This is a genomic window from Streptomyces sp. NRRL F-5755, assembly GCF_001279365.1.
GTDB classification, from domain to species: Bacteria; Actinomycetota; Actinomycetes; order Streptomycetales; family Streptomycetaceae; genus Streptomyces; species Streptomyces rimosus.
The window spans coordinates 1-43,977 of record NZ_LGCW01000302.1 but is presented as its reverse complement, the minus strand read 5'-3'; the positions used below and the strand labels follow the sequence as shown (position 1 = coordinate 43,977).

Below are 43,977 nucleotides of genomic sequence, written 5' to 3'. Positions count from 1 at the left end.
GGGTGGACGGGGTGGGGGGCGGTACCGGGGAGCGGGCTCGTGCGGTTGGTGAGAGGGCTCATTCGGGTGCTCGGTCGGAGCGGTATCCGGAGGTGCGGTCGGGATCGTCTCCGGAGACGCGATCGGGACCGCATTCGGAGACGCGGTCGGGACCGTATCCGGACACGCGATCGGGGTCGTCTCCGGACACGCGATCGGAATCGCACCCGGTGCCACACCCGGTGCCGCACTCTGAGCCGCACCCGGAAGCGCACTCGGAACCGCACGTGGAACCAGCCGCGGACCGGCGCCCGGAGGGCCGCCCGTCCGGCGGGCCGCTCCCCGTCGACGGGACGTTCTCACAGGCGGGCGGGGAAGCGCTGGGGGGCGCACCGGGCAGCGTGCCGCGGGACGTACCGGAGGGTGTGTCCGAGGCGCAGGTCCGGTCGGCCGGCGGTTGACCCTGTGGGAAACCCCGTGCTTGACTCCGGAACGTGACGGAGAACGGTTCGCGATTCTGGCGGAGGGTCCATCTGGACCTGGTCCGCTACGCGGGCTGCGTGTGTCGTCCGTCCTGCTGATCCGCATCCATGCCCCCGCGCGCCGCCGCGTTCACCGCTGCCTGCGCGCGTCTCTTCGCGATCACTCAGGACGGTTCCTGTGCCCGATGTACGTACCCCTGCGCGCCCGCGCCCTGCCGCCACCGGCGGCCCCGGTCCCGGCGCCACCGAACTCCTCGACTTCGTCCGCCGTACCGCCGCCGACGCCCCGCTCGTCGCCTCCCTGCCCCTCGACCCCGAAGGCCGTACCTGGGTCCGCCTGGAGGGGCCCGGCGGCAGCGAGGCGTGGCTGATCGGCTGGCCGCCCGGTACGGGTACCGGCTGGCACGACCACGGCGGCTCGCACGGCGCGTTCGCCGCCGCCGCGGGCACGCTGACCGAGCAGTCGCTCGCCGCCCAACTGCCCACCGAGGGCTGGAAGACGCTGGAACTGGCGGACGGTGTGGACCGGCAGCGGACGCTGGCCGGCGGCCGCGGCCGCGCCTTCGGCCCGCACCACGTCCACCAGGTGCTCAACCTCTCCCCCGACGCCCACGCCGTATCGGTGCACGCCTACTACCCGCCGCTGCCGCTGATGCGCCGCTACAGCCGCACCGGCCCGGTCCTGCGCCTCGAAGAGGTCGAGCGCCCGGAGGACTGGCGGTGAGCGCCGTCGACGCGCTCCTGGAGGCGGCGCGCGCCGGGCTCGACCGGGTGACACCGCACCAGGCCGCGGAGATCCAGCGGGACGGCGGGCTCCTGGTGGACATCCGTTACGCGGAGCTGCGCGAACGCGACGGCACCATCCCGGGCGCGCTGATCGTCGAGCGCAACGAACTGGAATGGCGCCTGGACCCCACGGGCGCCCACCGCGCCCCACAAGCCACCGGCCACGATCTGCCGGTCGTGGTCATCTGCAACGAGGGCTACGCGTCGAGCCTCGCGGCCGTGTCCCTGCGCCGGCTCGGCCTATACCGGGCCACCGACCTGGTGGGCGGCTTCCAGGCGTGGCGCGCGGCCGGGCTGCCGGTACGGGGGTGAGCCGGGCTGCCGGTACGGGGTGAGGGGACGGCGGGTCCACCTGGGGCGGGCCCGCCGGTCCCGCTCATTGGCGTATGGCGTCGAACTGCCGCACCACCAGGGGCAGCGCCGCGCGCACCGTCCCGTTGTGATCGAGGTCCCCGACGTCCGTGAGCCGGTTCACGGCCCCGTTGGCGGTCAACTGGCGCCGGCAGTACCGGGCGTTCTCGAAGGCCACGTCCTTGTCGCCCGTGGCGTGGTACAGGTGCACCGGTACGTCCGGGTGCCAGTCGCAGGTGGTGTCCAGCGCGTTCAGCCGCTGCCGCAGCTTCCCCGTGGGGTGACGGACTTTGTCGAGGAATTCCGGGGTGAACAGGTCCTTCGAGGCCGCCGGTAGAGCGGCGGCTATCTCGGACGCCTTGTGGTCACCGTCGAAGAGGGATTCCACCGTCTTGTCGTACGGGGCGCGGAACGCCTGCCCCGGTGTGTCGTACAGGCCGTACAGCCGGTTCCACGCGGTCGCGAAGTACGCCAGGTAGAGCGACGACCGGACCACCTTGTCGTCGGCCGCGGCAGCCTCAAAGGCACTCAGGTTGAAAGGCCCGGCGACCGGGGCGAGCGCCCCCGGACGGAAGTACGGATCGGCCCCCTGCTGAAGGGCCCGCCCGACCATCATGGTGGCGGGCCCACCCTGCGAGAAACCGCTGACCAGGACGTGCCTGCCGAGGGTGCGGCGGTCTTGCCGAGCGAACGCGCGGGCCGCCCGCAGCGCGTCGACCGAGGCGGTGACGGTCGCCCGCGGATCTCCGTACGGATGAGTGCCGGGCCCCACGCCCAGGCCGAGGTAATCCGGCGCGGACACGGCCCGTCCGGTCGAGGCGAAGAGCAGCGCCGCGGCCCGGTCGGTGGACGTGTCGTTCACCGAGGCCACGTCGCCCCGGTACACGGTCGTACCGTGCAGCCAGGACACGGTCTGGAGATCACGCTCACCGTTCTTGGGCATGACGACCAACTGGCTGGCCGTGGTGGGCCGGCCGTCCGCGCCACGGGTGCGGTAGACGATGCGGTGGGCCCGTACGCCGTAACGGACCTGGGCCGCCTCGATACCGGCCTTCTCCAGACGGGCCGCGACCTCCTTCGCATCAAGATCAGCGACGAGGGCGGCGGAAACAACCGAACCGGTGCCCGGGGACCACTCGGGTGCGGCCGGGGAAGAGTGGGAGGCAGCGGACCAGGGGCCGGACACGGCCCCGGTCCCCGCCGCCCGCGCCGTCGTGGCGGCCGTCGCCGGAGCCGCTGCTGTAGCCAGGACGGCCGCGGCGCAGCCCCATGCGAGGGTGGTGGTGCCCGGCAGGATGGACCGGCCGGCGAATCGGTCGAAGATCATGCCTCGCACTCTGCCGCGCGCGACAGGTGCGGCACATTGCGGTCAACCGCCGTATCAGTGGGGGGATTTCCCCAGGGTGGGGGTCCGGTTCTTCCCCGGGTGGGGAGGTTCCGCTTCTTGGCCGGGTGGGGACGTCGCTTCTTGCCCGGGTGGGGGCGTCGCTTGTTTCCGGGTGCAGGCGACGCATTGCATCTCCCGGTGCGGGCGGCTTCGTCACTTCTCCCTGCCTGCCCGCACGCCCGCACGCCCGCACGCCCGCACGCCCGCACGCCCGCACGCCCGCTACAGCTCTACCCCCCTATATCTCTCCCCCTACACCTCCGGCAGCTGATATTCCATTAGCTCCGGATCCTCGCCCTCCTCCTCCAATGCCTGCCGGACCACGCGCAGGGCCAGTCCTTCGGCGTAGCCCTTGCGGGCCAGCATGCCCGCGAGGCGGCGTATGCGCTTTTCCCGGTCCAGGCCGCGGGTGGTCCGGAGTTTGCGGTCGACCAGTTCGCGGGCCGTGCGTTCTTCCTGTTCGGAGTCCAGCTGGCCGAGGGCCTCGTCGACCGTCGACGCGTCGACGCCCTTCGTGCGGAGTTCGCGGGCGAGCGCGCGGCGGGCCAGGCCGCGGCTGTGGTGCCGGGACTCCACCCAGGCGTCGGCGAACTTCGCGTCGTCGATCAGCCCCACCTCCTCGAAGCGGGACAGCACCTCCTGCGCCGCCTCCTCGGGGATGCCCCGCCGGCGCAGGGCGTCCTCCAGCTGCTTGCGTGTGCGCGCGGACCCGGTGAGCAGGCGCAGGCAGATCGCCCGCGCCTGCTCCTCGGGCGTGCGCGGCGGCCCCGCCTCGGCCCTCGACGAGGAGGGACCACCGCTGTCCTTGCGTTTCCCACGGTTCTCGGCTCCGGCGGCAGTGCCGCCGTCCCGGCCGGCGTCGTCACGTCCCCCGTCGTGAACGACGCCGTCACCATGGCCGTAGCCGCGGTCCTCGGGCCATTCCGTTCGCCGCGTCACGATGGACTAGCTCTTGGCCGCTGCGGCCTTGGAGCCCTTGGCACTCTTGGCGGCCGGTGCCGGTACGGACTTGGCCGGGGCCTCCGCGCCGGCCGCCGCACCCGCCGCGTCCGCGCCGGGCTCCGCCGTCAGGTCCTCCGGCTTCACGCCGACGCCCAGCTTCTCCTTGATCTTCTTCTCCACCTCGTTGGCGAGGTCGGGGTTGTCCTTGAGGAAGTTGCGGGCGTTCTCCTTGCCCTGGCCGAGCTGGTCGCCCTCGTAGGTGTACCAGGCGCCCGACTTGCGGATGAAGCCGTGCTCGACGCCCATGTCGATCAGGCCGCCCTCGCGGCTGATGCCCTGGCCGTACAGGATGTCGAACTCGGCCTGCTTGAAGGGCGGGGCGACCTTGTTCTTGACGACCTTGCAGCGGGTACGGTTGCCGACCGCTTCGGTGCCGTCCTTGAGGGTCTCGATACGGCGGATGTCGATGCGCACCGAGGCGTAGAACTTCAGGGCGCGGCCACCGGTCGTGGTCTCCGGCGAGCCGAACATCACGCCGATCTTCTCGCGGAGCTGGTTGATGAAGATCGCGGTGGTCTTGGACTGGTTGAGCGCGCTGGTGATCTTCCGCAGCGCCTGGCTCATCAGACGGGCCTGGAGACCCACGTGGGAGTCGCCCATCTCACCCTCGATCTCGGCCCGGGGCACCAGCGCGGCGACCGAGTCGATCACGATGAGGTCGAGCGCGCCGGAGCGGACCAGCATGTCCACGATCTCCAGGGCCTGCTCGCCGTTGTCCGGCTGGGACAGGATCAGCGCGTCCGTGTCCACGCCCAGCTTCTTGGCGTACTCGGGGTCGAGGGCGTGCTCGGCGTCGATGAAGGCGACGGAGCCGCCGGCCTTCTGCGCGTTCGCCACCGCGTGCAGGGTCAGGGTCGTCTTGCCGGAGGACTCCGGGCCGTAGATCTCCACCACGCGGCCGCGGGGGATACCGCCGACGCCGAGCGCGACGTCCAGTGCGGTCGACCCGGTGGGGATGACCTCGATGGGCTCCTTCGAGCGCTCTCCCATCCGCATCACGGCGCCCTTGCCGAATTGCCGTTCAATCTGTGCGAGCGCGGCGTCCAGCGCCTTCTCGCGGTCAGTGCCTGCCATGGCTTCCACCCGGTTTGCTTGAGTCGATCGCTTCACGTCCATGACGCTAACGCCTGCCACTGACAATGCGCCCGGACCCGGCTCCGGCCTGTGGATAACTCCCGGGAACTCGGGCAGAAACACGGGTCGGACGTCTCATAAGAATAGATGTTCGATTTTGGTGTCAAGCGCACCACGCGCGACCCACCGCCCTATCCTTCGGGACATGCCCCTCCCGCCCGCCGCCGCACGGCGGCGCCCGTCCCCGCGCGCCGTGCACCTCGCCGCGGGACTCGGCGCCGTCCTGTTCATGGCGGTGGGCACCGTCCTGAACAGCCGCGGCCACGGGGAGCCGCTGCCCCGCACCCTCCTCGGCTGGGCGCTCACCGCCACCGGCTGCGCGGCCCTCCTGTGGCGCCGCCGGCGCCCCGTACCGGTCGCCGCCCTGGTCCTGCTGTGCACCGCCGTCTACTTCGCCGTCAGCGCCTACGACCTGCCGCTCCTGCTCCTGGCCTACGCGGTCGCGCTCTACACGGTCGCCGCCGAGGGCCGCCTCGTCCCGGCCGTCGTCCTCGCCGCCGTGACGATGCTGGCGGTCGCGTACGGCGAGGACGCGGGGCCCGGGCAGCGGCACGTCGACGACGCCTCGATGTTCCTGCTGGCGGGCTGGTTCGTCGGGCTGATCGCGGTCGGCCACGCGCAGCGCACCCGCCAGGCGTACCTGAAGGAGGTCGAGCGGCGGGTGCTGGCGGCCGAGCGCGAGAAGGAGGTGCGGGCCCGGCAGTCGGCGACCGAGGAGCGGCTGCGCATCGCCAGGGAGCTGCACGACGTGCTCGGCCACGACCTCTCGATGATCAACGTGCAGGCGAGCGCCGCCGTGCACCGCCACGCCAAGCGCCCCCGGGACGCCGGGGAACTGCTGCCCGCCCTGGAGGCGATCCGGGACTGCAGCAAGGACGCCTTGCGCGAACTGCGCGCCACCCTCGGGGTGCTGCGTCAGGTGGACGGCCCGGAGGAGGGCGCGCCCGTCGCGCCGGCGGGCGGGCTGGAGCGGATCGGGGAGCTGGCCGAGCGGGCCCGTGCGGCCGGGCTCGACGTCCGTACGGAGACCGAGGGCACCGTGCGGGACGTGCCCCCGCAGGTCTCGCTCGCCGCCTACCGGATCGCGCAGGAGTCCCTGACCAACGTCGCCCGGCACGCCGGGGCCCGCACCGCCGTCGTCACCGTCGCGTACGACGAGGCCGGGATACGGGTGCGCGTCGAGGACGACGGCCGCGGCGCGCCTCCCGGCGGCGCGGCGGGCAGCGGTATCGACGGCATGAAGGAGCGGGCCCGTGCGCTCGGCGGCGAACTGACCGCCACCGGTACGAGCACCGGCTTCCGCGTCACGGCCCGCCTGCCCACCGGCATGCCGGACACCGGCACATCCGGCACCGGCGCATCCAACACCAGTACATCCGGCACCGGCGCACCGCACGCCGCGGACACCTCGCACTCCGAAAGCGCACCAGGCACCGGAAGCCCGCCGCCCCGTCCCCCGGCGCGCCACGGGGCGGCACCGGCACGCCCCCGCCCGCGCGCCCCGACGGCAGAGGGAGCCGTACATGATCCGCGTCGTACTGGCCGACGACCAGAACCTGGTGCGGGCGGGGTTCCGTTCCATCCTCGACGATGAGGACGACATCCAGGTCGTCGGGGAGGCCGCCGACGGTGAGCGGGCCGTCGCGCTCGCCCGCGACCTGCGCCCGGACGTGGTCCTGATGGACATCCGTATGCCCGCCCCGGACGGCCTGGAGGCCACCCGCCGCATCGTCGCCGACACCGGTTCGGCGGGCGTGCGGGTCGTCATCCTGACCACCTTCGACGTGGACGACTACGTGTACGGGGCGCTGCGCGCCGGTGCCTCCGGGTTCCTCGTCAAGGACACCGAGCCGATGGAACTGCTGCACGCCGTCCGGGTCGTGGCGCGCGGTGACGCCCTGATCGCGCCCGCGGTGACCCGGCGGCTGATCGCGGAGTTCGCGCGGCGCGCCGAGCGGCCCGGCCCGAGCCCCCGGCTGAACGCCCTGACCGCGCGCGAACGCGAGGTGCTGGGCCTGGTCGGCGCGGGCCTGTCCAACGACGAGATCGCCCGGCGGCTGGTGCTGAGCCCGGCCACCGCCAAGACGCACGTCAGCCGGACCATGACCAAGCTCGGCGTGCGGGACCGGGCGCAGCTGGTGATCGTCGCTTACGAGACGGGGCTGATCACCCCGGGCCGGCCGGCCTGAGGAAAGCGGGCCCCGTCCTGCCGTACAGAACGCGTCCCGGCAGTGGCCCCTTCACCGTCCCTGAGAGCCACCCTGAGGCGCGCCTCAGGGCCCTCTCCGGCCCGCAACTCCGGTGGTACGCCCACGCGGTCACCCGCAACTCCTGAGGTACGCGCACTGTCATCGTCCGGCCGACGCCCGGCGCCCGGCCTTGCGCACAGAGTGCGGTGGTGCAGCCGCTCCGCCCGGCCCGCGCCCCATGACGCGCGTCGGCGAGTGGCGGCACTCCAGGCCCTCGGGCGCTCTCACTGATGACGCGGAGACCAGCATGACCAGCGCGCCTTCCACCGACCGGACCACCGGCCGCCCGCCCGGCCGAAGCAGCCCCTTCGAGCGGCTGGCCGCCTTCTCGTACCGGCGGCGCTGGTGGGCGCTGGCCCTGTGGGCGGCCGTCGTCGTCGCCGTCACGGTGCTCTCCAACGCCCTCGGCGCCGACTACCGCAACGACTTCGCCCTGCCCGGCACCGAATCGCAGGCCGCGCAGGAGCTTCTGGAGAAGAGCGGTTCGGCGCAGGCAGGCGACAGCCTGCAGATCGTCCTGAAGGCCCCGAAGGAGCGCGGCGGGGTACGCGCGGGCGCGGTCCGCGAGCGGGTGGAGCCGATGCTCTCCAAGGTCGCGGAGCTGCCGGGCGTCTCTCAGGTGCGCAGCCCGTACGAGGACGCGGCGGCGGTCTCCGAGGACGGGACCGTCGCGTACGCCACGGTCACCCTCGACGGCACCGCGCAGACCGTGCCCAAGGGGGACGTACGGCGGATCGTCGACGCCGCCGAGGCCGTCACGGCGGGCGGCAGCGGGATCGAGGCCGCGGTGGGCGGTTCGGCGGCGCGCAAGGCCGAGGAGGGCGGCGGCGGTGCGGCCGAGGGCGCGGGGCTCCTGGGCGCCCTGGTGATCCTCGTCCTGCTCTTCGGGTCCGTGGTGGCCGCCGGTCTGCCCGTGGTGACCGCGCTGTTCGCGGTCGGCGGCTCGGTCGGGCTGATCGCGCTGGTGTCCCACCTGGCCGACGTCGCCGACTTCACCCCGCCGATCATGATGCTGGTCGGCCTCGGCGTCGGCATCGACTACGCGCTGCTGATCTTCTCCCGCTACCGGGGCGAGCTGCTGCGCGGCGCGGCGCCCGGACAGGCCGCCCGCGCGGCCCTGGACGCCGCCGGACGCACCGTCTTCTTCGCCGGCTGCACGGTCATCATCGCGCTGATGGGGCTGGTGGCCCTGGGGCTCGGCGCGCTCCAGGGGGTGGCGCTCGCGGTCGCGCTGACCGTCCTGGTGACGATGCTGGCCTCGCTCACGCTGCTGCCCGCGCTGCTCGGGATCCTCGGCGCGCGCATCCGGCGCCATGTCACGGCGCGGGCGGCCCGGCGGACCGCGCGCAACCGGCCGCCGGAAGGGGCACGGTGGGGCCGCTGGGCCGACGCCGTGCAGCGGCGTCCGTGGGCCGCGCTGCTGGTCGCGGTTGTCGCGCTCGGGGCGCTGGCCGCGCCGGCGCTGGACCTCCGGCTCGGCTTCGCGGACGCCGGGAACGACGCTCCGACGCAGCACAGCCGCCGGGCGTACGACCTCCTGGCGGAGGGGTTCGGTCCCGGCTTCAACGGCCCGCTGGCCGTCGTCTCGGAGGGTGGCGCCGACGCCGCGGCCACTCTCCGGCGCGCCCTGGACGCCACCCCGGGCATCGCCGCGACAACCGCACCGATACCGGCGGGCCCGTCCGCCCCGTCGTCCGGAGGCCCGGCGGTCTCGACCGTGCTGGCCTTCCCGACGAGCGCGCCTCAGGACCGCGCCACCTCCGATCTGGTGAAACGTCTCCGTACCGACGTACTGCCGCCCCTGGAGGAGACCACCGGGGGCCGCTATCTGGTGGGCGGGCCGACGGCCGCCACCGAGGACTTCGCGGACACCGTCGCCGCCCGGATGCCGCTGTTCGTCGCCATCGTCGTGGGGCTGTCCGCGCTGCTCCTGCTGGCCGTCTTCCGCTCCGTGCTGATCCCAGTGAAGGCGGCCCTGCTCAACCTCGTGAGCATCGGTGCGGCGCTCGGCGCGGTCACCCTGGTCTTCCAAGACGGCTGGTTCGGTGTGCAGCCGGGGCCCGTCGAGGCGTTCATCCCGGTCATGATCTTCGCGATCGTCTTCGGGCTCTCGATGGACTACGAGGTGTTCCTGCTCTCCCGGGTGCACGAGGAGTGGATACGCACCGGCGACCCCACCGTGTCCGTACGCGCCGGACTGGCCGCCACCGGCAAGGTCATCACGGCCGCCGCGGCCATCATGATCGTGGTCTTCGCGGCCTTCGTGCTCAGCCCGGACCGGATGCTGCGGCAGTTCGGGCTCGGCCTGGCGGTGGCGATCCTGCTGGACGCGGTGGTGATCCGCTGTCTGATCGTGCCCGCGGTGCTGCGGCTGCTGGGCCGCCGTGCGTGGTGGCTCCCGGCGCCGCTGGCCCGGCTGCTGCCGAAGGTGACGCTGGAGGGGCGGTGAGGCGCGGGGATAGGGATGGCAGGGGGCGGGCAGGCCGGAGCGCGGCCGGAGGTGGAGCCGTCGGCCGGGTGGTCCGGCTCCGCCCCGCTGCCTCACTCGCCCTTGCCGCCCGTGCCCCGCTCACCCCCGTCCGTACCGTCTCCGCCCCGGCCACCGGCGCCCCCGCCGTCCCCGCCCCGGCCACCGGCATCCCCGCCGTCCCCGTCCCCGCGCCCTTCCAGCGGCGCGGCGGGCGGGTCGTCGTGCAGGGAGCGGCGCAGCCGGTGCAGGGCCGAGGAGGCGCGCCGGCGCCGGCCGCCGCCCCGTACCCGTACGTCGTCCGTGACCTCGTACCGCTTCACGTACGCGCCGAGGAACGCCTGGAGCGTCGCGGTCGCCGGGATGGCGATCAGCGCGCCGACCGCGCCCATCAGCGCCGTACCGGCGATCACCGAGCCGAAGGCGACGGCCGGGTGGATGTCCACGGTCTTGGCCGTGATGCGCGGCTGGAGCAGGTAGTTCTCGAACTGCTGGTAGACCACGACGAAACCGAAGACCCACAGCGCGTACCAGGGGTTGACGGTGAAGGCGAGCAGGATCGGCAGCGCGCCCGCGAGATAGGTGCCGATGGTCGGGATGAACTGGGAGACCAGCCCCACCCACATGCCGAGCGCGGGCGCGTACGGCACGCCCAGGATCTCCAGCAGGACGTAGTGCGCGATGCCCGAGATGAGCGCCATCAGGCCGCGCGAGTACAGATAGCCGCCGGTCTTGGCGACCGCGATCTCCCAGGCGCGCAGCACCTCGGCCTGCCGGGACGGCGGCAGGACCGAGCACAGGGCGCGGCGCAGCCGGGGGCCGTCGGCGGCGAAGTAGAAGGAGAACAGCGCCACCGTCAGCAGGTTGAACAGGCTGCCCAGGACGGTCGCGGAGACGGCGAGGACATTGTTGGCGCTGTCCTGGACGTACTTCTGCAGCCAGTCCGATTTCAGCAGGTTGTTCTGCACCTCGACCCGTGAGAGGTGGCTGTGGAAGGTGCTGTTGATCCAGCTGATCACCGAGTCCAGATACTGCGGGAACTCCTGCACCATGGTGGCGATCTGGCCCGCGAGCATCGACCCGAGGAGCGCGAAGAACCCCGCGGTCCCGACGAGTATGCCGAGGAAGACCAGGGCGGTCGCGGCCCCGCGCCGCATGCCCCGGGCCGCCATCCAGTCCACGGCCGGCTCGACGGCCAGGGCGAGGAAGAAGGCGATGAGCACGTTCAGCAGCAGCGAGATGAGCTGGTGGAACGCCCAGCTGGCGAGCTGGAAACAGGCCACGAGGGCGAGCGCCAGCACCATGGCGCGGGGCAGCCACCGCGGCATCCGCGCGGCCGGGCCGTCGGGTCGTGGGGCATCGTGGCTGGTGGGGTTCTCGGTCGCTGGCACGGCCCAAGTGTCGCGCACGGGTCTGACAACTCCCGCCCTGCCCCGCGCGGCACGGCTGTTCGCCCCCGCCCGTGCCCTCCGCTCGGCCCCCTCACGGCCCCGTCGGCCCGGATCAGCGCTTGTCGTACGGGACGTCCATCGTCGCGCAGACCACCCGCCAGACGTCCTTCGCCTCCCAGCCCGCGGCCAGCGCCTCGTGGACGGTCCGCCCGCCGAGCCCGGACATCACATGATCACGTGCGAAGGAGTCGGCGTAGGACGCACCGAAGTGCTCCGCCATCCGCTGCCAGAAGACCGTCAACCGCATACCTCCAGTATCCCGCCCCTGAGAGTGCAGCCGTGTCCGCGCCGGTGCCGGGCCGCCGGTTCGGCCCTACCGTCGGGCCATGGCGGAAAACGGAGCACCACAGCCGACCTCACTGGCGCGTGCCGAGCGCTTCATCTGGCTCACTGCCCGGGTGCTCGAACAGCGCCGCTTCGCGTACCACTTCCTGGGCGGGAGCGCGGACGGCGTGGAGGCCGCGCTCGCCGCGTACGCCAATCCGGACGGTGGTTACGGGCACGCCCTGGAGCCCGATCTGCGCGGGCCGGTCAGCCAGCCGCTGCACACCGCGCACGCCCTGTATGTCCTCGACCGCATCGGGCGCTGCTGCGGACAGCGGGCCGAACGGATCTGCCGCTATCTGACCGAGGTGTCCACCGTGCAGGGCGCGCTGCCCGCGCTGCACCCCTCGTTGCGCGGCTATCCGGCGGCCCCCTGGCTGCCGGTGCTCGACGACCCGCCGAGCGCTCTCCTGGCCACCGGGCCCGTCGTGGGGCTGCTGCACCGTAACGAGGTGTGGCACGCCTGGCTGTTCCGGGCCACGGACTTCTGCTGGCAGGCGGTGGAGTCCCTGGAGAGGACCCATCCGTACGAGGTCGAGGCGGCGCTCGCGTTCCTGGAGGGCGCGCAGGACCGGCCGCGCGCCGAGGCTGCCGCGCAGCGCCTCGGTTCTCTGGTGCGCGCGCAGCGGCTGGTCCTCCTGGAGCCGGATCAGGCGTCCCGTACACCGGCACCGGCCGGATACGCGCCCGGGGAGCACCACTTCGCGTACGACTACGCGGCAGCGCCGTGCTCGCTCGCCCGCCGCTGGTTCACGGATGCCGAGACGGACCGGGCGCTGGACCACCTCGCCGCCCTCCAGCGGGAGGACGGCGGCTGGCCCGTGAACTGGCGTGCGTGGGCCCCGGGCACCGCTCTGGAGGGCCGGCCGATCGTGACGGTCAAGGCGCTGCTGACGCTGCGCGCCTACGGGCGCCTCTCCGCCCGGCAGTGACCGCTGCCAGAGACCTGAGTACGTTTTCCGCCCTCACCCGCCCAGCGCCCGTACGCCCGCTGTCACCGCCACCGCGACCGCCACGACCAGCAGGAACGGCGCGCGCAGCAGCAGGGCGACCACCGCCGCGCCGACGCCCGCCACCCTGGCGTCCAGGAGCAGGTGGTGTCCGTCGCTGAAGGTCTCCTGCGCGGTGAGCGCGGCCAGCAGGGCCACCGGCAGCAGGGCCGCGAGGCGCCGGACGAGCGGCCGTTCCAGGGCGCCCGCGGGCACCAGGAGGCCGAGGTACTTCACCAGGTAGCAGCCGACGGCGGTGACGCCGATCGCGATCCAGACGTTCATCGTGCACCCGCCTCTCGTGTGCCGTTCTCCGTCTCCGTGGTGCTCGATGCGTCGCCGGTATGTGTGCCGGTACGTGTACGGACCCGGCGGCCGTCCGCCCAGAGGACGGCCGGTGCGGCCAGCGCCGCCACGAGCACCGGTGCGCCCGCGGGCAGCAGCGGCAGCGTGACCAGGAGGAGGACGGCCCCGAGTCCCGCCGTGGCCCGTTCCGCCGTCGTCTTGAGCATGGGGCCGAGCAGCGCCACGAAGACCGCGGGGCCCGCCGCGTCCAGCCCCCATGCCTCCGTGTCCCCCAGGGCCTCGGCCCCCAGGGCTCCGGCGAGGGTGGTGAGGTTCCACAGGGCGTACAGGCTGAGTCCGGTGACCGTGAAGCCGAGGCGCGCGCTGCGCCGGTCGGGCTGGGCCAGGGTGACGGCCGAAGTCTCGTCGATGACCCAGTGGGCGGCGAACGGTTTGACCGCCGCCCGGTATCCGAGGAGGCCGGAAAGGCGCAGCCCGTAGAAGGCGTTGCGGGTGCCGAGGAAGAACGCCCCGGCCGCCGCGGTGAACGGGTTGCCGCCCGCGGCCAGCGCGCCGACCAGCGCGAACTGCGAGGCGCCGGTGAAGACCAGCAGGCTCAGCGCACACGCCTGGAGCACCGTGAGCCCCGCGCCGGAGGCGGTCACCCCGAAGGCGAAGCCGGAGAGCCCGACGGCGACCCCGACGCCGAGCGCGTCCCGGACGACCGCGGAACGGGGCGGGGTTCCGGCGGGATGCACCGGCGGCGCCTGGCTCGGTATGTGTGCCGCACGCTGGGTCGGCTCCGCCGGCGGTATCAGCCGATCGGGTCCTGTCTGTCCTGATGGCCGGGTCGTTTCCGGCCGGTCTGATGGCCGGGTCGCTTCCGGCTGTTCCGTTTGCTGTGCCACGTTCGGGACCTTAGGAAGGCCCCTCCTCCGCGGTCTTGTACGTTCTTGCGCCGCCCGCCCGCTCGCGCCGGTACGCACCCGGCGGCACGCCCACGATGCGGGTGAAGTGCCGGTTCAGGTGCGGCTGGTCGGTGAAGCCGACGGCGACAGCGGCCTCGGCGGGCGCCGTACCGGCGTCCAGCAACCGGCGGGCACGGCGTACGCGGGCGTCGGTGAGCCAGGCGTGCGGCGGCATGCCGTACGCGTTCTTGAAGGCGCGCAGCAGGGCGAACGGGCTGGTGCCCAGTTCCTGTGCCAGCTGTTCCAGGGACGGCGGCGACGTGAGGCGGGTTTCCAGGAGGGCTCTGGCGCGTTCGGCGGTGCGTGTCCCTGCCGCGGCGGGGGTGCGGGCCGGGAGCGGGCCGCCGTGGCGCCGCAGCAGCCGGGCGATCACGACGCGCAGCAGGCTGTCGGCGGCCAGCGCGTTGCCCTCCTCGGCCGCGCGGTGCACGCCGTTGACGAGGCGTACGGCCTCCGGGTCGGCAGCGAAGGCATCGGTGAACCCGGCGGTGCCGGTCAGGCCGGTCGTCTCGGCGGCGATGTCGGCGACGAGCTGCGGTGAGGGGTAGAGCGTGGAGTACGTCCACCCCTCCGGCGCACCGGCCTGCGCGGTGTGCGGCACCTCGGGGTTGATCATGACGATGCCACCGTCCCCGGCGTCCACGGCGCCGTCCGGCAGCCCGATCCGCTCGACTCCTCCGGTCACGGCGCCCAGGACGTAGCCCTCGTGGGAGTGGCGGGGAAAGGTGTGCCGTACGTAGCGGGCGCGCAGCAGATCCAGGCCGGGCAGCTCGGCGTACTGCCAGTGCCGGGCCCACTCGCCGCTCTTCCGGGCCGAGCGGGCCGCCGCCGGGGCCCCGTCGGCCCGGGCATCCGCGTCCTGCGCCATCGCGCCGTCCGGGCCGCCCGCGTCCCCCGTCCCGCTGCCGATCATGGCGTCATTGTGCTCCGGCGCGGCCCGCGGCCGCCCGGGTGTCCGGGTCGTGGACGGCGCGGGACACCGACATCACCGCAGGTGAAGGACGGGTCACCGTCGATTGTCAGTGGTCCGTTGCACGATGGGGGACATGGCCAAGGCAGCGCTCGACTCGTTCTCCCCCGCGACCCGCGACTGGTTCACGGGGGCGTTCCGCGCACCCACCGCCGCGCAGGAGGGCGCCTGGCGGGCCATCGGCGCGGGGTCGGACGTGCTGGTGGTCGCGCCGACCGGCTCCGGCAAGACCCTGGCCGCCTTCCTCGCCTCGCTCGACCGGCTCGCGAGCGTCCCGCCGCCCGCCGAGCCCAAGAAGCGCTGCCGGGTGCTGTACGTCTCCCCGCTGAAGGCCCTCGCCGTCGACGTCGAGCGCAACCTGCGCAGCCCGCTCACCGGCATCCGCCAGGAATCCGTCCGCCAGGGGCTGCCCGAACCGGACATCCGGGTGGGCATCCGCTCCGGCGACACCCCGGCCGCCGAGCGCCGCGCGATCGCCACCCGGCCGCCGGACATCCTCATCACCACCCCCGAGTCGCTGTTCCTCATGCTGACCTCCTCGGCCCGGGAGGCCCTCGAAGGCGTCGAGACGGTGATCGTGGACGAGGTGCACGCCGTCGCCGGCACGAAGCGCGGCGCCCACCTCGCGCTCTCCCTGGAGCGGCTGGACCACCTGCTGGAGCGCCCGGCCCGGCGTATCGGCCTGTCGGCGACGGTGCGCCCGGTGGAGGAGGTCGCCCGGTATCTGTCGCCGCAGCGCCGGGTGGAGATCGTCCAGCCGCCGTCCGGCAAGGAGTTCGACCTGTCGGTCGTGGTCCCCGTGGAGGACCTGGGCGAGCTGGGCGGCTCCCCCGTCCAGGAGGGCGACACCGGGGAGAAGCCCTCCATCTGGCCGCATGTCGAGGAGAAGATCGCCGACCTGGTGCAGGCGCACCGCTCGACGATCGTCTTCGCCAACTCCCGCCGCCTCGCCGAACGCCTGTGCAACCGGCTGAACGAGATCGCGTACGAACGCGCCACCGGCGAAGCGCTGCCCGAGGACCACTCCCCCGCCGAGCTGATGGCCGAGTCCGGCGCCGCCAAGGGGGCGCCCGCGCTGCTGGCCCGCGCGCACCACGGCTCGGTGTCCAAGGAGCAGCGCGCCCAGGTGGAGGAGGACCTGAAGGCGGGCCGGCTGCCGGCCGTGGTCGCCACGTCCAGCCTGGAGCTGGGTATCGACATGGGCGCGGTCGACCTGGTCGTGCAGGTCGAGTCCCCGCCGTCGGTCGCCTCCGGTCTCCAGCGGGTCGGCCGCGCGGGCCACCAGGTCGGCGCGGTGTCCCGGGGCGTGGTCTTCCCCAAGTACCGCGGCGACCTCGTGCAGGCCGCGGTCGTCACGGAGCGGATGCGCGCCGGCTCCATCGAGTCGCTGCGCGTCCCGGCCAACCCCCTGGACGTACTGGCCCAGCAGCTGGTCGCGATGGTGTCGATGGACACCTGGGACGTGACGGAGCTGCTGGCCCTGGTCCGCCGCTGCGCCTCCTTCGCGTCGCTGCCCGAGTCCGCGTTCAACGGCGTACTGGACATGCTCGCGGGCCGCTATCCGTCCGACGCCTTCGCCGAGCTGCGCCCCCGTGTCGTATGGGACCGCGTGGCGCAGACGGTCACCGGCCGCCCGGGCGCGCAGCGGCTGGCCGTCACCTCCGGCGGCACGATCCCCGACCGCGGCCTCTTCGGTGTCTTCCTGGCCGGTGCGGACCCCAAGAAGGGCGGTGGCCGGGTCGGAGAGCTGGACGAGGAGATGGTCTACGAGTCCCGCGTCGGCGATGTCTTCACGCTCGGTACGACCTCCTGGCGTATCGAGGACATCACCCGCGACCGGGTGCTGGTGTCCCCCGCGCCCGGCGTGCCCGGCCGGCTGCCCTTCTGGAAGGGCGACCAGCTCGGCCGCCCCCTCGAACTGGGCCGCGCGCTGGGCGCGTTCCTCCGCGAGATCGGCTCGCTCGACCAGGAGGCCGCCCGCGCGCGGCTGTCCGCCGCCGGCCTCGACGACTGGGCGACGGGCAACGTCCTCGCGTATCTCGCCGAGCAGCGGCAGAGCTGCGGCCATGTGCCGGACGACCGCACGATCGTGGTCGAGCGTTTCCGCGACGAGCTGGGCGACTGGCGGGTGGTGGTGCACTCCCCGTTCGGCGCACAGGTGCACGCCCCCTGGGCGCTGGCCCTCGGCGCCCGCCTCGCCGAGCGCTACGGCATGGACGCGCAGGTCATGCACGCCGACGACGGCATCGTGCTGCGCCTGCCGGACGCCGACCTGATGGGCCTGGACCTGCTCGACAGCGACACCGGCGACTTCGACCCGGCGGCCCGCGGCATGGAGTACGACCCCGAGCAGTCCCCGGTGGGCGCCGCCGACGTGGTCTTCGACAAGGGCGAGGTCGACCAGGTCGTCACGGACCAGGTGGGCGGCTCGGCCCTGTTCGCCTCCCGGTTCCGCGAGTGCGCGGCCCGCGCTCTGCTGCTGCCCCGCCGCAACCCCGGCAAGCGCACGCCCCTGTGGCAGCAGCGCCAGCGCGCCTCCCAGCTCCTCCAGGTGGCGGGCGAGTTCGGGTCGTTCCCGATCGTGCTGGAGGCTGTCCGCGAATGCCTCCAGGACGTCTTCGACGTACCGGGCCTGGCGGAGCTGATGGGCGACATCGAGGCCCGCCGGGTCCGCCTGGTCGAGGTCACCACCCCCGAGCCGTCCCCGTTCGCCCGCTCCCTGCTGTTCGGTTATGTGGCCCAGTTCCTGTACGAGGGCGACTCCCCCCTCGCCGAGCGCCGGGCCGCCGCCCTGTCCCTGGACTCCCGGCTGCTGGCCGAGCTGCTCGGCCAGGCCGAACTGCGCGAACTCCTCGACGCCGACGTCCTGGCCGAGCTGGAGAGCGAGCTGCAGTGGCTGACCGAGGACCGCCGGGTCAAGGACGCCGAGGGCGTGGCCGACCTGCTGCGGATGCTCGGCCCGCTCACCGACGCGGAGTTGTCCGAGCGCGGCGCCGATCCCGCATGGGTACGGGAGCTGGCGGCCGCCCGCCGGGCCATCACCGTCCGCATCGCGGGCCAGGACCACTGGGCCGCCATCGAGGACGCGGGCCGGCTGCGCGACGCCCTCGGCACGGCCCTGCCGGTCGGCGTCCCCGAATCCTTCACCGAGCCCGTCAAGGACCCCCTCGGCGACCTCCTGTCCCGCTACGCCCGTACGCACGGCCCGTTCACCTCCGACCAGGCCGCCGCCCGCTTCGGCCTCGGCACGGCCGTAACGGACGGCGCGTTGCAACGGCTGACCTCAGCAGGCCGCGTAGTCCAGGGCGAGTTCCGCCCACCCGTCGCCCACCACCGCCCTTCCCCGGAAGCGCTGCGCGCTGCCCCTTCTCTCGGGATCGGCCAGGAATGGTGCGACGCCCAAGTCCTCCGCCGCCTGCGCCGCCGCTCCCTGGCCGCGCTCCGGCACGAGCTGGAGCCCGTGCCGCCCGCCGCCCTGGCGTCCTTCCTCCCGCAGTGGCAGCAAGTCGGGCCGCTCGTCACCAAGGCGCCGTACGGAGCGGGGGCCAAGCGCGGTGGGTCGTACGGCCTGCGCGGCATCGACGGCCTGGTCCGCGCCGTCGAGCAGTTGCAGGGCGCTGCCGTGCCCGCCTCCGCCCTGGAGAAGCTGGTGCTGCCCTCCCGAGTCGGCGACTACGCCCCGGCGCTCCTGGACGAGCTGACCTCCACCGGCGAAGTGCTGTGGGCCGGCGCGGGCGCGCTCCCCGGCAAGGACGGCTGGATCTCCCTCTACCTCGCCGACACCGCCCCGCTGCTCCTGCCGCCACCGCACCCGCTGGAGCTGTCCCCCCTGCACCACTCGATCCTCCAGGCCCTCGCCCCCGGTTACGGCCTCTTCTTCCGCCAGCTGGCCGACCAGGTCCGCGCCACCACCCACCCCGAGTGCACGGACCCCCAACTGGCCGACGCCCTGTGGGACCTGGCCTGGTCCGGCCGCCTCACCAACGACACCCTCGCCCCGCTCCGGTCCCTCCTCGGCTCGGGCCGTACGTCCGGTTCCACCGCCCACCGGGCCAAGCGCGCGGTCCCCCGCGGCCGGTACGGCTCCCTGACCGCGGCCACCGGCCGCACCGGCCGTCCCACCGCCTCCCGCTCCGGGCCGCCGACCGTCGCCGGCCGCTGGTCCCTACTGCCCGCCCACGAACCTGAACCCACCCACCGCGCCCACGCCCTGGCACGCACACTCCTGGACCGGCACGGCGTCGTCACCCGCGGCGCCGTCGCCGCCGAGGGTGTCGAGGGCGGCTTCTCGGCCGCGTACCGCGTCCTGGCCGCCTTCGAGGAGACCGGCCAGGCCCGGCGCGGCTATGTGGTCGAGGGGCTGGGCGCCGCGCAGTTCGCCATGGACGGCGCGGTCGACCGGCTCCGCGCCGTCAACACCAGCCGCGAGCGCGTCGCCGACGAGTACGCCCAGGACGGCCCCGGGGACCGCCGTTCCACCGGGCCGCAGCGGGCGCTGGTGCTGGCCGCCGCCGACCCGGCGAACGCGTACGGAGCCGCCCTGTCCTGGCCCGAGCCGCCGGACGGCTCGACGCACAAGCCGGGCCGCAAGGCGGGCTCCCTCGTCGTCCTCGTCGACGGCGAACTGGCGCTGTACATGGAGCGCGGCGGCAAGACCCTGCTGGCCTGGGCGCAGTCCGGCGAAGCGGGCGCGCCCGACAGCGGCTCCCCCGCCGGTACGCGCCTGCGGCTCGCCCTCGAAGCCCTCGGCGACGCCGCGCGGGCGGGCGCCCTCGGCACGATCACCGTGGAGCGCGTCAACGGCGCCGCGGCCCTCACCTCCCCGTTCGCCCCCGCTCTGGAGGCGGCCGGGTTCCATCCCACTCCGAGGGGGTTCCGTCTGCGTCCTTGAGGTGCGGCCGACCGGCGGGCCTCCGCCCGCCCCCGGCACAATGGCCCCATGCCCGAAGGCGACACCATTTGGCGCACCGCCCGCCGCCTGCACGAGGCGCTGGCCGGCAAGCAGCTGACCCGATCCGACCTGCGCGTGCCGAAGCTCGCCACCACCGATCTGTCCGGCCGTACGGTCCTGGAGGTGGTCCCGCGCGGCAAGCACCTCCTCACCCGCGTCGAGGGCGGCCTGACCCTCCACTCGCACCTGCGCATGGACGGCGCCTGGATGATCTACGCCCCGGCCGAGCGCTGGCGAGGCGGCCCCGGCCACCAGATCCGCGCGGTCCTCGCCACCGCCGACCGCACCGCCGTCGGCTACCGGCTGCCCGTACTGGAACTCCTGCGCACCGCCGACGAGGGCGACGCCGTGGGACACCTGGGCCCGGACCTGCTGGGCCCGGACTGGGACGCGGACGAGGCGCTGCGGCGCCTGCTCGCCGACCCCGCCCGTCCGCTCGGCGAGGCGCTGCTCGACCAGCGGAACCTGGCCGGTATCGGCAACGTCTTCAAGTGCGAGCTGTGCTTCCTGCTGCGGGCGTCCCCTTGGCTGCCCATCGGCCGGCTGCCCGCTCCGGAGCGTGCGACCACCCTCGCGAAGAAGCTCCTGGAGGCCAACAAGGACCGGCTCGCCCGCGTCACGACACCAAGTGCCCGCCCGGACCGCCGCCAGTGGGTCTACGGGCGCGGGGGCCGCCCGTGCTTCCGCTGCGGCACGCCGATCCGTACGGGAGAACAAGGCCCGGCCACCCAGGAGCGCGTCACCTACTGGTGCCCCACGTGCCAGCCGGAGGACGCGGACGCACCGTCATCCCCTGAGCCAACCGGGTGACCCCGCCCCACCGTCACCTACGCCGAAGCCGCCCGAGCCTGGCCCGCCGCCCGGCCCCGGCGACCGACTCCCGCAGCAGGCCCCGAACGCGTCCGGCCCCCCAACCGCCCCGACCCCCCTTGCCGCCACCGCTCCGCCCCGGCTCCGTCCATGGCACGCAGTGCACCGGCAACAGGCTCAGCCCCCAGCCCCCCGCCGCCACCGCCCCTTCGACGATCCCCGCCGTGCCCGGCCACAGCGTCAGCCTCAGCACGGCCCAGCACCACAGCCCCCCGGCCGCGGCCCCGGTCACCAGCCGGACCGGAGATATGCCGAACCGGGCGAAGACGTCGTGCCTGGCCATGGCTGCCTCCTCCGGTCGACGCTAGACGGGCGCGGCCGTCCAGTGGGAGGGCGCACCGGGGCACAACCGGCGCGAACGGATCGACGGAGCCGTACGTCCGGCCCCGTACCGACCGGCCTCGGTCTTCCCCGCCGATCCCGGTCTTCCCGGTATTTTCGCGCGGCGCCGTCCGCCCCGCATCCAGACGACCCCGCGACCGCCCCGTGCCCGGCCGCCCACCGTCCACGTGCCGGTCCGGCCCCGGCCGAGCACCGCGCCGCTCGCACACCAGCTCGCCCCCGCAGCTCCCCGGCCCGTCGCCCCGCGTCTCCTACGCTGCACTGAGTGATCACCGCCCGTCGGCGGCCACCGCCCCAGACGCACCGAACGGAGACCTCCGTGAGCGCCGATACCCCCGCCCGCGAGCTGCGCATCGGCACCCGTACGAGCCCCATGGCGCTCGCCCAGACCGCCCACGTCACCCGGCTGCTGCACGCACTCGACCCACGGCTGCGCGTCGTGACCGTCCCGGTCCAGAGCGAGGCCGGCCTGTGGCACGGCGATCTGTCCGGCACCGGCGGCAAGGGCCTGTTCGTCAAGGCGCTGGACGCATGGCTGCAGAGCGGTGACATCGACCTCGCGCTGCACTGCCTCAAGGACGTACCCGGCGACGTGCCGCTCCGCGAGGGGCTGGTCGTCGTCGCGCATCTGGAGCGCGCCGACGTCCGGGACGCGCTGGTCGTGCCCGAACACTCCGGGGTGCGCCGCCTCGACGACCTCCCGCATGGCGCCCGGGTCGGCACCGCGTCCGTTCGCCGCCGGGCCCAGCTCCTGCGGATCCGCCCGGACCTGCGGATCGTGCCCGTACGCGGTGCCGTCGGCACCCGCCTGGACCTCCTGGACGGCGGGCGGGAGGCGCAGGTCGAGCTGGACGCGCTGGTTCTGGCCAGTGCCGGGCTGGCCAGGCTGGGCCTGACGCACCGGGCACGGCAGGTCTTCGAGACGGGCGAGCTGCTGCCGGCCGTCGGCGCCGGCGTCCTGTCCCTGGAGTGCCGCCGCCACGACACCGCCGTCGCCGCGCTGTTGGAACAGCTCAACCACGAGCGGACGCTCACGGAGGCGACCGCCGAGCGGGTCATGCTCCAGGGGCTGCGCGGCCACTGCAACAGTCCCATCGCGGGGTACTGCGTCACCGGGCCCGGCGGGCAGCTCTCCCTGCGCGGCATGGTCTTCTCCCCGGACGGCACCGCGTTCGCGCAGGTGCACCTGCGCAGCGACGCGCCGCATGATCCGGCCGCGCTCGGCGCGCACGCCGCGACCGAACTTCTCAGCCAGGGCGCCCGGGCGCTGATCGACACCGGGGCTCCTCTTTGATGCGCGCGCCTTCCGCGCCCTGAGCGTCTTGAGTACGCCGCACGCAATTCCCGCGCATTCCCCGGCGCCGCGCAAACGCCAACCACCGCGGAATCACCGGCAAATGGCGGCCGAGCCAACCGCGGGACGCCAACCCGACCCCGGCACAGAAGCGCTCCGCCCACAGGCGTACGCTCCCGATCATGGAGGGGCGTGAAGCGCTTCGGCGCCGCATTCGTATCTGGTTGGTTGTTTTCATCGTCGGTCTCGTGCTGAGCGGACTGACGGCTTTTCCGCTCGTCACCGAACTCCGGTGGGCCGATGAACTGCTGCGGTCCGGCGCGTCGCCGGTCGCCGACCGGCTGCCGGGGCTGGTGGAGTGGATCGGCAGGGCCAGGGAGGGGCTGGAGGCCACCGACGCGAAGTATCCGTTCGTGCTCTACGGAACCGACTGGCTGGCGTTCGCGCATCTGGTCATCGCGGTGGCGTTCTACGGACCGTTCCGGGACCCGGTGCGCAATATCTGGGTCATCGACTTCGGCATGATCGCGTGCGCGGGAATCATTCCGCTGGCCCTCATCTGCGGCCCGATACGCGGAATTCCCTTCTACTGGCAGCTGATCGACATGTCGTTCGGTGTCTTCGGTGTCATTCCGCTGCTGGTGGTGCGCCGTATGATCAAACGGCTGGAGGCGTACGAACTCGCGGCCTGAACGGATGAGTTACCGATTTCACAGCTGAATGCCGAAACGACGGACGTCCTCTCCCCGGCACCCCGGGAAGAGGACGTCCATGCGTCGGACCTGCCGTACGCCACCGGTCAGCCGGCCTGGCTGCTGTCCTTGTGGCTGCCCCAGCCGTGCCAGCGGTCGATCTCGATCCAGGCGCTGACCCGGCCGCGGTCGCGCTGCGGATAGGGGTTGCCGAGGTAGTGGTGGGCCAGCCGGTCGATGTCGGACAGGTCCTTGTCGTCGCGGAATTCGGTGACGCGCCCGATGATGCTGATGTGGGTGTACCAGCTGTCCTCGTCGAGGACGGTGAGCGTCACCCGGGGGTCGTTGCGCAGGTGCTGCAGGCGCTTACGGCCCTCGTCCATGTTGACCAGCACGCGGCCGTCGTCCCAGAGGTACCAGGTCGCCGTGGAGACGGGCTGCCCGTCCGACCGCAGGGTCGTGATGACCGACGGGTTGGCCTTCTCCAGCATCGCGACCGCCTCGCGCGGCAGCGGGGGTTTCGACATAGCGGACACTCCTCCATACGTTGCTGATGCGTCGTTCGTTTCCCCCAACATGATCGTCCGCCCCCGCCTTCCCGGAGCACAGACACGCCACCCCGACGCGCCTGCCGCACGGGGCGGACGGCGGCGCCCCGGTCACCCGGGTACCCGGCCGCGGGGCGCTCCGCACGGTGCGGTGGCGGCGCACGTCCGCCGCTCCCGTAACGATCACACACCCCGGTGCGCGGGACGTGCGCCCTCACACCGGAGCCGCACGCTCCACTAGCGTCGGGGTCCCGCCACCCGCGCCCCAGCCGACCAGGAGTGACCACGCCCCCAGCCCCGTGCCCCTGCCCCCGCCCCTCCCCCGAAACCCTCCTCTCCCAAGTGGCCGACGCCCTCGGCCACCCCGTCGCGCCACCATGGGCCGATGCCGTACGCGCCGTGCCCCGCGATCGATTCCTGCCGGACCGGATCTGGCTCCGGGACGGCAACGGGGGCTACGCGCCCTGCGACCGCGCCGTGGATCCGGAGCGCTGGGGCGAGGCGGCGTTCAGTGACGCGCCGCTTGTGACACAGATCAGGGAGGACGCCGACGGGTTCCGGGAACCCACCTCGTCCGCCTCCGCGCCCGGCACGGTGCTGCGCATGCTGGAGGATGCCGGGATCGCCGACGGGCAGCGGGTGCTGGAGATCGGGACCGGGACCGGGTACCACGCCGCGCTGCTCGCACACCGGCTCGGGGACGATCGCGTGTTGAGCGTCGAGGTCGATCCCGTACTCGCCGATACCGCTCGCGCCAACCTGAAGGGCGTGGGGCGCGCGCCCACCGTCGTCACCGGCGACGGAGCGCTGGGCCACGCCGCTGCCGCCCCGTACGACCGGATCATCGCCACGTGCTCCGTGCGCGCCGTGCCCGCGGCCTGGCGCGCGCAGACGCTGCCCGGGGCCCGCCTCGTCGTGCCGTGGAGCACCAGTTGGATCACGTACGGCACACTCGTCCTCACCCGCCGCGCGGACGGCACCGCCGACGGGCGCTTCGCGGGCTACGGCTCGTACATGGTGATGCGCGGCCGGCGGGCGGAGAGCGACCTCGACCGCGACATCCTGCGCGACGGGCAGCGGCCCTGCCGGTCCGAAACGGGGCTGTCCCCGTGGGCCGTGGCGGGCGAGGATCTCGACGCGCAGTTCGCCGTCGGTCTTCGGGTGCCCGATGTGTGGCATTCCTGGGACACCGCGACGGACCAGGCGCACACCCGCCTGTGGCTGGCCGACGACGCCGCGGCCTCGTGGGCGTCCGTGGACTACGACGGCCGGCAGACCGCCCGCTTCCCCGTACGGCAGCACGGGCCGCGCCGTCTCTGGGACGAGGTGGCCGCGGCCCACCGGCAGTGGGTACGCGCGGGCGAGCCCCGCGTCGCCGGCCACGGCCTCACCGTCACCGCCGCAGGCCACCGGGTCCAGGTTCAGGGGCCGCCGGTCGCCCCTTGATCGGCCGAGCGCCCCTGACCTCGTCAGGGGCGCTGATTCAGCCGTACGGCGGGACCGCTCAGGCGGACTCGGCCTGGAACATCCAGTGGTGCTTCTCGAGGTCGGCGGTCAGGCCGATCAGGATGTCCTGGGTCACCGGGTCGGGCTCGTCCGTCTCCTTGATGCGCTGCCGCATCCGGGCGATGACGGCACCGAGCGCGTCGACCATGACGCGAACGACCTCGGCGTCCTTGATCCAGCCGTCCTGCACCGTGTCGATGCCGCTGGTCTTCGCGACCGTCTCGGCCCGGCCGTCCGGCGACACGCCGATCGCCGAGGCCCGCTCGGCAACGGTGTCGGCGTACGAGCGCGCCGTGTCCACGACATCGTCGAGCTGCAGATGTACGGAACGGAAACGCGGGCCGATGATGTTCCAGTGGACCTGCTTCGCCACGAGCGAGAGATCCACCAGGTCGACGAGGGCTCCCTGCAGTGCGTCCCCGACCACCTTGCGGTCGTCGTCGGACAGCGTGCTCTTGACGACAGACATCCATGACTCCTTTTCGGGCGATTTGTTCCCTTCGCCCATTGTCCAGCTAATTGATCCTGTCTGTACTGATCGGGTACCCCGCCGCGCCGCGGTAATACCTGGCCGCCCCCAAGTGAGGACCTAAGTCCCGCCGACCGGCCCCGCCCCGTCCGCCCGAAGAATCCGGGAAAGCCCTGAGCCCCGCCCGGCGGCTGCCGGACGGGGCTCAGGGAAGTCGTGTGGGGCGCATGGTCGGCGCCTGAGGAGGGGAGGTACGGCGACCACCTCGGCCGGGTGGGCCAAAGGTGACCGTGCGGATCCGGGGGGGGATGCGACGGCTCAGGCCGCAACGACGTCGACCGCCTCCGCGGGGGCCTTGATCGTCACGCGGTCCTCGGGGACACCGGCCAGCGAGGCCACGGACACCGAGTTCAGCTTGGGGCGGACCGGTGCCGGCACCGGCTCGCTCGCGGCCGCGGAGCGGGCCAGCTCGGCGAGCGCCAGCTCGTCGCTGACCTCGCGCATCAGCTCGGACATGCGCACATCCAGCGCGTCACAGATCGCCGAGAGCAGTTCGGAAGAGGCTTCCTTCTGTCCCCGCTCGACCTCGGACAAGTAACCGAGCGACACCCGGGCGGAGGAGGAGACCTCGCGCAGGGTGCGGCCCTGGCGCTGACGCTGTCGGCGCAGCACGTCACCCAGCAGGCGACGAAGCAGAATCATCGCTGGCTCCCTCCTCGGACCTCGGATCCGGATCCTTCTCGCCCCACCGTACCGCCTCGGGCCTCGGCCGTGCGGGGCGCGAGTTCGTGTTCACTCAGGGCTGTAAACATCAAAATTCCCCCCGTTGTTCCGTATCCTGTGCCGCCGCATTCTCTGTCAGTTCGCTCACCAGCAGCGCCAGTGCCGCCGCCACGGTGTCCCGGCGGATCCGCTCCCGATCGCCGTCCAGCGTGAGCCGTCGTACACCGCCCGCGCCGCCCGGTCCGGCGACCGCGACGAAGACCGTGCCCACGGGCTGTCCGTCCTGGGGGTCGGGGCCGGCAACCCCTGTAGTGGCGATACCCCAGTGGGCGCCCAGCACACGCCTTACACCACGGGCCATCTGGCGGGCAACCTCCGCGTCCACGGCCCCGCGGTCGTCCAGCAGCGCGCCGTCCACGCCCAGGACGTCCCGCTTGAGCGCGGTGGCGTACGCGGTCACCGAGCCCCGGAAGACCCGGGAGGCTCCGGGTACCCCGGTGAGGGCCCCGGCTACCAGGCCGCCCGTCAGCGATTCGGCCACCGCCAGGCTCGCCCCGCGCGCCGCGAGCACGTCGAGTGCCCGCGCGGCCACGGCCGTCACTTCGGCGGCCGCACCCGGAAAGTCCCCGGAGGCCGCCTCCTGCGCGGGATCAGCGGGCATTTCCACAGCCACTTCGGAAGGTCGTCCCAGCGGCCGTCAGCGACGCGCGTGCCGGGCCCGCACCGGGCACCACCGTACGGAAAGCCACCGGCCTCACCGTACGGAGTCCCCGTCGTCCCGGGCCTCCGCCGCGGCCCCGGACCGCCGCTCGGCCCGCACCGCGCTCCCGGCAGGCTCCGCGCCATGCACCTCGGCGGTGCTCCCGGCCGGCTCCCCGTCGCGTACCGCGTGCGCCTCCGCGGCCGTCCTGGCCCGCTCCTGCGCCTGCACCGCGCGCGCCTCGGCCAGCCCGGCACGCCGCAGGACGACCGCCTGCCGTACGTAGTCCAGCCCGGTCACGACGGTCAGCACCACGGCGACCGCCATCACCCACCACCGGAACGTCGCCAGCGGCCCGTTCAGCATGAGGACGTACATGCCCACGGCGGTGCCCTGCGCGAGCGTCTTGAGCTTGCCGCCGCGGCTGGCGGGGATGACGCCGTGTCTGATCACCCAGAAGCGCATCAGCGTGATGCCCAGCTCGCGGAAGAGGATGACGCCGGTCACCCACCACGGGAGGTCGTCCAGCACGGACAGGCAGATCAGCGCCGCTCCCATGATCGCTTTGTCCGCGATCGGGTCGGCGATCTTCCCGAAGTCCGTGACCAGGTTGTACTGGCGCGCCAGATGGCCGTCGAACAGGTCGGTGATCATGGCGATGGCGAAGGCCGCCCAGGCGAACGAGCGCCAGGCCGGGTCGTAGCCGTCGCCGTGCATCAGCAGCAGCACGAAGGCCGGAATGAGGACCAGCCGCACCATGGTCAGGACGTTGGCGATGTTCCACAGCCCGGCCGTCCGGACGGCCGGCGCCGGGCGGTGGTGCCCACCGGCCGCGGAAGCCGGGACTCCGCTCATCTGCCCGCCTCCTCAGTACACGGCACGCCGTCCACCGACAGCACCTCGGCCACCAGGTCGACGCCTTCACTCGCCACGGCCTTTGCTTCGACCATACGTCCCGGCGCAAGGTCGAGTGAGGTCCGCAGCAGGGTCACGCCATCGGTTTCGGGCGCCTGGTGCGCGGCCCGCCCCACGATGCCGTCCTCCTCGTCGACGCTGTCCACCAGGACGGTCAGGGTCTCCCCGAGCCGCTCCTCGGCGCGCTGCGCGGTCAGCTCCTCGGCCAGCCGCGAGATGCGCGCGAGGCGCTCGGCGACCTCGTCCGGGTGCACCTTGCTGTCGTACGTGGCCGCCTCGGTGCCGTCCTCGTCCGAGTAACCGAACACACCGATCGCGTCCAGTCGCGCCCCGGTCAGGAAGCGCTCCAGCTCGGCCACGTCCTCCTCGGTCTCGCCGGGGAAGCCGACGATGAAGTTCGAGCGGGCGCCGGCCTGCGGGGCCTTCGCACGGATCTGCTCCAGCAGGCCGAGGAAGCGGTCGGTGTCGCCGAAGCGCCGCATGGCGCGCAGCACGCCCGGGGCCGAGTGCTGGAAGGACAGGTCGAAGTACGGGGCGACCTTCTCGGTCTGCGTCAGCACGTCGATCAGGCCCGGCCGCATCTCGGCGGGCTGGAGGTAGCTGACCCGGATGCGCTCCAGGCCGTCGACGGCCGCCAGCTCCGGCAGCAGCGTCTCCAGCAGGCGGATGTCGCCCAGGTCCTTGCCGTAGGAGGTGTTGTTCTCGGAGACCAGCATGATCTCCTTCACCCCCTGCTCCGCCAGCCAGCGCGTCTCGCCGAGCACGTCGGAGGGGCGGCGCGAGATGAAGGAGCCGCGGAAGGACGGGATGGCGCAGAAGGAGCAGCGGCGGTCGCAGCCGGAGGCCAGCTTCACGGAGGCCACCGGGCTGGTGCCCAGGCGGCGCCGGAGCGGCGCACGGGGGCCCGAGGCGGGCGCCACGCCCTCGGGCAGGTCGGCGGGGGCCGGGGCCGGCGCGGTGTCGCCGTGACCGGGCAGCGCCACGCCGGCGGCGTCCTGCCGCTCGGCCGGGCTGATCGGCAGCAGCTTGCGGCGGTCGCGCGGGGCGTGGGCCTCGACGTTGCCGCCGCTCAGGATCGTCCGCAGCCGGTCGGAGATGTCGGTGTAGTCGTCGAAACCGAGCACGCCGTCGGCCTCCGGCAGGGCCTCGGCCAGCTCCTTGCCGTACCGCTCGGCCATGCAGCCGACGGCCACCACGGCCTGGGTGCGGCCGTGGTCCTTCAGATCGTTGGCCTCCAGCAGGGCATCGACGGAGTCCTTCTTGGCGGCCTCGACGAATCCGCAGGTGTTGACGACGGCGACATCGGCATCGGCGGCTTCCTCGACGAGCTCCCAGCCGTCCGCTGCCAGGCGGCCTGCGAGCTCCTCCGAGTCCACCTCGTTACGGGCGCAGCCAAGAGTGACAAGGGCGACGGTACGGCGTTCGGGCATGGAGTCAGCCTACTTTGTCCCGGCAGCCCCTATCGCTGCCAGGGTTGCCCCGCTCCGTCCGCCGCCCGGGGCCGGGCCGTCCGGCCCCATGGGAGCCCTGCTCAGCCCGCCTGCGGCCCCGCCGAGTAGCTCAGCCGCTCGACCGCTCCCTTGTCGCCGACCTTCTCGATCTCCTTGCCGTTGACGAACAGCTGTACGACTCCGGCGTTGCCGACGACCAGATCGATGCGCTTCTTGTCCGTGAAGGTCTTGGACTCGCCCTTCTTGAGCAGGCCGTCCTCCAGCAGGCGGCCGTTGGCGTCCTTGGCGGAGATCCAGCTCTGCCCGTCCTTCGCGGTGATCTTGACGGTGACCCGGTCCTTCGGCACGCCCGCGACGGCGCTCTCCGAGGCGCCCGGACCGGGCACGGTGGTCGGCTTGGGCTTCTTGCCGGACTTGCCGGCGGCGGGCTTCGTCGGCTGCACCGGCGCCGCGGTGTTGTCGCCCTCGGCGACCGCGCTGCCCTTGCCGCCGCCGCTGAAGAGGGTGAAGCCCACGAATCCGACGACCGCGACGATGGCCGCGACCATCGCGGCGGTCCAGTTCGGGCGGCCCCGCTCGGGCCGGATGCGCTCGGCCTCGAAGAGCGGCGCGGCGGGCGTCGGCTCGGGCCGGCCGCCGCGGTCCCCGTCGAATCGGGCGATCAGCGGTTCCGGATCGAGGCCGACGGCGCGGGCGAGCGTGCGGATGTGTCCCCGTGCGTAGACGTCGCCGCCGCAGCGCGAGAAGTCGTCCTGCTCGATGCCGTTGACGATGGGCACGCGCACCCGTGTCGTGGCGCTGACCTCGTCGACGGTCAGTCCTGCGTCGATACGGGCCTGCTGGAGGGCGCGGCCGATGGAGGGCCGGTCGTCTTCGGGGGAGTTGCCGATGGACACGGGGGCGCCTTTCGAGCGTGAGCCACCTGCTGGAGGTTCAGTCTAGGGGTGTACCGAAAGGGTCGGGCAAGCGGAAGAGCGGACTTTGTACGCCATCAGAAGGCCACGTGAGGCCGCCGGACGCCCGGTCCGGGTCCCGATGGTGCAGCATCCTCCCACCACCTCCCTCAACTTGACGTAGCGACGGGAGAAACGGTTGCTTACGCTCTTCGGCGAGTGAACCGAATCCCTCGTACGGGTGGTCCGGGAGCGCGGCCCCCGGACTTCCGCCGTCGCCACCCGCCGTCGGCCCGGCACAACTTCTACGAAGGCGTCTCCCCCCGGATCACGGCCAGTACGCCTTCCAGTTCGTCCGGCTTCACCAGGACGTCGCGCGCCTTGGATCCCTCGCTCGGCCCGACGATGTTGCGCGACTCCATCAGGTCCATCAGCCGCCCGGCCTTGGCGAAGCCGACGCGCAGCTTGCGCTGGAGCATGGACGTGGACCCGAACTGGGTGGAGACCACCAGCTCCGCGGCCTGGCACAACAGGTCCAGGTCGTCGCCGATGTCCTCGTCGATCTCCTTCTTCTTGGCCGTGCCGACCGTCACGTCGTCCCGGAAGACCGGCGCCATCTGGTCCTTGCAGTGCTGGACGACCTGCTGGACCTCGTCCTCCTGGACGAACGCGCCCTGCATGCGCACCGGCTTGGTCGCGCCCATCGGCAGGAACAGGCTGTCGCCCTTGCCGATCAGCTTCTCCGCGCCGGGCTGGTCGAGGATGACCCGGCTGTCGGCGAGCGAGGAGGTCGCGAACGCCAGCCGGGACGGCACATTGGCCTTGATCAGGCCGGTGACCACGTCCACCGACGGCCGCTGGGTGGCGAGCACCAGGTGGATGCCGGCGGCGCGGGCGAGCTGGGTGATGCGGACGATGGAGTCCTCCACGTCCCGCGGCGCGACCATCATCAGGTCCGCCAGCTCGTCCACGATCACCAGCAGGTACGGATACGGCGACAGCTCGCGCTCGCTGCCCTCCGGCGGCTTGAGCTTGCCGCTGCGCACGGCGGCGTTGAAGTCGTCGATGTGGCGGTAGCCGTACGCCGCCAGGTCGTCGTAGCGCAGGTCCATCTCGCGCACGACCCACTGCAGGGCCTCAGCGGCCTTCTTGGGGTTGGTGATGATCGGGGTGATCAGGTGCGGGATGCCCTCGTACGCGGTCAGCTCCACGCGCTTGGGGTCCACCAGCACCATCCGCACCTCGTCGGGGGTGGCGCGCGCCATCACCGAGGTGATCAGGCAGTTGATGCAGGACGACTTGCCGGAGCCGGTGGCGCCCGCGACGAGGATGTGCGGCATCCGCGCCAGGTTGGCGGAGACGTACCCGCCCTCGACGTCCTTGCCGAGGCCGACCAGCAGCGGGTGGTCCTCGCCCACCGACTCGGCCGAGCGCAGCACGTCGCCGAGGTTGACCATCTCCCGGTCGCTGTTGGGGATCTCGATGCCGACCGCGGACTTGCCGGGGATGGGGCTGATGATCCGCACGTCGGGGCTCGCGACGGCGTACGCGATGTTCTTGGCCAGCGCGGTGATCTTCTCGACCTTGACCGCGGGGCCCAGCTCGATCTCGTACCGGGTGACCGTCGGGCCGCGGGTGAAGCCGGTGACCGCCGCGTCGACCTTGAACTCCTGGAAGACGGTGGTCAGCGACTCCACGACGGCGTCGTTGGCGGCGCTGCGGGTCTTGCCGGGGCCGCCGCGGGTGAGCAGGTCGAGCGACGGCAGGGAGTAGGTGATGTCGTTGGACAGCAGCAGTTGCTCGGCCCGTGCGGGCAGCTCGCCGGACGGTTCGGGGGCGGACTTCGTGAAGTCCGGCACCGACCCCGAGGAGGACCGGTCCGCGCCGCTCTGTCCGGCGCCGCTCTGCCCGGCGCCGCGGGCGGGCGGCACCGAGCCGCTGTCGGACGGCCGCCCGGACGTGTCCTGCGTCTCGTCGCGCTCGCCGGAGATGCCGCTGCTGAGGTCGGCGACCAGGGGCGAGGGCTGCACGCCGTGCAGCACGGCGCCGTCCAGCGAGGCGGCGGCAGCGGCGGCCACGTCCACGGCGTCCATGGGCCGGTCGGCGGGCTGGAGCGGCGTACGGCGGCTGCGGCGGCGCTTGGCCAGTGCCGCCTCCTCTATGGCGTCCGGGTCGCCGGCGGGGTCCGGCTCGGGCGCCGCGCGCCGGGCGCCGCGCCGCGGCTGCTCGCGCCAGTCGTCGGCGTACGGCTCCTCGGCGACCGGCTCGGGCTCGTACACCTCGACCAGGCCCAGCCGGGCGCCGAGCTGGCGCAGGCGCTGCGGGATGGCGTTGACGGGCGTGGCGGTGACGACCAGCAGGCCGAAGACGGTGAGCAGCACCAGCAGCGCCACCGCCAGGGTCTGGCCGACGGTGAAGATCAGCGGCTTGGACGCGACCCAGCCCACATAGCCGCCGGCGTCCTGTATGGCCGCTATGCCGTCGCCCCGGCCGGGCGATCCGCAGGCCATGGCGACCTGTCCGAGGACGCCGATGACCAGCGCGGACAGGCCGATCACGATGCGTCCGTTGGCCTCCGGCTTCTCCGGGTGCCGGATCAGGCGCAGCGCGATGCCGCCGAGCAGGATCGGTACGACCAGGTCGAGGCGGCCGAAGGCGCCGGTGATCAGCAGCTGGACGAGGTCGCCGACCGGGCCGTCGAGGTTGGACCAGGTGCCGGCCGCGATGACCAGCGCGAGGGCGAGGAGCAGCAGCGACAGCCCGTCCTTGCGGTGCGCGGGGTCGAGGTTCTTCGCGCCGCGCCCGACGCCGCGGAACATCGCGCCGACGGCGTGCGCCAGCCCGAGCCAGCAGGCCCGCACCAGGCGGTAGACGCCGCCGGTGGGCGACGGGGCCGGCTTGGGCGGCGCCTTCTTGGCGGCGGCCTTCTTGGCCGGCGCGCGCTTGGCCGGAGCGGTCTTCTTGGCGGGCGCCCTCTTGGCCGGAGCCGGCGCCTTCTTCGCCGGTGCTTTCTTCGCGGCGGCCTTCTTGGCGGCGCCCCCGGGCTGTCCGGCGCGCTGCTTCGAGGGGCCCGCCGTGCTCTGGGAACCCTTGCCGGACGTACGTGAGGCCATGGTGACGAGATTACAGGCGACGGCCACAGTGACACGAGCGCTCGGGCCTTCACCCATTCGTGTCGCGGCCCGGGGCCGGGCACTTCGCGCCGGTGAACGGCGAAGCGGGCCGTACACAGGGCTGGTGATGGCGCGTCAGGCTCCACCGCGGCCCGGGAGCCCGCAGGCCGTCAGCGGCGCCGCACAGCGCCGCTCAGGCGGCTCCGTTGCCCGTGCCGGGCTCCAAGGCGTCCAGCGCCCGCCGCAGTCCGGTGAGCTTGCGCTCCAGATGCGCCGCGGTCGCGATGGCCGCCGCGTCCGCCGACTCGTCAAGCTGCTTGGACAGCGCCTCGGCCTGCTCCTCGACGGCCGCGAGCCGGGCGGAGAGTTCGGCGAGCAGCCCCGCCGGCTCCTTGGCCGACTCGTCAGCGGCCGCCCGGCCGCTCTCCAGCTGGAGGCGCAGCAGCGTCGCCTGCTCCCGCAGTTGACAGTTCTTCATGTACAGCTCGACGAAGACCGAGACCTTGGCGCGCAGCACCCACGGGTCGAACGGCTTGGAGATGTAGTCGACCGCGCCCGCCGCGTAACCACGGAAGGTGTGGTGCGGGCCGTGGTTGATGGCGGTGAGGAAGATGATCGGGATGTCGCGGGTACGCTCGCGCCGCTTGATGTGCGCCGCCGTCTCGAACCCGTCCATCCCCGGCATCTGCACATCGAGCAGAATCACCGCGAAATCGTCGGTGAGCAGTGCCTTGAGCGCTTCCTCCCCGGACGATGCCCGCACCAGTGTCTGATCGAGCGCGGAGAGGATCGCCTCCAGCGCCAGCAGATTCTCCGGCCGGTCATCGACCAGGAGGATCTTGGCCTTCTGCACCATGGCCCGTCCTCCTCGCCCCGGCAATGAACCGGACGCCGCCCCAGGGGACGGCTCTGTCATGCCGCCCGTCCTTGTGCCGGTCATCGTAGCCGCACCCCGCCTGTCGCCACACCCTGTCACCGCGATGTCACTGTGCACGTAGCACAAACGCAGTGAGAGACCAGAAGGTTCCCCGAATACCGCTCTCCCACACGTGGCCGGCCACACTGAGTCAACATGCGGGGAACCTTACGAGTCTCATTTGACGAACGTGTCACCGCGTGCGCATCCATTGCTCCATCACCGTCAGCAGGTGGTCGGTGTCCACCGGCTTGGTCACGTAGTCGGACGCGCCGGACTCGATGCTCTTCTCCCGGTCGCCCTTCATCGCCTTCGCGGTCAGCGCGATGATCGGCAGCCCGGCGAACTGCGGCATGCGCCGGATGGCGGCCGTGGTCGCGTAGCCGTCCATCTCCGGCATCATGATGTCCATCAGGACCAGCACCACGTCGTCGTGCTGCTCCAGGACCTCGATGCCCTCCCGGCCGTTCTCCGCGTACAGCACGGACAGGCCGTTCTGCTCCAGCACGCTGGTGAGCGCGAAGACGTTGCGGATGTCGTCGTCGACGATCAGCACCTTCTCGCCGTGGAAGCCGCCGTCGAAGCCGGACGGCACCAGGTCCTGGCCGTTGCCGATCCAGGGCTCCTCGGCAGGCGTCTGCGAGGGCTCCTCGACCGGCTGCGGTGCCGCCGGCGGCGTGGGCGCGGGCGGCAGCTCCGGCCGCGGCCCCGCACCGGCCGCCGGGCGACGGCGCCGCCTCGGCTCCGGCCCGCTGCCCCGGGAGGGCGCCACGCCGGTCTGCGCGGCCTCCTCGGCGGCGTCCCGGCCGAGCTCCGCGTCCCGCGCCTCGGCGTCCATCGCGAGCCCGCCCGCGACCAGCTGCGGGTACCCCTGCGGCGGCAGCCCGCCGGGGTTGTGCGGCAGGTAGAGCGTGAAGGTGGAGCCGCGGCCCGGCTCGCTGGCGGCGTGGATCTCGCCGCCGAGCAGCCGCGCGATCTCCCGGCTGATGGACAGGCCGAGGCCGGTGCCGCCGTACTTGCGGCTGGTCGTGCCGTCCGCCTGCTTGAACGCCTCGAAGATCACCCGCATCTTGCTGGAGGCGATGCCGATGCCGGTGTCGGTCACCGAGAAGGCGATCATGCCGGCGTCCGCGTCGCGCAGCGCGCCGTGCTCCAGCAGGTGTTCGCGGATGTCCGTCGGCACGTCGTCGCCGGCCGGCCGGATGACCAGCTCCACGGCGCCGCTGTCGGTGAACTTCACCGCGTTGGCCAGCAGGTTGCGCAGCACCTGGAGCAGCCGCTGCTCGTCGGTGTGCAGCGTGGCGGGCAGCTCGGGGGAGACCCGTACGGAGAAGTCGAGTCCCTTCTCCGCGGTCAGCGGCCGGAAGGTGGCCTCCACGTAGTCGACGAGCTGCACCAGCGCGATGCGCGTCGGGCTGACGTCCATCTTGCCGGCCTCGACCTTCGACAGGTCCAGGATGTCGTTGATCAGCTGGAGCAGGTCGGAACCGGCGCCGTGGATGGTCTCGGCGAACTCGACCTGCTTCGGGGAGAGGTTCCCCTCGGCGTTGTCGGCGAGCAACTTGGCGAGGATCAGCAGTGAGTTGAGCGGGGTGCGCAGCTCGTGCGACATGTTCGCCAGGAATTCCGACTTGTAGCGCATCGAGACGGCCAGCTGCTCGGCGCGCTCCTCCAGGACCTGCCGCGCCTCCTCGATCTCGGTGTTCTTCACCTCGATGTCGCGGTTCTGCGCGCGCAGTTGCTCGGCCTTCTCCTCCAGCTCGGAGTTGGACAGCTCCAGCGCCTTCTGGCGGCTCTCCAATTCGCCCGAGCGCTCCTTGAGTTGCTCGGTCAGCTCCTGCGACTGCTTGAGCAGCATCTCGGTCTTGGTGTTGACGGAGATGGTGTTGACGCTGGTCGCGATCATCTCCGCGATCTGGCTGAGGAAGTCCTTCTGGATCTGGGTGAACGGCTGGAAGGAGGCCAGCTCGATCACGCCGAGCACCTTGTCCTCGAAGAGCACCGGCAGCACGATCACATTGGCCGGCGGGGCCTCGCCGAGCCCGGAGGCGATCTTCAGATAGCCGGAGGGCACGTTCTCCACCAGGATCGTGCGCTTCTCGGCCGCCGCCGTGCCGATCAGGGTCTCCCCCGGCCGGAACGTCGTCGGCATGGCGCCCATGGAGTAGCCGTACGAGCCCATCAGCCGCAGCTCGTAGGCGCCCGGCTCACCGCCGTCCGCGCCGATCTCGTTGCTGTCGCCGGGCTGCGCGGCGAGGAAGAACGCGCCGTGCTGGGCCGAGACCGCCGGGGACAGCTCGCTCATGATGAGCGTGGCCACGTCCTTGAGGTCGCGGCGCCCCTGCATGAGGCCGGAGATACGGGCCAGGTTGCCCTTGAGCCAGTCCTGCTCCTCGTTGGCGAGGGTGGTCTCGCGCAGCGTGGCGATCATCGTGTTGACGTTGTCCTGGAGCTCCAGGATCTCGCCCGCCGCGTCCACGTCGATCCGCACGTTGTGGTCGCCGAGGGTCACCGCGGCGGCGACGGCGGCGATCGCCCGCACCTGGCGGGTCAGGTTGCCCGCCATCTCGTTCACCGACTCCGTCAGGTCCTTCCAGGTGCCGGCCACGCCGCGCACCTGCGCCTGGCCGCCGAGCTGGCCGTCCGTACCCACCTCGCGGGCCACCCGGGTGACCTGCTCGGCGAAGGAGGAGAGCTGGTCGACCATCGTGTTGATGGTCGTCTTCAGGGCCAGGATCTCGCCCCGCGCGTCGATGTCGATCTTCTTGGTGAGGTCGCCCTTGGCGATGGCGGTGGTGACCATGGCGATGTTGCGGACCTGGCCGGTCAGGTTGTTCGCCATCGAGTTCACGGACTCGGTGAGGTCCTTCCACGTACCGGCGACGCCGGGAACCCGGGCCTGGCCGCCCAGGATGCCGTCGGTGCCCACCTCACGGGCCACCCGCGTGACCTCGTCGGCGAACGACGACAGGGTCGTGACCATCGTGTTGACGGTGTCGGCGAGCTGCGCGACCTCGCCGCGCGCCTCGACCGTGACCTTCTTGGTCAGGTCGCCGTTGGCGACCGCCGCCGAGACCTGGGAGATGTTGCGCACCTGAATGGTCAGGTTGTTGGCCATCAGGTTGACGTTGTCGCTGAGGTCCTTCCAGATGCCGGTGACGCCCGGGACCCGGGCCTGGCCGCCCAGCTGGCCTTCCGTACCGACCTCACGGGCGACGCGCGTCACCTGCTCGGCGAACAGCGACAGCTGGTCGACCATCGTGTTCACGGTCGTGACCAGTTCGAGGATCTCGCCCTTGGCGTCGACGGTGATCTTCTTCGAGAGGTCGCCGCGCGCGACCGCGGTGGTCACCTCGCCGATGCTGCGCACCTGGGAGGTGAGGTTGTTCGCCATGAAGTTGACGGACTGGGTGAGGTCCTTCCACGTACCGCTGACACCCTGGACCTCGGCCTGACCGCCGAGGATGCCCTCGGTGCCCACCTCGCGGGCCACCCGGGTGACCTGCTCCGCGAAGTTCGACAGCTGGTCCACCATCGTGTTCAGGGTGTTCTTCAGCTCCAGGATCTCGCCCCGGGCGTCCACGTCGATCTTCTGCGACAGGTCACCGCGCGCGACCGCCGTCGCGACCTGCGCGATGTTGCGGACCTGGGCGGTCAGGTTGCCGGCCATGCCGTTCACCGAGTCGGTCAGGTCGCGCCAGACGCCCGCGACGCCCGGCACCTGGGCCTGGCCGCCGAGCCTGCCGTCCGTACCGACCTCGCGGGCCACCCGGGTGACCTGCTCCGCGAAGGCCGAGAGCTGGTCCACCATCGTGTTGATGGTGTTCTTCAGCTCCAGGATCTCGCCCCGCGCGTCCACGTCGATCTTCTGCGACAGATCGCCGCGCGCCACCGCCGTCGTCACCTGGGCGATCTGCCGCACCTGGGAGGTGAGGTTGCCCGCCATGAAGTTGACGGAGTCGGTCAGTTCCTTCCACGTACCGCTGACGCCGTCCACCCGGGCCTGACCGCCGAGCCGGCCCTCCGTGCCCACGTCCCGCGCCATCCGGGTGACCTGGTCGGCGAACGAGGACAGCTGGTCGACCATGGTGTTCACGGTGTTCTTCAGCTGGAGCATCTCGCCGGAGACGTCGACCGTGACTTTCTGCGACAGATCGCCGTTGGCCACCGCCGTGGTCACCTGCGCGATGTTGCGCACCTGGCCGGTCAGGTTGCGGAAGGCCGTGTTGACGGAGTCGGTCAGGTCCTTCCACGTCCCGGCGGCGCCCGGAACCGCCGCCTGGCCGCCCAGCTCGCCCTCGACCCCGATCTCCCGCGCGACACGCGTCACCTCGGCGCCGAACGACGACAGCTGGTCGACCATCGTGTTCACGGTGTTCTTCAGTTCGAGCATCTCGCCCGCGACGTCGACCGTGACCTTCTGCGACAGGTCACCGTTCGCGACCGCCGTCGTCACCTGCGCGATGTCGCGGACCTGCCCGGTCAGATTGCGGAAGGCGTTGTTCACCGAATCGGTGAGGTCCTTCCAGGTGCCCGCCGCGCCCGGCACCTGGGCCTGCCCGCCGAGCTGGCCCTCGGCGCCGACCTCGTTGGCGACCCGGGTGACCTCGTCCGCGAAGGTACGCAGCGTCTCGGTCATCGTGTTGATCGTGTCCGCGAGCTGCGCGACCTCGCCGCGCGCACTGACCGTGACCTTCTGGGACAGGTCGCCGTTGGCCACCGCCGTGGTCACCTGGGCGATCCCGCGCACCTGCGCCGTGAGGTTCCCGGCCATCAGGTTGACGGAGTCGGTGAGGTCCTTCCAGACGCCCGCGACGCCCGGCACCTGCGCCTGGCCGCCCAGCTCGCCTTCCGTACCGACCTCGCGTGCGACGCGCGTCACCTCGGAGGCGAACGACGAGAGCTGGTCCACCATCGTGTTGACGGTGTTCTTCAGTTCCAGCATCTCGCCGGCGACATGGACGGTCACCTTGCGTGACAGGTCGCCCTTGGCGACGGCGGTGGTGACGAGAGCGATGTCACGTACCTGCGCGGTCAGCCGGGACGCCATCGTGTTGACCGACTCGGTCAGGTCCTTCCAGGACCCGGACATGCCGCGCACCCGCGCCTGCCCGCCGAGCTTGCCTTCCGTGCCGACCTCGCTGGCGACCCGCGTCACCTCGTCGGTGAAGGCCGACAGCTGGTCCACCAGGCCGTTGACGGTGCGGCCCACCTTCAGGAACTCGCCGCGCAGCGGATGCGCCGAACTGTCGTCCGAACCGCGCGAGCGCAGGTCCATCCGCTGTTCCAGGTCGCCCTCGGACACCGCGGAGAGCACCCGGCCCACCTCGGACACCGGCCGTACGAGATCGTCGACCAGGGCGTTCGAGGCGTCGATGGCCGCCGCCCAGGAGCCCTCACAGGCGCCGGCCTCCAGGCGTTCCGTGAGTTTTCCCTCACGCCCCACGACCCGGCGCACCCGCGCCAGCTCTCCCGTGAGGTGCAGATTGCGGTCCGCCACCTCGTTGAAAACAGCGGCGATCTCCGCCATCGCTCCGTCGCCGGAGACCGTCAGCCGCTTACGGAAATTCCCGTCACGCATCGAGACGAGAGCAGCCAGCAGCCGGTTCAGCGCAGCCGTATCCACCTCAGTCGTCCCGTTGCTCCGGGAACGTCCGCCTTTCGCGCGCGTGCTCGTGCCCCGCGCCGCTGCGCCAGACTCCACCGTGTCCCTCCCGCAGGGTCGACCGTTCTACCCGGGCCTTCTCTTTGAGCTTGCCCAGTGTTTCACCATGGCCCAACCAGGCCATAACAGTTCGGCAGCATCGCATATCGTCCCGGGCACGATCGGGGCGGAAACACACGTGACCGGCATCCGCACGCGCGGCGAAGGTAAGTAACCTGGCATCCGGCTGTCCACCCGCCCTGGCCGTCCAGCACGGGCAGTGGGCGAGCACACCAGGCTTTTCGGAGGGGCGCCGCCATGGTGGGAGAGCAGATCACCGACACACGCATGAGGAGACCAGTGATCACCGCGCGGGCCGCTGCCACGTTCGAGCCGGTCGGCCGCTCGGTCGCCACCGCCCGCGCCTTTGTGCGGGACACCCTCCAGGGCTGGGGCTACGGCGACATCGTCGACGACGCCGTCGTCCTGACCAGCGAACTGGTCACCAACGCCGTCGTCCACGCGGGCACCGCCGCCGACGTACTGTGCCTGCGCAGCGACGACGGCGTGCGCATCGAGGTCGCGGACCGCTATCCGGAGCGGGAGATCCCCCTGCAGAACACCGGCCGCGCGTTCGCCCATCCGGACCGCGAGGGCGGCCGCGGGCTGCTGCTGTGCGGCGCGCTGGCCAGCCGCTGGGGCGTGGAGTACACCGCCTCGCAAAAGCACGTCTGGTTCCAGCTCGACCTGCCCGAGCGCCCCGCGGGCACCCGCTCGGCGGGCCCCGCGCTGCCCGTGGACGTCCTGCCGCTCGCCGACAGCCGGGTCCGCGTCGCGGTCGTCCAAGTCGACCGCGGCGGCTGCATCAGCTTCTGGAACGAGGACGCGCGCGACCTGTTCGCGTACGACCCCGAGCAGGTCGTCGGCAAGCCGCTCACCGACTTCGCGGCCTGGCCGCACACCCCCGGCACCGGCACCGGCATCGCCGAGGCGCTGCTGCTGTCCCGGTGGGAGGGTTCGTACGGCATACGGGGCGCGGATGGCCGGGTCGTCCCGGTGTACGCCTCCCACCTGCGCGTCCGCGACGCCGACGGGGAGCCGTACACGGTCTGCCTGCTGGTGCGCGACCACGAGCGCGCCGTCCTGCAGAGCCCGCCGCGCACCCCGGCCCCCGACCAGGCGGCCCAGCCGGCCGAGGGCCGCGGCCCCGCCGACCCGTTCGAGGTCTTCATCGGCTCGCCGGCCCCCGACGACCTGGACGGCCTGCTCCAGCGCACCGTCGAGCGCGCCCGCGACATGCTCGACGGCGACGCCGCGTACCTCCTGCTGGCCACCGACGACGAGACCGAGCTGGAGGTACGCGCCTCCACCGGCCTGCCCTCGGCCCGCCAGCGCTTCGCCCGGGTCCCGGTCGAGGCGGGCTCCGGGCGCTACGGCTCCGCCCGTATGCCGGCGGTCCACGAGGACCTGACCGCCGTGCCGGGCGCCGTGCCCCTGCTCTCCGGCACGGGCATGCGCTCGGTCGTCACCGTCCCGCTGAAGGTCGAGGGCCGGCTGACCGGCTCCCTGGGCGTCGCCGCGGAGGCCCCGGGCCGCTACACGAACGAGGAGGCCCTGCGACTCCAGTTCGCCGCCGACCGCATCGCGCTGGCCGTCGAACGGGCCCGCCTGACCGAGCTGGAACGGCTGCGCCGCGGCTCCCTCTCCTTCCTCGTCGAGGCGTCCGACCTGCTCGCCGGCACCCTGGACCGGGACCAGACGCTGGCCCTGATGGCCCAGATGACGGTCCCCACCCTCGCCACGTGGTGCGCGGTCTACACCGTCGCGGACCAGGCGTCCGAGCCGGAGCTGTCCTACGTGCTGCACGAGGACGAGGACCGTATCGACGGCCTCAAGTCGCTCCTGATGAAGGTGGACCCGCCCGAGCCGGTGCCCACGCCCGGCGCACGCCTGTGGAACGCGCCCACGGACGCCGCGCACGACGCGGCCCTGCGCACCTCCCTGCGCAGCCTGGGGCTCGGCGACTCCGCCCGCCCCTCCAAGGGGCCCGGCGCCAGCCTGGCCACCGCCTCGGCGGTCGGCGGCGAGACCGTCGTGCTGCCCCTGGTCGCGCGGAACCGCGTCATCGGCATGCTCACCCTCGGCAAGCCCAGCGAGGAGCACTTCCGCCAGGAGATCCTGGAGCTCGCCGAGGACCTCTCCCGGCGCGCCGCGCTCGCCCTGGACAACGCGCGCCTGTATTCGGAGCGCACGGCCATCAGCCAGTCGCTCCAGCGCAGCCTGCTGCCTCCGGAACTGCCTGAGGTGCCGGGCGTCGAGGTCGAGGTCATCTACCGCGCGGCCGGCGAGGGCAACGAGGTCGGCGGCGACTTCTACGACGTGTTCCCCATCCGGGACGGCGCGTACGGCTTCGCCATCGGCGACGTCTGCGGTACGGGCCCGGAGGCCGCGGCCGTCACCGGCCTGGCCCGGCACGCGCTGCGGCTGCTCGCCCGCGAGGGCTTCGGCGGCCCCGCCGTCCTGGAACGGCTGAACGCCGCGATCCTCGACGAGGGCGCCCGCAGCCGCTTCCTGACACTGCTGTACGGCGAGCTGTGGCCACAGCGCGACGGCAGCGCCGTCCTGAAGGTCGTCTGCGCGGGCCATCCGCTGCCGCTGCGCCTGCGCCAGGACGGCACGGTCGAGCCGGCCGCCGAGCCGCAGCCGCTGCTCGGCGTCATGGACGACCTGGAGCTGTACGAGCAGACCATCACCCTCGACCCCGGCGACGTGCTGCTGTGCGTCACCGACGGCGTCACGGAGCGCCGCGAGGGCACCCGCATGCTGGGCGACGACGGTCTGACGGATGTGCTGACGACCTGTACGGGGCTGACCGCGGGCGCGGTGGCCGCCCGCATCCTGCGCGCGGTGGAGCGGTTCGCCGCCGAGCCCGCGTCCGACGACATGGCCATTCTCGCCATGCGGGTCCCCGAGGTGTCGCGCGAAGCGTGACCCGGGGGCCCGCCGGGCCGCCCCTTCCGGGCACTCCTTCCGAGGATACGAAAAAGGCCCCCGCCTGATGGCGGGGGCCTTTTCCTCTGAGCCCCAATACGGAATCGAACCGTAGACCTTCTCCTTACCATGGAGACGCTCTGCCGACTGAGCTATTGGGGCGCGGCAACGGAATAGAGCATACCCGATCTCTTCCGATAATCCGAAATCGAGTACCGCAGGCTTCGGGGGCGCATCCCATCCCGCCCTAAAAGGGATTTTCAGAACGCCGGTTGCAGCAGTCCGCCCAGCGCGTTGCAGGCTCCGGCCAGCCGCTGCAGCTCCCGCCGCGAGAGTGCGGTACGCACCGGCAGCGCCAGCGTCTCGTCCACGGCGCGCTCGGTCTGCGGCAGGTACACGTCCCGTCGCAGCCGCGGCAGGCGGTAGACGGGCGCCTGTACGGGCACGCGGCAGGCGACGCCGCGCGAGCGCAGCGCCCGGGCGAACGCATCCCGGTCAGGGCGCCCGTTTCCCGGCACGCGCACCACGTACTGCTCGTACGTGTGCCCCGCGGCGGCCGGTGGCGGCGTCACGCCCGTGAGCCGTCCGTCGAGGTAGGCGGCGCGCTCCTGCCGTCGCCGCACCTCGTCCTGGTCCGTGCGCCCGGCACCGGGCTCGTCCTCGGCGACGACCAGCAGCCCGTGCCGCCGCCCCGTCTCGCGGATCCAGCGCATGTCCGCCGGCCGCCCGAAGCGATGTACGGCGACGACGGCCGCCGTGCGCGGGGTGATCGCGTCGGCCACCGCGGCCGGATCGAGGCAGTAACTGTCGGCGTCGATGTCGGCGAAGACCGGCAGCGCGCCCAGCTCCACCACCGCCTCGGCGACCTCCGGGTTCCCGTACGCCGGCACCACCACCTCGTCGCCTTCGCGGACACCGGCCGACCTGAGCGTTCCCACTGTCCCCATGCCGCGGATCCTGACCACATGAAGTGAACATGAAGTAACACGATGGACTGCGTGGTGAGAACAAAAAAGCTCCGGTCCCTGAACCAGAAGGTTCAGGGACCGGAGCTGAATAATTGTTCGGCGGCGTCCTACTCTCCCACAGGGTCCCCCCTGCAGTACCATCGGCGCTGAAAGGCTTAGCTTCCGGG

General features: G+C 72.5%; 32 protein-coding genes and 1 tRNA gene. 13 read left to right on the top strand and 20 right to left on the bottom strand.

The genetic code is table 11. The annotated features are described in order from the left end of the window. The first annotated feature begins 473 nt into the window (after positions 1–473). From ADK86_RS45540 to ADK86_RS34045, 3 genes are all read left to right on the top strand, one after another. On the top strand, positions 474–560 hold the full coding sequence (locus ADK86_RS45540) for a putative leader peptide (RefSeq protein ID WP_324607239.1): 87 nt from the start codon (positions 474–476) through the stop codon (positions 558–560). Between the two features lie 79 nt (positions 561–639). Beyond that, positions 640–1,185, top strand: a complete 546-nt coding sequence (locus ADK86_RS34050; protein WP_053700086.1) for a cysteine dioxygenase — start codon at positions 640–642, stop codon at positions 1,183–1,185. Beyond that, entirely contained in the window at positions 1,182–1,559 is a 378-nt protein-coding gene (locus ADK86_RS34045) for a rhodanese-like domain-containing protein (RefSeq protein ID WP_053700085.1), read from the top strand. The genes ADK86_RS34050 and ADK86_RS34045 overlap by 4 nt, the downstream gene beginning before the upstream one ends. Positions 1,560–1,623: 64 nt before the next feature. On the opposite strand, the gene ADK86_RS34040 is transcribed toward ADK86_RS34045, so the two are convergent. From ADK86_RS34040 to recA, 3 genes are all read right to left on the bottom strand, one after another. Then, positions 1,624–2,784 carry a hypothetical protein gene (locus ADK86_RS34040; protein WP_053700091.1) on the bottom strand — a complete coding sequence of 387 codons (1,161 nt, stop codon included), beginning with the start codon at positions 2,782–2,784 and terminating at the stop codon, positions 1,624–1,626. 453 nt (positions 2,785–3,237) lie between these two features. After that, the gene (gene recX / locus ADK86_RS34035) at positions 3,238–3,924 is read right to left on the bottom strand and encodes a recombination regulator RecX (RefSeq protein WP_053700084.1); all 687 of its coding nucleotides are present in this window, start codon (positions 3,922–3,924) and stop codon (positions 3,238–3,240) included. A gap of 6 nt (positions 3,925–3,930) precedes the next feature. Continuing rightward, positions 3,931–5,061, bottom strand: a complete 1,131-nt coding sequence (recA, locus tag ADK86_RS34030) for a recombinase RecA (protein WP_030601762.1) — start codon at positions 5,059–5,061, stop codon at positions 3,931–3,933. A 205-nt stretch (positions 5,062–5,266) separates the two neighbouring features. On the opposite strand from recA, the gene ADK86_RS34025 reads away from it, so the two are divergent. The 3 genes from ADK86_RS34025 (at position 5,267) to ADK86_RS34015 (ending at position 9,819) form a co-directional block, all read left to right on the top strand. Further along, the gene (locus tag ADK86_RS34025) at positions 5,267–6,715 is read left to right on the top strand and encodes a sensor histidine kinase (RefSeq protein WP_063789150.1); all 1,449 of its coding nucleotides are present in this window, start codon (positions 5,267–5,269) and stop codon (positions 6,713–6,715) included. Continuing rightward, positions 6,645–7,310, top strand: coding sequence for a response regulator (locus ADK86_RS34020; RefSeq protein ID WP_053700083.1), 666 nt, complete (start codon positions 6,645–6,647; stop codon positions 7,308–7,310). Before ADK86_RS34025 ends, ADK86_RS34020 begins: the two co-directional genes overlap by 71 nt. Positions 7,311–7,617: 307 nt before the next feature. Then, complete coding sequence (locus tag ADK86_RS34015) at positions 7,618–9,819, top strand: MMPL family transporter (RefSeq protein WP_053700082.1); 2,202 nt, start codon at positions 7,618–7,620, stop codon at positions 9,817–9,819. 92 nt (positions 9,820–9,911) lie between these two features. Here ADK86_RS34015 and ADK86_RS34010 read toward each other — a convergent pair whose 3' ends face one another. Together ADK86_RS34010 and ADK86_RS34005 are read right to left on the bottom strand one after the other, a co-directional pair. Continuing rightward, positions 9,912–11,165: an AI-2E family transporter gene (locus ADK86_RS34010; RefSeq protein WP_053700081.1), complete on the bottom strand. Its 1,254-nt coding sequence runs from the start codon at positions 11,163–11,165 to the stop codon at positions 9,912–9,914. 175 nt (positions 11,166–11,340) lie between these two features. After that, complete coding sequence (locus ADK86_RS34005; RefSeq protein ID WP_030601754.1) at positions 11,341–11,535, bottom strand: DUF3046 domain-containing protein; 195 nt, start codon at positions 11,533–11,535, stop codon at positions 11,341–11,343. Positions 11,536–11,614: 79 nt separating this feature from the next. Here ADK86_RS34005 and ADK86_RS34000 point away from each other — a divergent pair, with 79 nt between their 5' ends. Beyond that, complete coding sequence (locus tag ADK86_RS34000; protein WP_053700080.1) at positions 11,615–12,544, top strand: hypothetical protein; 930 nt, start codon at positions 11,615–11,617, stop codon at positions 12,542–12,544. 33 nt (positions 12,545–12,577) lie between these two features. On the opposite strand, the gene ADK86_RS33995 is transcribed toward ADK86_RS34000, so the two are convergent. The 3 genes from ADK86_RS33995 to ADK86_RS33985 form a co-directional block, all read right to left on the bottom strand. Next, complete coding sequence (locus ADK86_RS33995) at positions 12,578–12,886, bottom strand: AzlD domain-containing protein (RefSeq protein ID WP_053700079.1); 309 nt, start codon at positions 12,884–12,886, stop codon at positions 12,578–12,580. After that, on the bottom strand, positions 12,883–13,644 hold the full coding sequence (locus ADK86_RS33990; protein WP_053700078.1) for an AzlC family ABC transporter permease: 762 nt from the start codon (positions 13,642–13,644) through the stop codon (positions 12,883–12,885). Before ADK86_RS33990 ends, ADK86_RS33995 begins: the two co-directional genes overlap by 4 nt. Before the next feature lie 160 nt (positions 13,645–13,804). Next, positions 13,805–14,722, bottom strand: a complete 918-nt coding sequence (locus tag ADK86_RS33985) for an AraC family transcriptional regulator (RefSeq protein ID WP_053700090.1) — start codon at positions 14,720–14,722, stop codon at positions 13,805–13,807. 178 nt (positions 14,723–14,900) lie between these two features. Between ADK86_RS33985 and ADK86_RS33980 the strand changes: the two genes are divergently transcribed. From ADK86_RS33980 to ADK86_RS33960, 4 genes are all read left to right on the top strand, one after another. Beyond that, positions 14,901–19,715, top strand: a complete 4,815-nt coding sequence (locus ADK86_RS33980; protein WP_053700089.1) for an ATP-dependent helicase — start codon at positions 14,901–14,903, stop codon at positions 19,713–19,715. A 48-nt stretch (positions 19,716–19,763) separates the two neighbouring features. Then, positions 19,764–20,585 carry an Fpg/Nei family DNA glycosylase gene (locus ADK86_RS33975; RefSeq protein WP_053700077.1) on the top strand — a complete coding sequence of 274 codons (822 nt, stop codon included), beginning with the start codon at positions 19,764–19,766 and terminating at the stop codon, positions 20,583–20,585. A 721-nt stretch (positions 20,586–21,306) separates the two neighbouring features. Then, a complete protein-coding gene (hemC, locus tag ADK86_RS33965) occupies positions 21,307–22,281 on the top strand; it encodes a hydroxymethylbilane synthase (protein WP_053700076.1) in 975 nt (324 codons plus the stop codon). A gap of 182 nt (positions 22,282–22,463) precedes the next feature. After that, positions 22,464–22,973: a hypothetical protein gene (locus ADK86_RS33960; protein WP_078575682.1), complete on the top strand. Its 510-nt coding sequence runs from the start codon at positions 22,464–22,466 to the stop codon at positions 22,971–22,973. 107 nt (positions 22,974–23,080) lie between these two features. Here the strand turns inward: ADK86_RS33960 and ADK86_RS33955 are convergent, their stop codons facing one another. Next, positions 23,081–23,500, bottom strand: a complete 420-nt coding sequence (locus ADK86_RS33955; RefSeq protein ID WP_053700075.1) for a PPOX class F420-dependent oxidoreductase — start codon at positions 23,498–23,500, stop codon at positions 23,081–23,083. A 363-nt stretch (positions 23,501–23,863) separates the two neighbouring features. Here ADK86_RS33955 and ADK86_RS33950 point away from each other — a divergent pair, with 363 nt between their 5' ends. Next, positions 23,864–24,967, top strand: a complete 1,104-nt coding sequence (locus ADK86_RS33950; protein ID WP_234346197.1) for a methyltransferase domain-containing protein — start codon at positions 23,864–23,866, stop codon at positions 24,965–24,967. 58 nt (positions 24,968–25,025) lie between these two features. On the opposite strand, the gene ADK86_RS33945 is transcribed toward ADK86_RS33950, so the two are convergent. From ADK86_RS33945 to ADK86_RS33905, 9 genes are all read right to left on the bottom strand, one after another. Then, positions 25,026–25,496, bottom strand: a complete 471-nt coding sequence (locus ADK86_RS33945; protein ID WP_053700073.1) for a Dps family protein — start codon at positions 25,494–25,496, stop codon at positions 25,026–25,028. A 318-nt stretch (positions 25,497–25,814) separates the two neighbouring features. Further along, positions 25,815–26,198, bottom strand: coding sequence for a helix-turn-helix domain-containing protein (locus tag ADK86_RS33940; RefSeq protein WP_003983565.1), 384 nt, complete (start codon positions 26,196–26,198; stop codon positions 25,815–25,817). Positions 26,199–26,307: 109 nt separating this feature from the next. Next, complete coding sequence (locus ADK86_RS33935) at positions 26,308–26,880, bottom strand: CinA family protein (RefSeq protein ID WP_053700072.1); 573 nt, start codon at positions 26,878–26,880, stop codon at positions 26,308–26,310. A gap of 93 nt (positions 26,881–26,973) precedes the next feature. After that, the gene (pgsA, locus tag ADK86_RS33930; protein ID WP_053700071.1) at positions 26,974–27,774 is read right to left on the bottom strand and encodes a CDP-diacylglycerol--glycerol-3-phosphate 3-phosphatidyltransferase; all 801 of its coding nucleotides are present in this window, start codon (positions 27,772–27,774) and stop codon (positions 26,974–26,976) included. Further along, positions 27,771–29,264 carry a 30S ribosomal protein S12 methylthiotransferase RimO gene (gene rimO / locus ADK86_RS33925; RefSeq protein WP_053700070.1) on the bottom strand — a complete coding sequence of 498 codons (1,494 nt, stop codon included), beginning with the start codon at positions 29,262–29,264 and terminating at the stop codon, positions 27,771–27,773. Before rimO ends, pgsA begins: the two co-directional genes overlap by 4 nt. A gap of 101 nt (positions 29,265–29,365) precedes the next feature. Further along, on the bottom strand, positions 29,366–30,181 hold the full coding sequence (locus tag ADK86_RS33920; RefSeq protein WP_053700069.1) for a helix-turn-helix domain-containing protein: 816 nt from the start codon (positions 30,179–30,181) through the stop codon (positions 29,366–29,368). Between the two features lie 302 nt (positions 30,182–30,483). Next, positions 30,484–33,291 carry a DNA translocase FtsK gene (locus ADK86_RS33915; RefSeq protein ID WP_053700087.1) on the bottom strand — a complete coding sequence of 936 codons (2,808 nt, stop codon included), beginning with the start codon at positions 33,289–33,291 and terminating at the stop codon, positions 30,484–30,486. Positions 33,292–33,484: 193 nt separating this feature from the next. Further along, entirely contained in the window at positions 33,485–34,147 is a 663-nt protein-coding gene (locus ADK86_RS33910; RefSeq protein WP_003983571.1) for a response regulator, read from the bottom strand. Positions 34,148–34,400: 253 nt separating this feature from the next. Beyond that, the gene (locus ADK86_RS33905; RefSeq protein WP_078952441.1) at positions 34,401–39,911 is read right to left on the bottom strand and encodes a HAMP domain-containing protein; all 5,511 of its coding nucleotides are present in this window, start codon (positions 39,909–39,911) and stop codon (positions 34,401–34,403) included. Positions 39,912–40,169: 258 nt separating this feature from the next. Here ADK86_RS33905 and ADK86_RS33900 point away from each other — a divergent pair, with 258 nt between their 5' ends. Then, complete coding sequence (locus ADK86_RS33900; protein WP_394297548.1) at positions 40,170–42,842, top strand: SpoIIE family protein phosphatase; 2,673 nt, start codon at positions 40,170–40,172, stop codon at positions 42,840–42,842. 89 nt (positions 42,843–42,931) lie between these two features. Here ADK86_RS33900 and ADK86_RS33895 read toward each other — a convergent pair. Both ADK86_RS33895 and ADK86_RS33890 read right to left on the bottom strand, forming a co-directional pair. Beyond that, positions 42,932–43,004: transfer RNA gene (locus ADK86_RS33895), tRNA-Thr, on the bottom strand. A 98-nt stretch (positions 43,005–43,102) separates the two neighbouring features. Continuing rightward, positions 43,103–43,789, bottom strand: coding sequence for a DegT/DnrJ/EryC1/StrS family aminotransferase (locus ADK86_RS33890; protein ID WP_053700067.1), 687 nt, complete (start codon positions 43,787–43,789; stop codon positions 43,103–43,105). Positions 43,790–43,977: the final 188 nt, after the last annotated feature.

Bases quoted from the DNA above. Each gene is read 5' to 3' on its own strand.
- ADK86_RS33955 (WP_053700075.1), bottom strand. From the start codon at position 23,500: ATGTCGAAACCCCCGCTGCCGCGCGAGGCGGTCGCGATGCTGGAGAAG.
- ADK86_RS34015 (WP_053700082.1), top strand. From the start codon at position 7,618: ATGACCAGCGCGCCTTCCACCGACCGGACCACCGGCCGCCCGCCCGGC.
- ADK86_RS34005 (WP_030601754.1), bottom strand. From the start codon at position 11,535: ATGCGGTTGACGGTCTTCTGGCAGCGGATGGCGGAGCACTTCGGTGCG.
- recA (WP_030601762.1), bottom strand. From the start codon at position 5,061: ATGGCAGGCACTGACCGCGAGAAGGCGCTGGACGCCGCGCTCGCACAG.
- ADK86_RS34025 (WP_063789150.1), top strand. From the start codon at position 5,267: ATGCCCCTCCCGCCCGCCGCCGCACGGCGGCGCCCGTCCCCGCGCGCC.
- ADK86_RS33975 (WP_053700077.1), top strand. From the start codon at position 19,764: ATGCCCGAAGGCGACACCATTTGGCGCACCGCCCGCCGCCTGCACGAG.
- ADK86_RS33935 (WP_053700072.1), bottom strand. From the start codon at position 26,880: ATGCCCGCTGATCCCGCGCAGGAGGCGGCCTCCGGGGACTTTCCGGGT.
- ADK86_RS33995 (WP_053700079.1), bottom strand. From the start codon at position 12,886: ATGAACGTCTGGATCGCGATCGGCGTCACCGCCGTCGGCTGCTACCTG.
- ADK86_RS33890 (WP_053700067.1), bottom strand. From the start codon at position 43,789: ATGGGGACAGTGGGAACGCTCAGGTCGGCCGGTGTCCGCGAAGGCGAC.
- ADK86_RS34000 (WP_053700080.1), top strand. From the start codon at position 11,615: ATGGCGGAAAACGGAGCACCACAGCCGACCTCACTGGCGCGTGCCGAG.
- ADK86_RS34010 (WP_053700081.1), bottom strand. From the start codon at position 11,165: ATGCCGCGGTGGCTGCCCCGCGCCATGGTGCTGGCGCTCGCCCTCGTG.
- pgsA (WP_053700071.1), bottom strand. From the start codon at position 27,774: ATGAGCGGAGTCCCGGCTTCCGCGGCCGGTGGGCACCACCGCCCGGCG.
- ADK86_RS33915 (WP_053700087.1), bottom strand. From the start codon at position 33,291: ATGGCCTCACGTACGTCCGGCAAGGGTTCCCAGAGCACGGCGGGCCCC.
- ADK86_RS33985 (WP_053700090.1), bottom strand. From the start codon at position 14,722: ATGGCGCAGGACGCGGATGCCCGGGCCGACGGGGCCCCGGCGGCGGCC.
- ADK86_RS33960 (WP_078575682.1), top strand. From the start codon at position 22,464: ATGGAGGGGCGTGAAGCGCTTCGGCGCCGCATTCGTATCTGGTTGGTT.
- rimO (WP_053700070.1), bottom strand. From the start codon at position 29,264: ATGCCCGAACGCCGTACCGTCGCCCTTGTCACTCTTGGCTGCGCCCGT.
- ADK86_RS34020 (WP_053700083.1), top strand. From the start codon at position 6,645: ATGATCCGCGTCGTACTGGCCGACGACCAGAACCTGGTGCGGGCGGGG.
- ADK86_RS33910 (WP_003983571.1), bottom strand. From the start codon at position 34,147: ATGGTGCAGAAGGCCAAGATCCTCCTGGTCGATGACCGGCCGGAGAAT.
- ADK86_RS33900 (WP_394297548.1), top strand. From the start codon at position 40,170: ATGGTGGGAGAGCAGATCACCGACACACGCATGAGGAGACCAGTGATC.
- ADK86_RS33940 (WP_003983565.1), bottom strand. From the start codon at position 26,198: ATGATTCTGCTTCGTCGCCTGCTGGGTGACGTGCTGCGCCGACAGCGT.
- ADK86_RS33980 (WP_053700089.1), top strand. From the start codon at position 14,901: ATGGCCAAGGCAGCGCTCGACTCGTTCTCCCCCGCGACCCGCGACTGG.
- ADK86_RS33945 (WP_053700073.1), bottom strand. From the start codon at position 25,496: ATGTCTGTCGTCAAGAGCACGCTGTCCGACGACGACCGCAAGGTGGTC.